This is a genomic window from Pseudomonas triclosanedens (genome assembly GCF_026686735.1).
In the GTDB taxonomy this organism is placed as follows: domain Bacteria; phylum Pseudomonadota; class Gammaproteobacteria; order Pseudomonadales; family Pseudomonadaceae; genus Pseudomonas; species Pseudomonas triclosanedens.
Genome location: NZ_CP113432.1, coordinates 627,063 through 682,524, shown reverse-complemented (window position 1 = coordinate 682,524; position 55,462 = coordinate 627,063). Strand labels below are relative to the sequence as shown.

Sequence of the window (55,462 nt, the reverse complement as noted above, 5' to 3'; positions counted from 1 at the left end):
AATTGAAGGCTACCTCGGTCTTCGCGGGGTCGAGAATCTTGAAAACCTGCGACTTGTACGTCTCGGCGTTTTCGAGAACCTGCTCCCGCGTGAGGGGAGGACGGGTAACACTTTTGCCGCTGGGGTCACCAATCATCCCAGTGAAGTCGCCGATCAGGAAGATGACCTGATGCCCGAGGTCCTGGAATTGGCGCAGCTTATTAATAAGGACAGTGTGCCCGAGGTGCAGGTCCGGGGCGGTCGGGTCGAAGCCGGCCTTGATACGAAGCGGCTGACCGCGCTTGAGCTTGGCGACCAGCTCGGCTTCCACCAGAATTTCGTCCGCGCCGCGCTTGATCAGCGCCAGCTGCTCTTCGACCGACTTCATTGCAGTTTCCTGTACGTTGCGAATTGCGAAAGGGAACCAACGATACAAGAACAGACACTAAAAACAAGTTTTGCCGGGTGTCAGCGAATCAGACGCCAGAACCTCGACAGCAGGGTTGCCTCCGAGGAAATTTGGTTATATTTTAGGCAGTTATTTCACATTCCAAAAACACCACTCACGCCATGACGCAATCCGATCAGAAAGCGCCGTACTACCCGAAGAGCCATCTGCTGGCCGCAAGCGGCGTAGCAGCGCTCCTCAGCCTGGCTCTGCTGGTGTTCCCCTCGGCCGAAGTCGAGGCGAAGAAGACCACGCTCAATCTGGAGCTGGAAGGCGGTACAGACCGCATCATTCAGGAAAAAGACGATCTTCGAGCCAATCCGGTCACGGAAGACGACGGTTCTTCTCCCTTTGCACAGATAGAAGCACCGTCCGATAACCAGAACAGCGCCGGAAAAGACGCGGAAAAGAAGAACGATCTAGCCGATTCGAACAAGCAACCCTCCCCCTCCGCTTCCGCAGAACCTGCCTGGAAGAGCGTGACTGTGGGCAAGGGCGACACTCTTTCCACCGTGTTCGCGAAGGCCGGCCTGCCGGCGAACGTCGTGCACGACATGCTTGCCGCCAACAAGGACGCCAAGCAGTTCACCCGTCTCGATATCGGCCAGGACGTGGATTTCCTCATCGACGCCAAGGGCGGCCTGCAAGGCCTGAAGGTCAAGCGCAGCGACCTCGAGACCATCAGCCTGAGCAAGTCCGCCAAGGGCTATGACTTCAAGCGCGATCTGGTCAAGCCGTCGGTACACGCCAACTATGCCCACGGTCGCATCGACAGCTCGTTGTTCGCCGCCGGCAAGGACGCGGGCCTGTCCCACGATCTGATCATGTCGATGGCCAATATCTTCGGTTACGACGTCGACTTCGCCCTGGATATCCGCGAAGGCGACGAGTTCGACGTGATCTACGAATCCCAGCAGGTGAACGGCAAGCAGGTCGGCACCGGCAGCATCCTCGCCGCTCGTTTCGTCAACCGTGGCAAGGAATACACTGCTGTCCGCTATACCACCAAGCAGGGGAACACCAGTTACTTCCGCGCCGACGGCACCAGCATGCGCAAGGCGTTCATCCGTACTCCGGTGGACTTCGCCCGCATCAGTTCGCGCTTCTCGATGGGCCGTTTCCACCCCATCCTGAACAAGATTCGTGCACATAAAGGCGTGGATTACGCGGCGCCGATCGGCACTCCGATCAAAGCCACCGGCGATGGCAAGATCCTCGAAGCCGGCCGCAAGGGTGGATACGGCAACGCCGTAGTCATCCAGCACGGCCAGCGCTACCGTACCGTTTACGGACACATGAGCCGCTTCGCCAAGGGTATCCGTACCGGCATCGCGGTGAAGCAGGGCCAGATCATCGGCTACGTCGGCATGACCGGCCTTGCCACCGGCCCGCACCTGCACTATGAGTTCCAGATCAACGGCCAGCACGTCGACCCGCTCAGCGCCAAGCTGCCGATGGCCGACCCACTCGGTGGCGCGGAGCGCAAGCGCTTCATGGCACAGACCCAGCCGCTGATGGCGCGCATGGACCAGGAGAAAGCAACCTTCCTGGCCCTGAACAAGCGCTGAGTCATGCCGCTCTATCTGGGGGTGATGTCCGGTACCAGTCTCGACGGACTGGACATCGCTCTGATCGAGCAAGGCGAGCAGACCTCCCTGCTCGCCTCCCATTACCTCCCAATGCCCGCGGCATTACGTGCCGACCTTCTCGCACTCTGCGCCAGCGGCCCCGACGAAGTCGCCCGAGCCGCCCTGGCGGAAAACAACTGGGTGCGCCTGGCCGCCCAGGGCATCGATGAACTCCTTTCTCGCAAGAGCCTAAATGCCGCCTCGATTCGAGCGATCGGCAGCCACGGCCAGACCATCCGTCACGAGCCGCACCTAGGCTTTACCGTGCAGATCGGGAATCCGGCACTACTGGCGGAACTCACCGGCATTGATGTAGTAGCCGACTTCCGGCGTCGCGACGTCGCCGCTGGCGGCCAGGGCGCTCCGCTGGTGCCCGCCTTCCACCAGGCCCTGTTCGGCAATGAGCACCGCGAGCGTGCAATCCTCAACATCGGCGGCTTCAGCAATGTCTCGCTGCTCAGCCCCGGCCAACCCGTGCGCGGATTCGATTGCGGGCCGGGCAATGTCCTGCTGGACGCCTGGATCCAGGAGCAACACGGCCACCCTTACGACCGCGACGGCGCCTGGGCAGCCAGTGGATCGATCGACCCACAGCTACTGCAGCGAATGCTGGCGGACGATTTCTTCGCCACGCGGGGCCCGAAGAGCACCGGGCGCGAGCGTTTCAACCTGGGCTGGCTGAATGGGGTCCTCGCCGATCACACTGCGGCCAAGGCCGAAGACGTGCAGGCCACGTTGCTCGAATTGACCGCCTGCAGCATTGCTGCGTCGCTTCACGATGCGCAACCCGGCTGCGAGGAGGTTGTGGTCTGCGGCGGAGGCGCTTTCAACATCACCCTGATGCAACGCCTTGCCGCACACATGCCCGGCACTAGCGTGATCAGCAGCATCGACCGAGGAGTGCCGCCGGAGTGGATGGAAGCAATGGCATTCGCCTGGCTGGCCCATCGCTTCCTCGAGCGCCTGCCCGGCAACTGCCCCGAGGTCACCGCAGCTCGCGGGCCACGCATTCTCGGTGCGCTCTACCCTGCCTGAATCGTCTCCAGAAACGAAAACGCCGCGCAATAGCGCGGCGTTTTCATTGCAACAGCGTCAGATCGAGAAGGACTGACCGCAGCCGCAGGTGGTCGCTGCGTTCGGGTTCTTGATGACGAACCGCGAACCTTCGAGGCCTTCCTGATAGTCGACTTCCGCACCGGCAAGGTACTGAAAGCTCATCGGATCCACCACGAGGCTGACGCCGTCGCGCTCGACGATGGTGTCGTCGTCGGCAGTGTCCTCATCGAAAGTGAAGCCGTACTGGAAGCCCGAGCAGCCACCGCCCGTGACGAACACCCGCAGTTTCAGCCGCGGATTGCCTTCCTCGTCGATCAGCGTCTTCACCTTGGTAGCGGCCCCTTCGGAGAACATCAGCGGGGTGGGGGTGAAGGTTTCGATGGTCATGGTGACAACTCTCCCGGCCGAAGCCGTACGTTACAACATTGCGGGCTATTATCCGCTTACCCCAGAAAAACGGTCAACTAATCCGCATCATCCTTTGGTCCAGATCAATCGACCGTCTTCCAGCGGCATCCACCTCAGGGCAGCAGGGCGACGTTGGAGAGCCCCATACGCTCTTCCAAGCCGAAGAGAATGTTCATGTTCTGGATAGCCTGGCCCGAAGCGCCTTTCACCAGGTTGTCGATCACCGACAGCACGACCACCAGATCCTCCCCCTGCGGGCGATGCACCGCGATACGGCAAACATTGGCGCCACGTACGCTGCGGGTTTCAGGATGACTGCCGGCCGGCATCACGTCGACGAACGGCTCGTTGGCGTAGCGCTCCTCGAACAACTTCTGCAAGTCGACAGTGCGATCGGCGACACGCGCATACAGGGTCGCGTGAATACCTCGAATCATCGGGGTCAGGTGCGGAACGAAGGTCAGGCCGACATCCCCCTTGGCCGCGCGACGCAGGCCCTGGCTGATTTCCGGCAGATGGCGATGCCCTTTGACCGAATAAGCCATCATGCTTTCGCCGGCTTCGCAGAACAGCGAACCGACCTTGGCGCCACGCCCCGCCCCGCTGACGCCGGACTTGCAATCCGCGATCAACTGGCTGGCATCGGCGAGACCGTTTTCCAGCAGCGGAATGAAGCCCAGTTGAGTGGCAGTCGGGTAGCACCCCGGAACGGCAATCAGCCGCGCGGACTTGATCGCCTCGCGGTTGACCTCCGGCAGGCCGTAGACAGCTTCCGGCAGCAACTCCGGCGCGCCGTGGGGTTGGCCGTACCACTTGGCCCACTCATCGGCATTCTGCAGGCGGAAGTCGGCGGACAGATCGATCACCCGCGTCCCGGTGGCGAGCAGTTCGCCGGCCAGGGCATGGGCCACGCCATGCGGAGTAGCGAAGAACACCACATCGCATTCACCCAGGCGCGTTGCGTCCGGCACGCTGAATGCCAGGCCGTCGTAGTGGCCTCGCAGGTTCGGGTACATATCGGCGACTTTCACGCCCTCCTCGGAACGCGAGGTAATCACCTCTACGCGTGCCTGGGGATGCTGTGCCAGCAGGCGCAGCAGCTCCACGCCCGTATAACCCGTACCGCCTACGATACCGACCTTGATCATCTGCCTGTCACTCCACCTATGGGGCCAAACTCAGGGGCGACCATGATATGAGCCGCTGCCCGGGCTGAACAGAGCGAATATGCCTAGGTTCGTGGCCCTTTGGTCGGCAGAAGGCTCTCCTGTAGCTGGCGAGCCAGTGCGTGATAGATCGGCAGCGGATTGAGTCGCGCGGAAATGCCACTGGCCAGCAGCGTGGCGGCCAGGATCGGAATCAGCATGTCCGGGCTGTGGCACATCTCGATGGTGATCACCGTGGCAGTCAGCGGAGTACGCGTCACCCCGGCGAGATAGGCAGACATACCCAGCAATCCCACAGCCGGCAGGCTCGCACCGGGGATCAACGGAGCCAGCCAGGGTGCCAGGCTCGCGCCGACGGTCAGCGACGGCGAGAACAGTCCGCCGGGGATGCCGGCAATGAAGGAGATCACGTTGGCGATGAACTTCCATAGCAGGAAGTCATGCCCCACCACCGGTTGGCCTTCGAGGATGGAGCGCGTCTCCGCGTATCCCGTGCCGAACACGTGCTGGCCGGACAGCAATCCGAGCAGCGCCAGCAGCAACCCGCAGGCAGCTGCGAAGCGCAGGGGCCAACGCCCGCGCCAGCGACTGATGAAACTCAGCGGGCCGCGCTGGGCCGGCAGGATCAGCCGGCAGTACAAGCCGCCAAGCAACCCGCCAAGCGCACCGCAGGCAACCACGGCGATCCACGCCGGCCCCAGCGGCATGCTTTCCGAAAGCCGGCCGAAATAGCTGTAGCTGCCCATCAACCCGAGGGTCACCATGCCGCCCAGCAGCACGGCGGTGAGTACCAGCCCGCTAAAGCGTTGCTCGAAGGTACGGCTCATCTCTTCGATGGCGAATACCACGCCGCCCAGTGGCGTATTGAAAGCCGCCGCGATGCCTGCGGCACCACCGGCGATGATCAGGCCGGAAACCGTACGCTTGTCGTACAACCCGAGACGGCGGCCGAACGAGTACATCAGCGCTGCGCCGATGTGCACGGTCGGCCCCTCGCGCCCCGCCGACGCCCCCACGAGCAGCGCCAGCAGCGTCAGGAACAGCTTCCCTGCTGCAATCGGTATCGACAACAGCGCGTTGCGCGTGCGGCTGCTGCGTTGTTCCAGAGCCACGATAACCTGCGGAATACCGCTGCCGCGGGTGTTCTTCAACGCCCCCTGGGTCAGCCAGACCAACCCGGCGAACCCAAGCGGGCAGATCAGCCAGGGCCACCACTGGTTATGCGCCACCACGGCGCGAAAAGTCCCGGAGGCGAGGTCCGCGAGATGAGCGAAGGCCAGCGCCACCAGACCGACCAGCAGCGCCCCGACCCAGAACGCCAGGCTCCGCCGCCACTGGCGGAGCAACGGGTGGCGGACCAACGATCGCCGCGGTGCGGCACGCGGGATTGGCACTGCTTTCTGTTCAGTGGAGTCATCGGGCGGCGTAGGGTCGGACATGAGCGAAGGCGCCAGGCATCTTCCGGATGCCACGCGGCACGCGCGGCAATGCGTCACGCGTGGGAAGATCAATGACGCCCCACAGTGTAATAGAACCGGGGATGACGACATTGCACGGCGCCACTACTATCGGCTCAACCGTGATTCGAGGAAATTCCGATGCTCTACCTGTGGCTCAAAGCCTTTCACATCATCGCCGTGGTCTGCTGGTTCGCCGGCCTCTTCTACCTGCCGCGCCTGTTCGTCTACCACGCCATGAGCGAAGACGCCGCCAGCCGTGAACGCTTCTGCATCATGGAACGCAAGCTGTACCGCGGCATCATGCTGCCCTCGATGATCCTCACCATCGTGCTCGGTGCCTGGATGCTCTACCTCTCGCCCGGCTGGCTGAGCCAGGGCTGGATGCACGCCAAGCTCACCCTGGTGGCGCTGCTGATCGGTTACCACCACGCCTGCGGCGCCATGCTCAAGCGTTTCGCCCGTGGCGAAAATGGTCGCAGCCACGTGTTCTACCGTTGGTTCAATGAAGTACCGGTACTGTTCCTGCTCGTCATCGTCATCCTGGTGGTGATCAAACCCTTCTGACCCCATCCGTCGAGGAGACCTCCATGTCCCTGCCTGCCCTGCTCGATCGTCGTCTGCGCGTTCCTCTGGTCGCGGCGCCGATGTTCCTGGTGTCCAACCCGCAACTGGTGCTGGCCTGCTGCAGGAGTGGCATCGTCGGCAGCTTCCCTGCACTGAACCAGCGCGAGAGCAGTGGCTTCAAGACCTGGCTGGAAGAAATCGACGCAGGCCTGGCAGCCGACCCACAAGCCGCCCCGTATGCGGTGAACCTGATCGTCCACCATAGCAACCCGCGCCTGCAGGCGGACCTCGCACTTTGCGTGGAACACCGCGTACCCATCGTCATCACCAGTCTGGGCGCAGTGCGCGAAGTGGTGGATGCGGTACACAGTTACGGCGGCCTGGTCTTCCATGACGTCACAACACGCCGCCACGCCGAGAAGGCCGCCGAGGCCGGCGTCGATGGCCTGATAGCCGTCGCCGCCGGGGCCGGTGGACATGCGGGCACCTGGAGCCCGTTCGCGCTGGTCGCGGAGATCCGCCAGTTCTTCGACAAGACCCTGCTGCTGGCCGGCTGCATCAACCACGGCCACGAAATCCTCGCCGCGCAGATTCTCGGCGCCGACCTGGCATACCTCGGCACACGCTTCATCGCCACCCGGGAAAGCAACGCCTCAACTGAATACAAGCGCATGCTGCTGGAAGCACGCGCCGCCGACATCATCCACACCCCGGCGGTTTCCGGCGTGCCAGCCAGCTTCATGCGACAAAGCCTGGAAGCGGCCGGCTTCGATATGAAGCGTCTGGCGGACAAGGCCGACATCAACTACGGCGACAAGCTCAAGCCGGTCAGCGACGAGGCCAAGGCGTGGAAGACCGTCTGGTCTGCAGGCCAGGGCGTAGGCAACATCCACGACCTGCCCGGCGTAGGCGAACTGATCGCCCGCCTGGACGACGAGTATCGCCGGGCCCTGCTGCGCAGTGCCGCATTGCCGGGGCAACTGATGGTCTGACCGGCGCCACCGTTCGCTGATATATCTGCCGGGGTCGCTTGTTGGCCTCTGGCGGCACGATTACGCTGTATCGACCTCACCATAGCCAGCCGACAAGGATGCCCCAATGGAACAACCCCGCTTCAAGATCGTGTTCGACGGCGCGCTAATGCCACAGACACCGTTGGAGACCGCCAAGGAAAACCTCGCGCGCCTGTTCAAGAGCGATACCTCCAAGATCGACGCCCTGTTCAGCGGCAATCCGGTGGTGCTCAAGCGCGATCTTTCCGACGATGAAGCCGACAAGTACCTGCGCGCCCTGCATGGCGCAGGCGCCAATGCTCGGAAGGAAGCCGACGTGGCGGCGAGCCTGAGCCTGGTCGAGACCGAAGATCACCCCAGCGAGGAAACCCTCGCCGCTCGCGCCGCCGGCGAAGCCGCCAGCAACGAGCGGATGACCTGCCCCAAGTGCGGTCACGAGCAACCCAAATCCATCGAGTGCGTCGCCTGCGGCATCATCATCGAGAAGTATCTCGCTCGCCAGGCAGAGCTGGCTGCCAGCGCACCGCCTGCAGCAGCCGCTGCACCCACCGCCTCGCCGTACGCTCCACCCCAGGCACAGGTCGGTGACGAGTTGCCCGAGTTCGGTGAACTGAAGCCCTTCGCCATCGACGGTCGAATCGGCCGAGTCCGCTACCTCGGCTGGACGATGGCCCTGTTCCTGATCTTCATGCCGGTCATCATGCTCACTCTGCTGCTGGGGATGGCATCCGAGTACCTGGGCATCGGCCTGGCCGCCATCGCAACCATCGCCTACCTCGTCTTCAGCATTCGCATCAGCATTCAGCGACTTCACGACATCGGCTGGACCGGCTGGCTGTTGCTGCTGTACCTCGTTCCAGTCGTCGGCAGCGTGTTCCCGCTCCTGATTCTGCTGATTCCCGGCACCGTCGGCGCCAACCGCTACGGCCCGCCGCCGCCGCCCAACAGCCGTGGCGTAGTCGTGCTGGCGTGGACCACCCTGATCCTTCCGGTACTCGGCATCCTGGCCGCCATCTCGATACCTGCTTACCAGCAGTACATCGAACGCGCCCAGTCCGCTCAGACCCAGCAGTACCAGCGGGACGACAGCGCCGCCAGCGCCGAGCCGTCGGACGAGTTCAACAGCGGCGACACCGAAGGCGCCGAATCCGACGCCGAACCGAGCGACAGCGAAGCTCAGTAATGCAACAACTCGTGGCGGGCGTGGTCGAACGCCACCCCGTCACGGAGAGCCATCCATGCCTCGTTTTGCCCTGATCACCGGAGCCTCCAGCGGCATCGGCCTGGCTCTGGCCGAAGCCCTGGCGCGCCGCGGCCAGGCGCTGATCCTCGTGGCCCGCCAACGCGACGCGCTGGACAGCATCGCCTGCGAGCTATCGCAGCGCTTCGGCGTCGAGGTACTGTTCCGCGTCTGCGACCTCTCCGAACCGCTGCAGCTTTCCGGGCTGCTTCATGAGCTGGAACAGAACGGCCTGCATATCGAGCTGCTGGTGAACAACGCGGGAATCGGCTCATCCGGCGCGTTCCTCGACCAGGACTGGTCCCGCGAACAGGAACTGCTCGAACTCAACGTGCTGGCCCTGGCGCGCCTGTGCCACGGCATCGGCGCCCTGATGGCCCGCCAGGGCGGCGGACAGATTCTCAACGTTGCCTCGGTCGTCGGCCTGCTGCCGGGGCCGTGGATGAGCAGCTACTACGCCAGCAAGGCATTCGTGTTGCACTTCTCCGAAGGTCTGCGCGAAGAACTGAAAGGGCGCGGCATCAAGGTTTCCGTACTATGCCCGGGCCCGACCCGCACCGCGTTCTTCCGCAATGCCAGCATGGACATCGCCAAGATCGACGGCGGCAAGCTGATGATGTCGGCCGAGGAAGTCGCCTTCCTCACCGTGAAGGCCTTGCGTCGCGCGCCCGCCATCATCATTCCCGGTTGGCGCAATCGCCTGATGGCGGCTGGCCTGAGCTTCTTGCCACGCTGGGCCATGCGCAAGCTGGCCGGACGCCTGAACCGTACCGCGCTCAGCCTCTGAACCGGCGTCAATCCGCACGCACGGTCCGACCATCCGCCCATTGCCGCAATGCCGCGAGGTCCTCGGCCATCACCACCGATAGCGGCGCCGTGCGCTTGATCTCCTCGATCAGCAAGCCCTGGTCCACGGTCTTCTGCCGCGCCTGGCTGGCATAGACCGCGCCGACCACGGCCTGCTCGATCTCTGCGCCGGAGAATCCATCGCTGGCATCGGCGAGCGCCGCCAGTTCGAACTGCGCCGGGTCCAGCTCGCGGCGCTGGAGATGGATGCGGAAGATGTCGATGCGTACCGCGTGGTCCGGCAGATCAACGAAGAACAGCTCATCGAAGCGCCCCTTGCGTACCAGCTCCGGCGGCAGGCGATCGATAGCGTTGGCAGTCGCGACCATAAACACTGGCGCCTTGCGCTCGGACATCCAGGTCAACAACGTCCCCAATACCCGCTGGCTGATGCCATTGTCCTGATCGCCGGTGGCCAGCCCCTTCTCGATCTCGTCCGCCCAGAGCACGCACGGCGCCATGCTGTCCGCCAGACGCAGCGCCTCGCGCAGATTGCGCTCGGTTTCGCCGAAGTACTTGTTGTACAGCGTGCCGAAATCCAGCCGCAGCAGCGGCAGGCCCCACAGCCCGGCGACAGCCTTCGCCGCCAGGCTCTTGCCGCCGCCCTGCACCCCCACCAGCAACACACCCTTGGGCAGGTCGCTGTCCTTGCCCTCGGTGAAGGCGCTCTGCCGTTCACCGAGCCAGCGCTTGAGATTCACCAGGCCACCCACTTCGGCAAAACGGGCAGTGTCGTGCTCGAAGCTGAGCACACCGTCGAGATTGAGCAGCTCGAACTTGGTGCGATTCAACTCCGGCAGGTCTTCCTGGGTGATCGCACCATCGTTGCAGATCACACTACGCGCCAGCATCCGCGCCTCACCGTGGGTGAGCCCCCTGAGGTTCTTCACCACCTGGCGCAGGGTACGGTTGTCGGTACGGACGCGCGCACCGCGATTACGCTCGCTCCAACGTGCAGCCTCTTCGCGAACCAGGCCCACAAGCTCGTCTTCTGAGGGCAGCGAAAGCGCGAAGCGCGCGGCGAAGCGCTGAACTTCCGCCGGCAGCTTGAGGGCATGGGAAACCAGCACCACGGTTGGCTTGAACGAGCCTTCGGCCATCGCGATTTCCTTGAGCAGGCGGACTGCGCGCGGATTGTCGACGAGGAACGGATGCAGATCGCAGAGCACGTACAGGTTCGGCTGTACATCAGCCTTGATCAGCCGCAACGCCGTCTCCGCCTCGCGGCTGTCCTCCTGACCATCGGGCTCGCCACCAAAACCGAGCCGCTGCAGCCCCTCGGTCACCGACCAGATCCGCAGCCCCAGCCCACGGCGCACCGCAAGGCCGGTCAGCGTCTCCAGCACACGCGGCTCATCCCAGGACTCGATCACGACCAGCTTGACCCTGGAATCGAGCACCAGGCCCAGATCATGGATATCGTTCTTCACGCAGGCTCCTTGCGAATGCCGCCCCCGGCTGGGCGCGGCGCGTCACGGCGGCTAAACTCGGCCCCATCAAACAAGGCCGGAGAAACGCCCGTGGACTGTCTGTTCTGCAAGATCGTGGCCGGGGAAATTCCCGCACGCAAGCTCTATGAAGACGACCAGGTGATCGCCTTCCACGACATCGGCCCGCAAGCGCCGGTGCACTTCCTGGTGATCCCGAAGAAGCACATATCCACCCTCAACGACCTGCAGGAAGCGGACAAGCCGCTGGCGGGCCACATCCTCTTCACCGCCCAGCGCCTGGCGGCCGAACAGGGCTGCGAGGAAGGCTTCCGCGTGGTGATGAACTGCAACGACCTCGGTGGCCAGACCGTGCATCACATCCACATGCACGTGCTCGGCCAGCGCCAGATGCACTGGCCGCCGGGCTGATCGGCGAAGAACCTGCGCGCACCACGGCAAGACCTGTCATCTCGCTTCCGGTAAACTGACGGGCGAATGTTCTTCCGGAGGTGCGCCATGTCCGCCGACCGTCACTACTCTCCCGCCGACCGCTTCCTGCTCCAGGCCGATGCCGCGCTGCGCACACTGCTGCCGTTCAGCGGTCATCCTGGGCGCCCGTCCCCCGCCATCGTCCAGCCCGATGCGGAGCTCAGCGAAGACGATGCCCGCCATGTTGCCGGGCTGATGCGTATCAACCACACCGGCGAGGTCTGCGCCCAGGCGCTCTACCAGGGGCAGGCACTGACCGCCAAGCTGCCGCAGGTGCGCAAGGCAATGGAAGCGGCCGCCGATGAAGAGGTCGATCACCTGGCGTGGTGCGAACAGCGCATTCGTGAACTGGGCAGCCGCCCCAGCGTGCTCAACCCGCTGTTCTACGGCCTGTCCTTTGGCGTCGGCGCCGCGGCTGGCCTGATCAGCGACCGCGTCAGCTTGGGTTTCGTCGCCGCCACCGAAGACCAGGTCTGCAAGCACCTCGACGAACATCTCGCCGAACTGCCGGCCGACGACCAGAAGTCCCGCGCCATTCTCGAGCAAATGCGCGCCGACGAGCAGCAGCACGCCACCAGCGCCATCGATGCCGGCGGCCTGCGCTTCCCGGCGCCGGTTAAATTCGGCATGACGCTGCTATCGAAGGTGATGACCAAGTCCACCTACCGGATCTGATCCGCACCGCAACAAAAATGGGCGCCCACTGGGCGCCCATTTCTATTACCGCTATCGGACGTTGCGAGCAGGGGAGCGCAACAGGCGCTGAAAACCCTACCTCCCGCCGCAGCAGCCCGATCAGCGCGGCATGTTGCGTGCGTAGAATATTTCCAGCATCTCGTGCCGCACGCGCTCTTCCACCTGCTTGCGCTGTTCGGCCGACAGGTTCCTGGTCGCATCGCCGAACAGATAGTTGTCCAGGTCGAACTCCTTGAGCAGCATCTTGGTGTGGAAGAGATTCTCCTGGTACACATTCACGTCGGTCATCTGGTATGCCTCGTAAGTGTCATCGGAGAGATAGTTCTGAATCGAGTTGATCTCATGGTCGATAAAGTGCTTCTTGCCTTCCACATCTCGGGTGAAACCGCGCACTCGGTAATCCACGGTGACGATATCCGAATCGAACTGGTGGATGAGGTAGTTGAGCGCTTTGAGCGGCGAAATGACGCCGCAGGTCGACACATCGATGTCCACCCGGAAGGTCGCGATGCCTTCCACCGGATGAATCTCCGGATAGGTGTGCACGGTGATATGGCTCTTGTCGAGGTGCGCCAGGATGGTTTCCGGTAGCGGCCCCGGGGACTCCTCGATCTGGCTGTCGGTCGGGGTGACCGGCTGCTCGGAGATCAGGATGGTCACGCTGGCGCCTTGCGGATCGTAGTCCTGACGGGCGATGTTCAGGATGTTTGCGCCAATGATGTCGACAACATCGGTGAGGATCTGCGTAAGACGCTCGGCATCGTACTCTTCGTCGATGTACTGCACGTAGGCCTGCTGGTCTTCAGGCGTCTCGGCATAGCAGATGTCATAGATGTTGAAGCTCAAGGTCTTCGTCAGGTTGTTGAACCCGTGGAGCTTGAGTTTGCTTTTCACCGTGGTAACTCTCTTCAATGCGGCTCTGCCGCGTGGTTGAGCATGCCCGTCAGATGCGAACGGCACATCTGCGTAGGACGGTTTACACCTCTTCGCGTTGGCGATTGTGGTTGCTTGGTTTCGGGCGGACGGCCCAGAAAAAGGTGGCGCATTATGCAGAGGTCAAACGACCTCTGCCAGAGTTTGCGCACCTTTGATGATGAAAGGATGAAGCTGTGCGTCAGCCCAGATCGACGATTTCATAGTCGTGGGTGATCTCGACGCCTGCGCGGCCCAGCATGATCGAGGCAGAGCAGTATTTCTCGGCGGACAGTTCGACGGCGCGCTTGACCTGCGCCTCTTTCAGGCCACGGCCCTTGACCAGGAAGTGCACATGGATCCTGGTGAATACCTTCGGATCCTCGGTAGCGCGTTCGGCTTCGAGGAAAGCCTCGCAGCTCTCGACCGGCTGGCGGCCCTTCTTCAGGATGCTCACCACGTCGAAGTTAGTGCAGCCACCCAGGCCGAGCAGCAGCATCTCCATCGGTCGCACGCCGAGGTTGCGGCCACCGGCGTCCGGCGGGCCATCCATCACCACCACGTGGCCGCTACCGGACTCGCCGAGAAACATCGCTTCGCCAGCCCACTGGATTCGCGCTTTCATTGCCAAGAACTCCGCCAAAAAAAGGAGCGCCAGCTTATCACAGCGCCTTTAGGCACCCAGATAAGCCGCCGGCTGTTAGCTGTGTCGCAATTCGGGACGGCTGGCTGTGATTTATTGCTTAAGCTGACGCCATTTTACTGGCACACTCTCAGAAATTGCCCAGACGATTGTTCCGGTTTTCCAATTGTTGGTAACTTTTCGTCTGTTAAGCTCTTGCCAATTTACATACAGGCATTGCAGCGCTCTACGGCAATCTGCCGCCCTGGGGATCGAGGGGGATCGAGTCAGGGACACACGGCACTATGACTAAAACAAATCATTAGACGCCTGTTGTGCAAAGGCCACTCTTTTACTTTCCGGGACTCGGGCATGGTAGCTATTACCCTCACACCCAAAATCAAGAACCTCGACAAGCTGCTCGCGCACTGTCATCGCCGCCGCTTCACCGCCAAGAGCACCATCATCTACGCTGGCGACCGTTGCGAGAGCCTGTTCTTCATCATCAAGGGTTCGGTCACTGTTCTGATCGAAGACGACGATGGCCGCGAGATGATCATCGGCTATCTCAACACCGGCGACTTCTTCGGGGAGATGGGGCTCTTCGAGAAGGAAGGCAGCAGCAGCCAGGAGCGTAGCGCCTGGGTTCGCGCCAAGACCGAATGCGAGGTCGCTGAAATCAGCTACGCCAAGTTCCGCGAGCTGAGCCAGCAGGACCCTGAAATCCTCTTCACCCTCGGCAGCCAGATGGCCGAGCGCCTGCGCAAGACGACCCGCAAGGTCGGCGACCTGGCGTTCCTCGACGTCACCGGCCGCGTTGCCCGCACACTGCTCGACCTGTGCCAGCAGCCGGACGCCATGACCCACCCTGACGGCATGCAGATCAAAATCACCCGTCAGGAAATCGGCCGCATCGTCGGCTGTTCGCGTGAAATGGTCGGCCGCGTGCTCAAGAGCCTGGAAGAACAAGGCCTGGTGCACGTGAAAGGCAAGACGATGGTGGTCTTCGGCACCCGCTGAAGACAAGGCTGAAAGGCCCTCCAGATACAAGAAAGCCGGCAATCGCCGGCTTTCTTGTATCTGCGGGAAATCTCAGTCCGGGTCGGCGCCCAGCACGACCTTGCCGCGCTCCGGGAAGAACAGGCGCTTGAGCTCCGTGCCCGGCTCCTCGGCGCGCATGAACGCTTCGCCGACCAGGAAGCCGAAGACATCACTGACTTCCATCAGCTCCACGTCGGCACGATTGAGAATGCCGCTCTCGGTGATCACCATATGATCGCGCGGAATCTCGGGCAGCAGGTCGAGCGTGGTATCGAGGCTGACCTCGAATGTGTGCAGGTTGCGGTTGTTGATGCCGATCAGGGGCGTATCGAGGTTTTTCAGCGCACGCTCCAGTTCGTCGGTGTCATGCACTTCAACCAGCACGTCCAGACCGAAATCCTTGGCCACAGAGGCCAGCTCGGCCATCTTCGCATCGTCCAGCGCGGAAACGATCAGCAGGATACAGTCAGCACCGATGGCGCGGGCCTCCACCACCTGGTACGGGTCGATCATGAAGTCCTTGCGGATCACTGGCAGCTTGCAAGCGGCGCGAGCTTCCTTCAGGTAGGCGTCGCTGCCGAGGAAGAAGTCCACGTCGGTGAGCACCGAAAGGCAGGTAGCGCCGCCCTCTTCATAGCTGCGGGCGATGTCGGCAGGGTCGAAATTCTCACGCAGCACGCCCTTGCTCGGCGAAGCCTTCTTCACCTCGGCGATCACTGCGGGCTCACGATTCTTCGCGCGCTCCAGCATGGCCACGGCGAAGCCGCGCGGCGCATCCGCCGCGCGCGCCAGTTGTTCCAGCTCGGCGATACTGACGCGGGTGCGGCGTTCGGCGACTTCTTCGGCCTTGCGGGCCAGGATTTTCTGCAGAACCGTCGGCACACTCACTGTGCGTTCTCCTCTCGATAAACGGCGGTAAAGGCCGCAAGTTCTTCCATCTTCTCCCGGGCGAGACCGGTGTGCAGGGCGTCGTGTGCCAGGTGCATGCCTTCATGCAGGCTAGTCGCCAGATCGGCAGCGTAAAGCGCGGCGCCGGCGTTGAGCACGATCAGCTCGGCGGCCTTCTGCCCTGCCTCGGTCTTGCGGCGGCCAAGCGCATCACGGATCAGCTCCAGCGACTGCTGCGGGCTGTCCACGGTCAGGCCGATCAGGCTTTGGCTCTTGATGCCGAAGTCCTCGGGCTGCACTTCGTATTCGGTGACCACGCCATCCTTCAACTCGGCGACGTGGGTTGGCGCGGCGAGGCTGAATTCGTCCAGGCCGTCGCGGGAGTGCACGACCAGAATATGCTCGCTGCCCAGGCGCTTGAGCACTTCGGCCAACGGGCGGCACAGCGCCTGGCTGAACACGCCGACCACCTGGTGCCTCACTCCGGCCGGGTTGGTCAGCGGGCCGAGCATGTTGAACAGGGTACGCAGGCCGAGGTCACGGCGCGGAGCAGCGGCGTGCTTCATGGCCTTGTGGTGGACCTGGGCGAACATGAAGCCGACTCCGACCGTCTCGATGCAGCGCTTGACCTGCTCGGGCTTCAGATCGAGATAAATGCCGGCGGCTTCCAGCAGGTCGGCGCTGCCGCTCTTGCCGGAAACAGCGCGGTTACCGTGCTTGGCAACCTTGCCGCCAGCGGCGGCGACCACGAAGGCCGCGGCCGAAGAAACGTTGAAAATGTTGGCGCCGTCGCCGCCGGTGCCGACCACATCGACCACGTTCTTCAGGCTTTCCAGCTCCACCTGGTGGGCCAGTTCGCGCATCACGGCTACCGCACCGACGATCTCGTCGATGGTCTCGCTCTTCATGCGCATGCCCATGAGAAAGGCGCCGATCTGCGCGTCGGTGCACTGCCCCGTCATGATCTCGCGCATGACGTCCTGCATTTCCTCGGTGCTCAGGTCGAGCTGGTTGACCACACGGTTGAGGGCTTCCCTGATATTCATGCGCGCACCCCACCGGTCTGCTTGAGAAAATTGGCCAGCATGTCGTGGCCCTGTTCGGAAAGAATCGACTCGGGGTGGAACTGCACGCCCTCGACGTTCAGCGTCTTGTGGCGCAGGCCCATGATCTCGTCGACGGAGCCGTCTTCGAGCTGAGTCCAGGCAGTGATTTCCAGGCACTCGGGCAGCGTCTCGCGCTTCACCACCAGCGAGTGGTAGCGAGTCTGGGTCAGCGGGTTGTTCAGACCTGCGAACACACCCTGGTCCTGGTGGAATACCGGGCTGACCTTGCCGTGCATCACCTGGCGCGCCCGCACCACATCGCCGCCGAAGGCCTGGCCAATGGACTGGTGCCCCAGGCACACGCCCAGCAACGGCAGCTTGCCGGCGAAGCGCTCGATCACTTCGAGGGAAACGCCCGCCTCGTTCGGCGTGCATGGACCGGGGGAGAGCACGATGCGTTCGGGATTGAGCGCAGCGATCTCGTCGACGCTCAGTTCGTCATTGCGAATGACGTGGATGTCGGCCTTCAACTCGGCGAAGTACTGCACCAGGTTGTAGGTAAAGGAGTCGTAGTTATCGATCATCAGCAGCATGTCTGCTCGGACCTCATGATTGCACTGCTTTCGGATCGCGCCATCGTCGACACCCATTGCGGCCTCGCAGGCTGCGCGAATCTGGCAATTATGCCAGCGGATGGAGGAAATGGACGCGTAAGAAGAGACCGGCGCTATGCCGGGAAAGAAGGAATCAGGCGCGCCAGCGCCAACGGGCGAATGCCTTGAGGAGGGAGAGGATGATGCGGCTGCGGTGGATCACGGTTGCGGTCTCGCCTAGCGATGGCCGAACAGTAGCCCAAGGCCGGCCGCCAGCGCAATACGCGAGGCGGCCCTGCCGACGAAGTCAGCGGCACGCATCGAGCGCGGCGCGCAAGCGTACTTCATAGGCGAGATGCTGCTGCCGCTCGGCGAGCAGCGCACGGATCTTGGTCTGCAGATCGTCGTCGGGGCGCAGGTCCGACGTGGCGAATCGGGGAACTTCGATTGCCGGAGGCTGGCACGCAAGCGCAACGGGCACCCGCACTTCCAGCGGCACCGATGGCGGGGTAGCGCAACCGGCCGATAGCAGGATCGGCAGCAACAGGACGAGTCTCATCGCAGCAGCTCCCGGTCGATCAGTTGGCGCACCGCCATACACTCGTCGCCGTCGCTGCGCTCCTGCAGCAGACGGCGCGCAGCGGCTTCATGGGCATCGGCCTGCCCCCTGGCCGCCGCCAGCGCCCGCTCCGCGGCTTCGGTGCGCTCGCGGGAGGCCACTTGCAGCGCGTCGATCTGCGAATTCTGCTGCGCCAGAAGTGCCTCCAGAGCCTGGCGGGAATCGCCACAGCGAGCCTGCTCGATGCGCAACGTTTCCATCCGCCCGCGATAGAAGCTCGCCGTTACCCAGGCACCGAGCACGGTTCCCAGCACCAGCGCCGCCAGAACCAGCGTCAGCGGAAGACGGCTCATACCAGCACCTCCCGCGCACGCAACCAAAGCCGCACGCGCTCGTCCTGGCCATTCAGGCCACCATTGATGCGTCGGGTGATGTCCTCGAAACGTCCCGCGTCCGACAGCGCATTCAAGCCGTTCTGGCTCCACCACCAGGCTGCGGACTGGCTGGCCCATCGTGGCTCGACCAGCAACTGTGGCTGCTCAAGAAACGGCTGCTCCAGCCCTTTTCCGACCGCCCGGTAATTGGCACGCCCGGTGATTTGCAGCAACCCGCGTCCGCGGTAGCGCCAGCCATCGCCGGAGGCTTCGTCGCCATTACCATTGCGCCCGGCGTAGACGACATTGGCGATCCGCTCAGGCTGGTAGGCCAGCTCGCGCGCCAGCGCGGTAGGCGCGCCATCGGCGCTGCGGAATCGCCGCGGCCATACCGCCGCCAGGCGCTGTGCGCTATAGGCCAGGCTCTCGATGCAGCGGGTCAGTTGCGCACTCTCATGCCCGGCCTGAGCGAGAAAGGCGGCAATACGCGGCGGCGTGTCGATCCGCCAATCGCTGAACGCCGCATTGAGCGCCGGCAGGAAAACGCCCGCGACAGGGCGGGCGTTGGGGAGGATCAGCAGCAGTTGCCGTTCGTCGAGCACCATCAGCCGTCCTCCCCCGCCTTGCCTTTGCCCTGCGCCCCGCCGTTGCACTGCACCGAAGTCGTCCATCCCGACGCGGAGTACTGGTGAGTGACAGAGTCGATCAGGTAGCGCCCATCGAGACCGGTCTTGAAGCCTTGCAGGTCGATCGTCAACTCGGCGAACAGGTCCGCCCGCCCGGGCATGCTCAACTGCACCTGGGCGCTGTTGCGATTGAACTCGGCCAGGCGCGACGCCGCGACCTGACGGGCAGTCGCTTCATCCGGCTGCAAGTGCCGGTCGCAATGCTCCGCCTTCACCTGGCTCGGCGCATCGGCGTTGGCAACGCGTACCTGCCGCTGCACACCGTCGCTAGCGCGATAGGGAACCACCACGGCAGACACCACCCGGCGATCATCCAGCGTGAATCGAAACGACCCCACGTCTCCCCGGCCAAGCACCGGCACTTCCAGTGCCTGCCCGCTGGAGCTGCGCCCCGCCTGGCGTGGCTGCACCAGCAAGCTGTTGTTCGCCATCTTCGCCGTGCAGTCGTACTGGCGCGCCAGACGGGTGATGAAGTGGAAGTCCGACTCGCGGATCTGCTCGGCCCGCACAACCACCGTCGCCACGTCGCAGGCAGCGCGCCAACCATTGCGCGCTGCGAGGTCGGCAACGATGCCGGCCAGCGAGACGTTCTCCCAGCTCCAACTGCGGCTGGCCTTGCCCTGGCCGCGCATGTCGCCGCTCTTGCCCTTGATCACCAGGCTGTCCGGCGCGCCGCTGAAGGTCAGGGTATCGACCACGTAGCGCCCCATGCGGGTCAGCGGAGCGCCTGCGTAACCGAGCAGCACCTCCAGCGCCGCGCCGCGCCGCGGCAGGCTCACTGCACCATCGCGGTCATCAATGGTGATCTGGAAGGTGTCCGACTCCAGCCCCGGCTTGTCCGTCAGTTGCAGTTCGACCAGGCGGTCGCTGATCAGCGGCGTGATATCCGCGCCGTCGGCGACAATGCGAAATTCAGGTTTCATGGCTCACCACAATGAAAAAGGCCCCGCACAAGCGAGGCCCGAAGGGAAGGACGTACACCAGCCATCAGTCCCACAGCCGTACCTGCGGGTCGGCCTGCGCGGCAAGCTCCGGCAGCAGGATGACCAGCCCGCCGCGCAGCGGCTGGGGCTCGTCTGCCAGTCCGGGGTTGGCATCGAGCACTGCCTCCACGCAACCGTTGAGATGGCCATAGCGCTGGTAGCACAGGCGATCCAGCAGATCGCCGTCAGCGGTTCGGAATGTCGTCGCCATAGCGGATGAACTCCAGGTCGAGGGTCTGCTGTCGAGGAACGCCATTGGCGAACAACGCCTCCTGCGCCTCGGTGATCTTGGTCAGGCACCAGTTGCCCAGGTCGTCGCCGCGACCGTTACTGAGGTTGACCGGCTCGCGCAGCTCGGCCAGTTCGCGCAGCAGGCGCGGCAGGTTCCAGCCGACCCGCTGCGAATCGTCACCAGCGCGGATGAACAGCGGCATCACCACACCATGCAGCGAGAGCGTTTCCGGCCCCAGGCCGACGCTCTGCTGCGCGCTTCGCCGCCCGAGCCGCGCCTGCTCCTTCCAGGCATAGGCGCTACTGCGCGTCAGGCGCTGGAAGCCCGTGGTATCGACGTTGAAGTAGTAAGTCTTCTGCGTCGACAGCAGCGGCGTCATGATCAACAGGTGCTGCGGAACCTTGCACATCTGCGCCGCCGGATCCGTCCTGGGCGCGAGCACCGAGGTCGGCAGAATGTTGCCCAGGCGCGGATCGATCTTGCCAAGCACCTTGTTCACCGCCTGCCCCGCGCGATCGATTTCCTCACCCACACTCTGCACCCGCCCGCTGACTTCGGTGGCGATGCGCTTGGTCTTGTCGATGTCCTGCTGCAGCTTCTGCTGTTCGCGCTGAGCCTTGTTCACCACGCCCTGCAGACGGCCCTGGACACGCACGAGCCCGCCCATGACCCGCTGCAGTTTTTCCGCTGCCTCCGGGGTCACACCGGGCAGGCCCTCCAGGGCGCTGGCGCCGCTGCGGATATGCAGCAGCGCCTTGTCCAGCGGCTCGATCACCTGGGCCAGATCGCGGCGCCCGGTTTCCGCGGCGCCAGCGAGCTTGTCCAGTCCGCCATTGAACTGTTCCAGATAAGTCATGCTGCCTCCTTACACGACGACGGTGTCGAACAGCGCATTGCGCTGGCGTTCCTGCTGCGCCTCGCCGATCAGTCGGCGCATCGCAGGTAGGAGCTCGTCGATCAATTGCTGCGGATTGACGATGTTGCCGGCCACCGAAATGTTCACCTGTGGCGAGAACGTCCAGTTGGGAGGAGCGGTAGTGGCCGGAGGGGCGGGAGGCGTGGCCACCGGAACCGCGCCAGGCACATTCTCACGCGATGGAGCACTGGGGTTGCCCATCTGCTCGCCGGCCTTGCCACCCAGGTACTCGCCAACGAGGGCGCCAATCGCCCCACCCACGAGAGTGCCCACCACAGGAATCGGGATGAAGGTTCCCAGCGCGGCACCCGCGGCCGCGCCGGTGGCGCTGCCCGCCGCCTTGCCGTAGCCGATGTTCTTTTTCCGTGGCGAATCGTTGCTGCTGTAAACGGACGCCACATCAACCACCGACGCCAGCGCCCTGAACGGCCCAACGCGTCGCAACAGGCTACCGGCACCACGAGCCAGACCGCTCGCGGCCCGCCCGATGCCCGACGCATCAATCTTGCCAACGGCGCCGCCAAGCCAACTTCCCGCGCGCCCCAGAACCGCCCCTGCCCGCTGGACGATGCCGCCCCTGGCGGCAGGCGCCTTGCTTCTGGCCCCGCCGGAGCGTTTTCCACCAGTGGGCCCCTTGCGTCGGGTGCCAGACCTCGAACCGCCTCCGCCCAGATCAGGCCAGTTGGTGACGAACACATCCTGAACATCGCGGCTGGACCCGTTCCCAGGCAGCAGCGACTTGGCATCCTGGGCAAACTGCTTGACGCCAATCGCCGCCTTGACCGCCAACAGCCCCGCGCCAACCACAGCCGCGACCCGCAGCAGCTCATCGCTCTTGAGCAGGAGGCTGCCGATACCGATCAGCGCTCCACTGATACTCTGCTCCGCCGCCTCCAGTTGCCCCAGCGGCGAGTTGCGGCGGGCATCCACGCCAGCCTGCAGCACATCATCGGGCATCACACCGTGCCAGCCACTGCCAGCCGCGGGAGCCAGCAACGCATCGGCGCCCTTCCGGTCTCCGGGGCCCACGCGCGCCAGACCATCGAGCATCTGCTTGCCAACGGCCTCGACCGGCAGGCCCTGCTGCTGGGCTCGCCAGGCGATGCTCGCCAGCGCGCGCTCCATAGCCGCCGCAGTCTCGACACCGGCCTTCTGCTGCAGTTGCTGTACCAGCGCCGCAGTGGTTGCCAGCGATACATCCTGGCCCTGGGCGAATCTCGCCGCCGGTGCCAGCAAGGTTTGCGTATCGTCCAGGGACAACCTCCGCCGCGACATCGCGTCGGCCAGGTCCAGTGTCTTGCCAAGCGGCATCGCCGCAGACTCGGTCGCATCGTTCACCGTCTTGCCGAGCCTGACTTCGGCCGCCTCGTCATAAGGCAGCCCCGATGCCTGGCGCAACTGCATCAGTCGCGAGCGGAAGCCGAAGCTCAGCTCCACCGAACTTCGCATTACGTCGCCAATGCTACTGAGCCCGGCGATCTTCCCGATGCCATCGCCTACGCGTTGCCGATCGTTGATCGGCGCGGGTGCATCGCGCTCTGCCGTGGCCGAGCGGTCGATCGTTACTGGGCGCTGCGCCAGCAGATCGACGATCCGCCGCAGCGCCAGCCGGGTCTCGCCAGCGTTGCGCTCGTTCGCGTGGTACTGCATATCGAGCGTGTACCGCGTCGCGCGCAGGTCATCGACCAGATTCCGCAGATGCGGCGTCGGGTCCATCGCGGCCCCCAGCCTATGCAGCCGCGCAGTGGCGTCTTCGATCACCTTGCCGAGCGCACTGCCCAGCCCGATGACGAGCGCCGCCGTCACTTCCGGTTTTTCACTCATTTTCAAATCACTCGCCCATCTGACGACAAAGGGGCATCGGTCACCCGATACCCCTCCCTTGGCGAACTAGCTCGCATCGTCCCCCAGCCACCATCGCAGGTCGCCGAGGGTCATGCGTTCCAGCTCGCGGGCCGTGAAGCCCGACTCAGCCGCCAGACGCCGCGCCAGCTGGCGCATCAGCGCGAAGGTCATCCCCGTCGTCTCGCACCAGGCGAAAGTAGGCCTGTTGCAGGCGCTGGTAGTCGCTGAGCTTCAGGCCCTCCAGATCCTGCCGACTGACCTGCGCCAGCGAAGCGAAGAGCTGCAGTTCGCGCTCCTCGTCATCGCTGGCGACCTTGCTGGCCAGACGGATGTCGCGCACGGTCGGCGCGCGCAGGGTCAGGGCATCGACATCGACGCCATTGCACGCGGTCGGGCGCGATAGTTTCACCACCGCCGCATCGTCGGAAACGCTCAGCCAGGCAGGCTGTTGCAGAGAGTCATGCATCACGGTTCACCTCACACGCCCAGGTCGGTGCGCATGCTGGCGAGCTGGTCGACGCCATTGACCTTGCGCACGGAGTTGGCCGGATCGATCTCGAACATCTCGCGGCCCTCGATCTCCAGCTTGTAGTAGGAGACCGCCACGCTGTAGGTGCAGGCGGCCAGGTCGCCGGCTTTCCAGTCGCCCGGATTGATCTCCTTGAGCATGCCGCGAACGGTGGCAACCACCGGCACGGAGGTGCCCTTCTGGGTCTTGAACGAGCCACGGAAGGTACCGTTGAAGGCGCCCTGGTCGCTCAGTCCGAAGAACTTCATCGCCTCGCGGCGAGCGCCGTTGGTGGTGAACTTGGCTTCCAGTGCTTCCAGGCCGACATCGAGCAGGACCGGGGCGTCCATGCCACCGGCACGGTACTCCTGAGTCTTGACCTTGAGCACCGGCAGGGTGAGAGAAGGTACGTCACCGGCGAAGCTGACGCCGTCGACGAACAGGTTGGTGTTGATGAGGATCTGCGGAATCATTCGAAATTCTCCTTAAGCTGCGTCCAGTACTTCGGTGAGCCACTGATCGGTCACCTCGACACGGAAGTTGGGGTTCTCGGCCGGCGGCACGTCGGTGAAGCGGATGTTCCAGTACACCTTGCCCTGGGCCAGTTGGCTGGCGGTGTTGAGTTCCGGGTCGGCGTAGACTTCGAAGTCGATCACCGCGCCCTGGTTCTTCAGGTCGCGCATGAAGGCTTGCAGGCCCTCGGTGACGTCCTTCACGTAGGTCTTGGTGATGCCGCGGTCGACCGCCCACTTGTGCCCGGCGAGGATCGCGTCCATCACCATGTCCATCGTCCGCACGCGGGTCACGAAGGCCCACTTGGCATCGCTGGACAGGGTGCGGTTACCCCACAGGCGATAGCCGTCGTCGCGGATGATGGTGGTGATGTTGGCGTTGTTGAGCAGGTTGGCGCGGCAGGTCTCGTCGCCGTCGAGGAATTCGATCGGGCGGCTGGTGCCGGTGATGCCGAGCAGCTCCTTGTTCGACGGCGAGGACCAGAAGCCGTACTGGCTGTCGGTCCAGGCGAACAGCGCGGCGGCGTTGGCCGAGGCCGCTGCGTCGACGGTGGCGCTGCTGGCGGTGTCCCAGTACTGCACGCCCGGATCGACCAGGTAGATACGCTTGCTGCCGAACTCGCCGGCGTAGGCGATGGCCGCCTCGTCAGTGGTGTTCGGACCATCGACGATGGCGATGGCACGCAGCTTGTCGGCCAGGGCGCCCATCGCGGTGGCTACCGCCTGGGTGGCGGAATGCTTCGGCGCGACCAACAGGCGCGGCTGGGCATTGAAGCGCGACTTGCCATCGAGCAGCGCCTGCAAGCCGGTACGCTGACCGGCCTGGGTTACGGTGCCGATGATCGCGGAGGTCTGCTGCGCGGCATCCTCGACCTTGGCCACGCCAACCGCCACGACCACCGCGGCGGACTGGGTGAAGATCGCGGTGCAGGACTTGTAGATCGCCGACGCGGTACCGAACGCGGCCGCCGCTTCACGCAGGCTGGTGAGCAGCACCGGCATGTCGGCCTGCGCGGTCAGCTTGGCTTCGGGGGTGAAGGTATCCACCAGGCCGATGATCGAGGACGACGGCAGCGCAATGGTGCGCGCACCGACGTCGACATTGGTCACGGTTACGCCGTGAAAGAAGCTCATAGATTTTCTCCAGACATAAAAAAACCGCCAGTAGGCGGTTGGTTGTTGGCCCGATCCGCGGGTGCGGTGGGCAGTACTTTTGAAGGCGCGTCAGGCAGGCCAGCCCTGGTCGAGCATGTCTTCGGTGAAGGTGCCTTTTTCCAGGTGGTCGAGCAGTTCGGCTTCGCGGTCGAAGCAGGCCTGCACATGGGCGCGCATGGCGCGGGCCAAAGTAATGATCTGTTGTGCGTCCAGGTCGACGAAGCCGCTGGGGATTTTCCATTGGCAGCGGTAGGCCGGATCGATCACTGCTTCCAGCGCGGCACTGGTAAGCAGCGACTGGCTATCCCGATCGCTGAGCAAGGCCATGCCGTTGACGGTGATGCTGGCGGTTTCGGCCTGGTAGCGGTAAACGCCGATCAGAGCCGCTCTCTCCTTGAAAGATGGGGGCGCCACCACTGGACTCGATGGGGGTGTCAGCTCGCCATTTCCATAGATCCAGCCCACACCGGCGACATCCGACCGTTGGGCGGATTGTCCAACCGGCAACGGCTAGGTGCTGGGCTCATCCCGCATGGCGACCGCCACCACGGAGGCGCCTTCGACAATCACATAGCGATCACTCATATTTACCACTCCACGATCAGTAAACCCGGCAAGCCAGCCGTACCGGGCGCGCCACTACCGGAGTTATAGGCAGCGCCGCCACCTGCGCCTCCGGTGCCATAGCCGTAACCGGGCACACCGATAAAACCAGTATTGGCGCCAGCACGGCCACCTCCCCCACCGGTACCGAATGGCCCAGAGCCGCCATCGCCACCATCACCTCCAAAGCCTCGGCCATCGCCACCGTAGCCGCCGCCATAAGTCCCACCAATTCCGCCAGCCCCGCCGTTGCCGTAGATAGCATTCCCGCCTGAAGAAGGGGAGCCGCCGGCAAGCGTCAGCAACGAACCAAAAGAAGTAACGCCGCCTGCCGAGCCGGCCACACCATTCGCACCGGGTGCTCCCCCGGCCCCCAAGCTGCCCCCTGCACCAATGGTCACAGCGATGACCTGGCCTGGCGAGACGTTCACGGGTACCTTGATTGCACTCTGGCCCGCACCGCCGCCGCCGCCGCCCCCAGAGCCCGACGCGACGAAACCGCCACCGCCGCCGCCGCCGGACCCGCCGCCGCAGCCACTCAGATAGAGCGTGGTCACACCATTCGGAACGGTAAACGAACCAGACGACGTGAAACGCTGCTGACGTGCCCTGAGCGCATCTTGTACAAACGCGGTAGTAGCCAACTGCTGCGTATTGGTGCCAAGCAGCGCAGTTGGAGCGCTAGGAACTCCGGTAAAGGCAGGCGATGCCAGCCGTGCCAGACCATTGGTGATGTCCTGAAACACCAGCCCAGTAGTACCGATGACGATTGGCGCATCGGTGATCAATTGCCAGACAGAGTCAGCCTGAGTGGTGCCACTCTCGACCGACACGGTGAGCGCCGGAGTAACTTCGGCGTTTTCGTCGGCATCGGCACTACGCGCCCAGGCACCGCCCCCTGCGACATAGATACCATTCTGGCTGCCGGTACTCTGGCTCTTCACCAGAACCCGGTCGCCAGTTGCCAGCACAACACCATCGACAGTCTGCAGACCGCTCAGCGAGATGTTCACCGTGGTCGCCGCGCGCACTGACTGCTTGTAGTCCAGGCGGTTCATCGCCGTGACGATGGCGCTGTCGACATACTCTCGGGTGGCCAGCACCACGCTCGGGTCGATCTTCAGCTCCACGGAACCCGTGCTGTCGACCGCCAGGATCATGCGAATAGTCTGGCTGCGGCCGCTGCCTTCGACCAGCATCGGCTTGTAGGTCGGGGCACAGTTGGCATAGGCGATCAGCGCGCCGCTCTCGTCATACAGCCCCATCTCGCGAATCCACCAGCCACCGATTTCCTCGGGGATGACCTGCTCGACGATGATCTGTTGTGGATTCTTCGGGTCGACCGAGAGCCGGCTGATTTCCGCGCGCCGTTTCTCGCTGACCAGTGCGGTGCGACCGGCCTCCGGCACGGGAACGATGCCACCGCCGTCGCCAACGCCCATATGGGTGAGCTTCAGCGTCGTGCCGGTGGCAGTAGCGGTCGCCAGCCTGCTGGCACCCAGCGACGTCAGAAGTACGAAATAAGTTGCAGCCATTGATAGATGCTCATGCAAGAGATGCAGGTTCGCCGGGGCCCAACAGGCTCACCGGCACCCTGCGGGTGTAAAAAAACCGCCAGGTGGCGGTTGCGGGAAACTTCCTTCACAGGCTCGATGTTCAGGCAGGCCAGCCGTGGTCGAGCATGTCTTCGGTGAAGGTGCCTTTTTCCAGGTGGTCGAGCAGTTCCGCTTCGCGGTCGAAGCAGGTCTGGACGTGCAAGCGTACAGCGGCGGCCATTTCGAGAATCTGCGGCGCCTGCAGATCGATGAAGCCGTCGAGCGTCTTCCACTGGCAGCGGTATGCCGGATCAACGACAGCGGCCAGTGCCGCGCCGTTCACCAGTGCCTGGCTGTCGCGGTCGGTCGGTAGTGCCATGCCATTGGTGGTGATGCCGGATATCTCGGCCTGGTAGCGGCGGGTGGCGATATCGCGGGTGTAGCGCTCGGGACTGGTATCAACCGGCGGGTCGATCAGTTGTGGAATGTCTCCGCTATCGAAGTCGATAACCTTCCCGTTTACCTGCCCCTCCAGCAGTGCTCGCCAGTGTTCGTGGGTGATCTCTACTGCGTCGTCAGGGATCTGCTCAGGCAGATGAACGTTATCGTCATAAAAAGCACTAAAGCGTTTGCTCGAGTAAATAGTCATGGACTTCTCCTCAGTAACCGATGGCGATGTAACGGGCAGCTGTTGCTCCCGCGCTATCGCTCCCATTGACGGTGACAGTGATGGCCGTTTTATTGGCGATGGTAGAAGCGTTCAGGTAGAGGCTAATACCGCCCACGCTGCCAATAGTCTTGTCCGCCAGCGTTGCGGTCACTTGCAGAACGGCATTAGGGAAAGCTATGGGATAAACCGAAGTCAGTGCGCCAGTCCCACCGATGGCGACTCCCCACTGAATGATCAGCCCGCTGGGCAGTCGCTGATAGCCGTTGGGTTGTTGAAAGGAAGCAAAGCCAGCTGACGCGCCAAGCTGTACGCCACCCCATGCGTACCAGGACGCCCCCCCCACATAAGCGACTGTGACGGTATCACCAGCGCCAAGAACGAACGTACGAGCCGTACTGTTACCTACGCCGTACAAGCTTTGCCCGGCCGCGGCCTGCACGGTCACAACTCCGCTACCAGCATTGTTGATCTGAAACGTAGCGCCCACCGCCTCGGACGTCCCAGTTGGCAGCGTCACTGTGATGGTGTTTCCGCAGTTGATAACCTGGCCAGCCATATCCAGAGTCAGGGCGCGAGTCGTGTTAGCACTAGTCTGACCAGAGAAGTTGCCAATCGCGCGCTGAACGAACTCCGTCGTGGCCAAGCTGGTATCGCGGTCGAACGGAGATGGCGTCGGCGCCGTCGGGCTTCCGGTGAATGCCGGCGATGCCAGCCGCGCCAACCCATTGGTGATGTCCCGAAAGACCAGCGGGGTAGCACCAACGCTGATCGGCGCATCGGTGATCAGTTGCCAGACACTATCGGCGAGGCTGGCACCACTCTCGACCGAGACAGTCAGCGCGGGAGTCACCTCGGCGCTCTCGTCGGCATCGGCGCTACGCACCCAGACGCCGGCCGAAGCCACGTAGATCCCGTTCTCGTTGGCGGCAACCTGGTCCTTCACCAGCACACGGTCGCCCGCCGCGAGTGCGATACCATCGACAGTCTGCAGACCGCTCAGCGTGATGTTCGCCGTGGTTGCCGCGCGCACCGACTGCTTGTAGTCCAGGCGGTTGATTGCCGTGGAGATGGCGTCGTCGACGTACTCCCGGGTCGCGACCACCAGGCTCGCGTCGAAGCGCAAATCCACCGACGCCGTGTTGCCGACGATCAGTACCATGCGCACCGTCTGGGTCCGGCCACTGCCTTCCGCCAGCAGCGGCTTGTAGGAGGGCGCGCAGTTGGCGTAAGCGATCAGCGCGCCGCTTTCGTCGTACAGCCCCATTTCGCGAATCCACCAGCCTCCCGCGTCGGCGGGGATGATCTGCTCGGCGACGATCTGCGAGCTGTTGGCCGGGTCGATGTTCAGTTGATTCAGCGGCGCCCGGCGCACTTCGTTGACCAGGGCGGTGCGGTTGGCGTCGGGTGTCGGTACGCTACCCGCGCCGTCGCCGACGGCAAGGCGGGTGATTTTCAGCGGCGAGCCCACTGCCGCGGCGTTTGCCAGCTTGGCAGCGCCTGTCGTGGTGAGAAGGGCGAAGTAAGTCACGGGCATGGGTAGACACTCAAGCTATCGATGGAATGTTCGCGGCCAGGCGCGCCGTGGCGCCCGGTCACTTCAATGAGCTCCGCGAGGTACGGATAGACGGTGACGCTGCCACCGTCGTACTGGGCGGCGCCGACGCCGATGCGGCCTCGCGATTCCAGGCTGATATCCAGCCCGATGAGATGCCGGGTGAGCGGCTTGGCGTCCTCGATCAGGCGCTCCACTTCCTCGTACATCGCTTCGGTGATGCCGCTTTCCAGCACGCCGATGCGCATGCGGAAGGTGCCTGGCTCGCCCGGCGGCGTGGTTTGCCACCACTCGACGATCTCCAGCAGGTATCCCAGCGGCTCCACCACCCGCCGCAGCGCGGCGATGGTTCCCTTGTGCTGGTGGATGCGGAACGCTGCGGCCACCGCATTGCGCTTCACACTCTCCTGCCACTGCGGGTCCCAGCGGTCCACCGACCAGGCCCAGGCCAGGTATGGCAGCAAGGCGACGGGGCAGCGCTGTGGGTCCATCAGCTCGCGCAATGGCACCGGCAGGTCATTCACCTGCACGTCGGCCAGCACGCGCTCCAGCGACGTCGAGTTCGAGGGCAGCAGTCGACTACTCATCCGAACCTCCCACGCGTATCCGGTAGCCCGTGCAATAGGCCGCCTGGGTGGCGTCGAGTACGACATCCGCCACCGGCGCGGCCAGCTCGACGCGCTGTACGCCCTCGACATGCAGCGCGGCGAACAGCGCCGAGCGGCGGATGTCACGGCCAATGCGCCGTTGCGTGGCGATGTAGCTCTGTAGCGATGCTTCGGCGGCCTGCTGAATGAGTTCCGCCTCGGGACCGGGGTAGATGTACAGCAGCGCATCCACGTCGTAGGACACGATGGTCGCCGACTGCACTGTCAGGCGGTCGCCCACCGGGCGCACATCCTCGTCCGACAGTGCCTGGCGCACGGCATCGAGCACCGCTTCGGAGGCCTGGCCGTCGCCTTCCGACGACAGCACGCTGACCAGCGCCTCGCAGGGCGCCGGGCTGATCGCCGAGACATCCGCGATGCGCCCGTCGGCGCCCAGGGCGAAGGCCACATAGGCGTTGCGCGGGCCCGCCACCGACAGTTGGTCGAAGGCCAGTTGGGTGCGGTTGCGCAGCGAGTCGTCGCTCTCCAGCACAGCCCCCTTCGGCGGGCTCGCTGTCGGGTCGGCCTCCTGGATCACCAGGCGCTTCACGTTGTAGCCGGCGGCCAGTTGGTCAAGATCGCTGCGTGTCGCGTAACCCAGCATCACCGCGCGGGCAGCGTCGTTGATCCGGGCGCGCAACAGCATCTCGCGATAGGCCGCCAGTTCCAGCAGCTTCACCACCGGGTCCGATTCCAGCGACGCGGTCCAGCCTTCGCCGAGCGCCGCGCGAAAGTCGCCCAGCAATTCCTCGTAGAGCGCTTCGTAATCCAGCGTCTCGACGACTTCCGGCGCCGGCAGTTGCGACAGGTCGATAAGGCTCATGCACGCACCTCCAGGGCAACGTCATCGCCCAGGTAAAGGCCGCGCAACTGGAAGGTCACGCTGCCGTCGAGCACGGCGACCACCTGTACCGATTGCAGGCGAATGCGCGGTTCCCAGCGGCCGACGGCGCGGGCGACTTCCGCCTGTACGGCACCCTTCCAGCCTTCGGTCACCGGCAAGTCGACCATGCGCCGCAGGCGGCTGCCGTACTCCGGACGCATGCGCCGGGCCCCCAGGGGCGTGGTGAGGATGTCTTCGATGGATTGCTTGAGGTGCGCCAGCCCCGTAAGCGGCTGGCCGGTGCGTCGGTCCATGCCGATCATGGCTGCGACCTCCCGCTAGCGGGGCGCCCGATAGGGATTCTGCCCATGACGAGTCTCCAGAAATGCAAAGGCCCGCGTATCGCGGGCCCGGGTTGAAAGACGAATGGATTCAGTGGGTATGGTGGTTGCTGTTGCCGGCGGCATCCATGATCGAGCCCGAGCTGGTGACGTTACCGTTCACCGTCAGCGTGCCTTCGATAGTCACCGGTCCCTGCAGCGCGATGCTGGCCGACTTCACGGTGACAGCCGCATCGACGATCTGCACCTGCGTGCCGCCCACTTTCAGCGTCGCGGTGCCGGTCGGCAGTTGCAGATCGTAGCGATGGGCCTGCCAGTCGTAGCTCAGCATCGCGCCATCGGGAAAGTGCCAGCTCTCGACCTCGCCACGGTTGTTCGGCGCAGCAGCAGCCGCACCGAACAGGCCGGGCACGAAGGTGCCCAGAGCAGCGCTGCCCGAGGGGCTGAGCAGTACGCCCTGCTCCCCCAGGCTGGGCGCGCGCCAGTGTCTCGCGGCGCCAGCGGCCTGGGCATGCCAGCGGACCCAGGCGCTGGTCCAATCGCCCGAACGCACCCGTACCCGCGCTGCCGCAAGGTCCACCGCCACCACCTCGCAGGGCATGATCAAAGCGGCGAGCATGCGGTCATGCTCGGCGCTCACGTAGTCCTGGTTCATTGCATGGACTCCGGCGAGAAGTAGTCGCCCTCATGGCCCGGCCCGGTCTCCGGGTCGAAGCCCAGCACCAGGCTGCCCGGCGGCTGGTCTTCCCACGGCCACTCGGGTTCGCCCAGCAACAATGGCTGATGCCACTCCACCAGCCAGACGCGGCAGTTGGCCAACGCAGCGGCTCCGTCATCCGGCTGCGCGTGGATCAGGCTGACCGCCTCCAGCGGCAGCCCCCAGTCCTGCGCCCGCAGCGCGACCAGCAGGGCTGCGACGCTGCGCAGCGCCAGCACTTCCGCAGTCGCGTCGTCGCGCGCCAGCAGGATGCGTGCCTGCATCCGGCACAGCAGCGCGGTCTCGCCGCTGCCCGGGTCCCGGCCAGGCACCATTTCGGCGAACTCCAGCGCGAGCGCCGGCAGCGTCGCCGGCACTGCCAGCAGCGGCCCGCGCACGATGCTGGCGATTTCCGGAAGCCTCGGCGCGAGCGTCTGCTCGATCGCCGCCAGCAGCAGATCCGGGGTCAGGGGTTGATCACTCATGAAATCTCCTTGCCAATGGCGCTCTGTCAGACCTGGTTGCGATCTTCCGGCGGCAACTCGCCGATACCCAGCCGGCGCGCCGCCCAGCGTTCATAGAGGCTGACGGCGATCTCCGCGCCGGCCGCGGCAGTCAGGCTGCCGATGGCGGCGGCCAGCATCAGCGCCGCGCCACAGGCCATCGCCAGGAACATCACCGCCACGCCGCAGATGATCGACGCCCCCGAGCGCAGGGCCAGGCGCCGCAGCAACCTCCAGCCGTTGAGGCCGGCCTTGTCGGCCCGCCACATTTCTCCGCTCACGCCGCCCGCGGCGGCGAGCAGAATCAGTACCCACACCGGCATTTCCGCCAGGGTCTGAGATTCGTTGCCCATTGGCTCACCTTGAATAAAGACGCCCGGGACCGGGCGAAACCGGCGACTATCAGCCGACCGGGGATGACTGTCGGCAGGGCCGACCGCCCCGGCTCAGCGCACGGGGCAAAAAACGCGGGAATGAAAAAGCCCGGCTCGATGGCCGGGCTTTGCGTGTTTCGCGTTGTGCTCTCTGGGGATGCACCTTTACAAGAATGACTACTTTTTACCCCCCGATTCCCGCCGGAACAAGGCCTCTCGGGCAATGCACTGCAATAGGGGGGCGATGTACCGGCAACGCCCTTGCATATACCCCGACGCTGCGTCGCAAACGTCCGACGACGATGCTCGCCTGCCGCGCCTAACCGCTCGGCGAGTCTTGCGCCAGGAATGAAAAAATGCGGCGCACGCCCGAGAGCGCCGCCGCATTGTTCATATCGTTCAGGGCTTACTGGAAACGCGCGAAGTAGTCGCCACCGCCCACCTGGCGAGCCAGCAGATACCCCATCTGGCCGATGTCGAAGCTTTCCGGCGTGGCAGCCTCACCCTTGCGCACGATAATGAAGCCGTCATTGACGACGACCTCGTCGATCAACTGCGGGTGGCTGACGCTGGCCAGGAGAATCTCGATCACCAGGTTGGCCAGCGATTCCTTGCCGGCGAAGGGCTTCTTCAAGCCCTCGACCTCGACCGCCTGGTGCGCCCAGGCCCAATCCTCGATCACATAGCTGCCGCCGGCCTTGAGCCGCGGGAACAGCGTGTTGAACGAGATGCGGGTTTCCGAGAGGAAGTGCGAAGCGTCATCCACCACCAGGTCCAGCGGCTCACCGGCGAACTCGGCATCGCAGATGGCATTCAGGCGGCCACTGTCGGCCTGGTTGACCCCATAGAACGCCTTGACTCGCCCGGCACCATGCTCGGCGATATAGCGGTCCAACTGGGCCGCCGGCTTCTCCATGAAATCGATGGCGACCAGGTGCGCCGGCTGGAAGAACTCATTGAGGAAGACCGTGCTGCCGCCACGGAAGATGCCCAGTTCGAAGATGTTGCGCTGCCGCTGGGTGGCGAGGTGCTCGACATACTTGTCGATGTAGCGACGCGGTTTGCCGAGGATGTAGCCGTCCGCCTCTTTCAGGAAGAACAGGTCGGACAGTCCCCGGATAGTCTGAAAGACATGGCTGCGGATGGTGAAACGATGATCGTCCCAGACAAGCATTGAAGGTCCTCTTCCGATACTTCTTATCGTTGATTATCGGCGGTCGTGCTCGACCGCCATCGGAGCGTCGCACTGCGCGCTACTGTATCGGCAATTGGACAAAAGATCAGCCGCGGAGGCGCCCCGCTGCCGGGGCGCCCGCTCAGGCCACGCGGCGCATGAGCCGCGACTGGATGGTCTGGTGCGCCACGTGCAGGCGCAGGTAGAAGGTGTTGCGGCTGCAGCGGCAATGCCGGTACTTCTGCGAGGCTTCGCTGTCGCGGTTGAGGTAGTGCTCGGTCACGACCTGCTTCTGCTCCTCGGGCAACTGGTTGACGATCAGGTCCAGCTCGCCGACACGGTCGAGGATCACCCGGCTGCCTCGTGTGCCGCGCACCATCTCGCCCTTGTTGGCCATCATCATCGCCAGCAGGTTGCCGCCGGCATAACCGCCTCCGGCACTGCCCGGGTTGTGCAGTTCCTCGGCCCAGAGCTTGAGCATTTCATCGATCGGCTTGATCACGTCGCATCCTCCAGGGCGGCTCAGTGCCGCCGCTCCAGTTCATCCAGGGCCTGGCAATCGATGCAGCGCGTGCACCCGGGTGCGGCCAGGCGGCGCGCCGAGGGGATGTCGTCGCCGCAGTCCTCGCAGAACTCGGCGGAGCTGGTGAGCGTCACGCTGCGCCGGCTGTGCAACATGTCGTCGAGGCGTTCCAGCATCAGGTCGTTGGCGTAGTCGGCGATGTCAGCCATGACGCACCTCCGCTTCGGCGGTGCGGGCGTGCCGCATGGCACGGTAAGGGTGTTGATTCATGAAGGTCCTCCTGGCGACGCCTCCTCCGTGGTCGCCGAGCCTTCGGCCGCCCTGTGGTGGTCAGTCGCGATCTGTTCGTCGCGGACGCCAGCTCGTCGTGGCAGCGTCCCTTGCCGGTGCGCGGGCGGCGCCCTCCTGGCCCACCCGCGCCCTTCAGCCTGCACCGCGCATCACGGTCTACAGGCAACCCGAGGCATCCCTGCCGCGGCGGCGGGAAGTCGTCCACTTCCCCTCAGCCCGCGAACCGGGGTTATCTCGGCTCGATGGGCTGCTGGCTTTTATGATTACAACCATAGCTATAATTAGTCAACACCAAAGCTATTTACAGCCTACAACCCAGGATGTAGAGTGCCTGCATGGACAAGAACCCCTCATCGACGCTGGCCGACCGCCTGAAACAGGCGATGGCCGCACGCAACCTGAAGCAGGAAACCCTGGCCGAGCTTGCCGGGGTTTCGCAGAACACCATCCACAAGCTGACCTCGGGCAAGGCGCTGAGTACGCGCAAGCTGATCGAGATAGCCAGCGCCCTGGGCGTTTCGCCGACCTGGCTCGGCACCGGCGAAGGCATCTCGACGCCATCGGTCGGCGGGCCGACAAGCCGGCCCGCCGATGGCAGCCCGCTGCAACTGGAACCGCTGCATCCGTGGGATAGCGAAACACCGCTGGACGAGGACGAAGTGGAATTGCGCCTGTACAAGGAAGTGGAACTGGCGGCCGGCGCCGGCCGTACCGCAGTACGCGAGATAGAGGGGCGCAAGCTGCGTTTCTCGTACGCCACGCTGCGTGCCGCGGGGGTCGATCCGGCGGCGGCGATCTGCGCCCAGCTCACCGGCAACAGCATGGAACCGCTGATCATGGACGGCTCCACCATCGGCATCGATACCGCCACCACGCACATCACCGATGGCGAGATCTACGCCCTGGAGCACGAGGGCATGCTGCGGGTGAAGTTCGTCTATCGACTGCCCGGCGGCGGCATCCGCCTGCGCAGCTTCAACCGCGACGAATACCCCGACGAGGAGTACCCGCCGGAGCAACTGAACAGCGGGCAGATCCGCATGATCGGCTGGGTGTTCTGGTGGTCTACCGTGCGCCATCGCCGCGCGCCGACCCTGGTCCGCTGATCCTCGATCGCCGTTTCGGCGGGGATTTTTCCTACAAACGATTGCACCAAAATACAACCTGGGCTATATTTCTTCTGTCGCTACAACCATCGGAACAGGAGAGTCCCATGCAGCCGACCGCAGAAGTCCGCCACGCACCGCGCCCGGAAACGGTACATCTGGTCTATCAGATCTTCGGAGACGTGCTGGTGCCGCTGGAGCAGGTACGCGAGCGCTGGTTCCGCAACCTGAACCGGGAGAATTTCAGCAAGGCACTGTCCTGCGGGCGGATCGCCCTGCCAGTGACCACACTGGACGACAGCCACAAGGCGATGCAGTACGTCGCCGTGGATCACCTCGCCGCCTATGTCGAAGAACGCTCGCAGCAGGCAGACGCGGCCCTCGCCCACCGCAAGGCGAACCTGCGGGTGGTGGAGCAGCGTCAGGCGAGCTGATACTGCCGCCCCATGTGCCCGGCGCCGGTACGAAGGACGCCCGGTGAGCATCTCCCGAGACGCAATGAAAAAAGCCCCGCCAAAGCGGGGCTTTTTCGTCGGGCGGAAACTCAGCCTTTACCGTGCAGGCGCGCGGTGTGCTCGGCCAGCGCGACAGCGCGGAACATGGCGCGGCGCTTGTTGATGGTTTCTTCCCACTCCGCCGCCGGCACCGAGTCGGCAACGATGCCGCCGCCGGCCTGCACGTGCAGTTCGCCGTTCTTGATCACCGCGGTACGAATGGCGATGGCAGTGTCCATGTTGCCGTTCCAGGCGAGATAACCCACAGCGCCGCCATAGACGCCCCGCTTGACCGGCTCCAGCTCGTCGATGATTTCCATCGCGCGAATCTTCGGCGCACCGGACAGGGTGCCGGCTGGCAGGATCGCGCGCAGGGCGTCCATCGCGCTCATGCCTTCCTTCAATTGGCCGTTCACGTTGGAGACGATGTGCATCACGTTGGAATAGCGCTCGATCACCATCTGCTCGGTGACTTTCACGGTGCCGGTCTGGGAAACGCGCCCCACATCGTTGCGGCCCAGGTCGATGAGCATCAGGTGCTCGGCGATTTCCTTGGCGTCAGACAGCAGGTCGTCTTCCAGCGCGCGGTCAGCTTCCTCGGTAGCGCCACGCGGACGCGTGCCAGCGATCGGACGCACGGTGACTTCGCCATCTTCCACACGCACCAGCACTTCCGGCGAACTGCCGACGACGTGGAAGTCGCCGAAATTGAAGAAGTACATGTAGGGCGTCGGGTTGAAGCAACGCAGGGCGCGGTAGAGATCGATGGGCGCGGCGGCGAAGTCGATGGACATCCGCTGCGATGGCACGACCTGCATGCAGTCGCCGGCGAGGATGTATTCCTTGATGGTGCCGACTGCACGTTCGTAGTCCTCGCGGGTGAAGCTGGCGCGGAACTGCGGCTCCGGCGCGTTGACGGCGCCGAAGTCCAGGCCACGGCGCGGGGTGATCGGCTGGCGCAGGCGCTCCAGCAATTCTTCCAGGCGCTCCAGGCCCTTGTCGTAGGCGTCGGCCTGGTCCGGGTCGGCGAGGACAATGGCGTGCATCTTGCCGGCCAGGTTGTCGAACACCACAACGGCATCGGACACCATCAGCAGGATATCGGGGTTGTTCAGCGGGTCGGGATTCGGACACCGTGCCAGGCGCGGCTCGACGTAGCGCACGCAGTCGTAGCCGAAGTAGCCGACGAGCCCGCCGTTGAAGCGCGGCAGCCCCGGCAGGGTCGGTACCCGATAACGCTCCTTGAACGCTTCCACGAAGGCCAGCGGATCGGCGCACTCGAAACTTTCGGTCTCGACGCCATCGACCTTGATGTTCGCCTGGTGCCCGTAGACCCGCAGCACGGTACGGCTCGGCAGGCCGATGATGGAGTAGCGCCCCCATTTTTCGCCGCCCTGCACGGATTCGAGCAGGTAGGTGTTGGGGCCGTCGGCGAGCTTCAGGTAGATCGACAGCGGGGTGTCGAAGTCGGCGAGGGTTTCGCAGGTCAGCGGAATGCGGTTGTAGCCTTCGGCGGCCAGGCGCTGGAATTCTTCGCGGGTCATGATCAGCCTCGTGGAATAGGAGCCTGTTTCGCGCTTTGCGGCTCTGCCGGCGCGCGGCGGAGGGTCAACAGGCTCTGAGGGGAAACGGTCTTGGGTGCACACACGCGCCGGGCGAACCGGCCAGGGGATGTCAGGCGCGCCAGCGCCAGCGGGCCAGGGCCTTGATGACTTTCATCCAGAGCGTGTGGGGAGCCGTATCCACGGTGCGGTCTCGCTGAGAGGGGTTGGAGCAGGTGTCGGGCAACACTATCGCGTTGCCGGAACCGAAGCAAGGCAGCAGTTGGCGCAGATCGTCCACCACCACGGTGGGAGCTTCCTCGGCGATCGGACGACCGTGGTTGTAGCCGTAGGTCAGGCCCACGCTACGCACACCAGCAGCCTTGGCGGCGAGGATGTCGTTGCATGAATCGCCGACGAACAGGGACTCGTTGGCGCTGACACCGGCCATCTTCATCACGAACAGCAACGCGGCCGGGTCCGGCTTCTGCTGCGGCAGGGTGTCGCCACCGATGATCCAGCGGAAGAACTTGCCCAGCTTTTTCTCGTCGAGCAACGGACCGACGAAGCGTTCGGGCTTGTTGGTGATCAGCGCCAGCTCGACACCCTGTTTCTTCAGCCACTTCAGGGTGTCCACCACACCGGGATAGACCACGGTGAACTCGTGGCTGTCGGCGTAGGCTTCCATGAAGAGTTCGAGGGCGCGCTCGGTGTCTTCCTCGCTCACGCCGTCATGCTCTATGCCGCCGGCCAGGGCGCGGCGCACCAGCACTCGGGCACCGTTGCCGACCCAGTGGCGCACGGCGTCGAGGCCCGCGGGCGGGCGGCCGAGCTCCTGCAGCATTTTATCCACCGCAGCGGCGAGGTCGGGAACCGAATCCACCAGGGTGCCATCCAGGTCGAACATCACCAGACGCGGCAGATGCCCGGCGAACAGCGGTTGCACAGCGCTCATCACTTGCGCGCCTGCGCAAGCTCGGCGTGCATGGCGCGGATAACCTCTGCGTAGTCCGGTGCGTTGAAGATGGCGGAACCGGCGACGAAGGTGTCGGCGCCCGCTTCGGCGATCTCGCGGATGTTCTTGACGTTCACCCCACCGTCGATTTCCAGGCGGATATCGCGCCCGGAGGCATCGATCAGCGCACGGGCTTCACGCAGCTTGTCGAGGGTGCCGGGAATGAACTTCTGCCCGCCGAAGCCGGGGTTCACGCTCATCAGGAGGACCATGTCGATCTTGTCCATCACGTATTTCAGCGCATCCAGCGAAGTAGCCGGGTTGAACACCAGGCCGGCCTTGCAGCCACCGTCCTTGATCAGTTGCAGGGAACGGTCGATGTGCTGAGAGGCCTCCGGGTGGAAGGTGATGTAGGTGGCGCCGGCTTCGATGAAGTCGCCGATGATGCGGTCAACCGGGGAAACCATCAGATGGACGTCGATGGGCGCGGTGACGCCGTACTTGCGCAGTGCCGAGCAGACCATCGGGCCGATGGTGAGGTTCGGCACGTAGTGATTGTCCATCACGTCGAAGTGAACGATGTCGGCGCCGGCGGCGAGCACCTTGTCCACGTCCTCGCCCAGACGGGCGAAGTCGGCGGAAAGGATCGACGGAGCGATGGCGTAGGGTTGCATGGCGCACCTCTGTGGGCGGAATCACGATTGGCGCGCATTGTAGCCGCTCGGACGGCTCGAAGGGGATCGCACCGATGATTGCACCGATGGCCGATACGGAAAGTGCTGAATTGACAGGGCGAAAAAAGATCGCGGATCGATCCCGCCGCCGTGGGTGAGCACGGCGACGGAACCGTCCGCGAAACACTGTGAATCAGGAAGTCGGGGCGGTACGCAGTTTCTCGCTGCGGCCGCGCAGCCACTCAAGGGTGAGCAGGAGCAGGACGGAGAAGCCGATCAGCAGGGTCGCCGCGGCGGCGATGGTCGGGCTGAGGTTCTCGCGGATGCCGCTGAACATCTGGCGCGGCAGGGTGGCCTGCTCGGGGCCGGCGAGGAACAGCGTCACCACCACTTCGTCGAACGAGGTGGCGAAGGCGAACAGCGCGCCGGAGATCACCCCGGGGGCGATCAGCGGCAGGGTGACCTTGAAGAAGGTCAGCACCGGCGGCGCGCCCAGGCTGGCGGCGGCGCGCACCAGGTTGTAGTTGAAGCCCTGCAGGGTCGCGGACACGGTGATGATGACGAAAGGTACGCCCAGCACGGCGTGCACGATGATCAGCGAGATGTAGCTGTTACCCAGGCCCAGGGGCGCGAAGAACAGGTAGCTGGCCACGCCGATGATCACCACCGGCACCACCATCGGCGAAATCACCAGGCTCATCACCAGCGCCTTGCCGCGGAACTCGCCACGGGTCAGGCCGATGGCCGCCAGGGTGCCGAAGACCATCGCCAGCACGGTCGCCGCCGGGGCGACGATCATGCTGTTGGTCAGCGAGCGCATCCACTCCGCGGAGTTGAAGAAGTCGGCGTACCAGCGCAGGGAGAAACCCTGCAGCGGATAGACCAGGAAGGTGCCGGAGTTGAACGACAGCGGCACGATCACCAGCACCGGCAACACCAGGAACAGCAGGATCAGGCCGCAGAGGATGCGCAGGGTGTAGAACCACACGCGTTCGACCGGGGACATGTACGGGCTCAGCATCTTCTTGTTCTCCTCATCAGCCCAGGCGCAGGCGGCTCGCGCCGACCAGCCAGCCGTAGATCACGTAGAGCACCAGGGTGGCGAACAGCAGCAGGCCGCCCAGGGCCGTGGCCATGCCCCAGTTGATGGTGGTGTTGGTGTAGAAGGCGACGAAGTAGCTGACCATCTGGTCGTTCGGGCTGCCCAGCAGCGCCGGGGTGATGTAGTAGCCGATCGACAGGATGAACACCAGCAGGCAACCGGCGCCGACACCGGCCACGGTCTGCGGGAAGTAGACCTTCCAGAAGCTGGCGAACGGGTGACAGCCCAGCGAAATCGCGGCACGCATATAGCTCGGGGAGATGCCCTTCATCACGCTGTAGATCGGCAGGATCATGAACGGCAGCATGATGTGGACCATCGAGATGTACACGCCGGTACGGTTGAACACCAACTGCAGCGGCTGATCGATCAGACCCATCTTGAGCAGCGCGCCGTTGATCAGACCGCCGGACTGCAACAACACGATCCATGCGGCGACGCGTACCAGGATCGAGGTCCAGAACGGCAGCAGCACCATGATCATCAGCAGGTTGCTCTTGCGCGTAGGCAGGTTGGCCAGCAGGTAGGCCAGCGGGTAGGCCAGCAGCAGGCAGATCACGGTGATCACCGCGCCCATCCAGAAGGTGCGGGCGAAGATGTCCAGGTAGATCGACTGGTCCGGCGTGGCGCGCGCGATCTCACCGAGATCGTCGATACGGTGGTCGACGGCGGCCAGCAGGTAATAGGGGGTGAGGTGGCTGGCGTTGCGACGGATCGCCTGCCAGTACGCCGGGTCGCCCCAGCGCTCGTCGAGGGCCTCCATCGCATCCTTGTAGGACGCCGGCTGCTCCTTGAACGGCAAGGCGCGGGCGGTCTTGGCCAGCAGGCTGCGGTAGCCGGCCAGCTCCATGTTCAGGCGTTTGGAAAGGTCGCCGATGGTCTGGTTCTTGCGCGCGGCAACGAGGTCTTCGCTCAGCGCCTTGTACACCGCATCCGAAGGCAGCGACTTGCCGTCCCATTCGGAAATGGCGTTGACGGTCAACGGCAGCGCGCCGACGACCTCGGGGTTGTTCACGCTCTTGTAGAGCAGCGCCGCGATGGGCACTAGGAAAGTCAGGAGCAGGAAGACCAGCAGGGGCAGGATCAGCGCCTGGGACTTCAGACGGTTCATCCGCTCCGCGCGCGCCAGGCGCTGCTTGAGGGTAGGGCCGGCGACCTCGTTCAAAGACACAGCGGTGGCCATAGCGAACTCCGGTAAAACAGGCCGCCCGGGAGCGGCCAAGGTGTGGTGTTTGGCGCAACCGCCGGAAAGGGCCGGCGGTTGCGGTCCGTCGCGGCCCTGGAGGCCGCGGCGGTCCGGGCTTGCAGAACTGGGCGAACGTTTCTGGCCGGAGCCCTGCCGCTGACAGTACCTGTCAGTACGGCAAGGCCTGGCAACAACGCCAGAACAGTTTTTTGCTGGCGCCCCTTACTTGGCGGCCCAGGCGTTGAAGCGCTGTTCCAGTTGCTCGCCGAAGTCAGCCCAGAAGGCGACGTCCATACCAACCTGGTTCTCCATGTTTTCCGGAGTGGTCGGCATGTCCTTCAGCAATTCCTTGTTCAACAGCGGAACCGCGTTCTTGTTCACCGGGCCGTAGGCGATATTCTCCGAGTAGATCTTCTGCTGCTCGGGTTTGACCGAGAAGGCGATGAACTTCAGGCTCTCGTCGGTCTTCTTGGCGCCCTTCGGGATGGCCCAGGCGTCGAAGTCGTAGATGCCGCCGTTCCAGACGATCTTCAGGTTGCTCTCCTTCTGCACAGCGGCGATGCGGCCGTTGTAGGCGGAGCTCATCACCACATCGCCGGAGGCGAGGTACTGCGGCGGCTGCGCGCCGGCTTCCCACCACTGGATGCTCGGCTTGATCTCGTCGAGCTTCTTGAAGGCGCGGTCCTGGCCTTCCTTGGTGGCCAGCACCTTGTAGACGTCCTTGGGCGCAACGCCGTCGGCCATCAGGGCGAATTCCAGGGTGTACTTGGCACCCTTGCGCAGGCCGCGCTTGCCCGGGAATTTCTTGGTATCCCAGAAGTCGGCCCAGTTGGCCGGAGCGGTCTTGAGCTTGTCGGCGTTGTAGGCCAGCACGGTGGACCAGACGAAGAAGCCCACGCCGCAGTTGGTCACGGCACCCGGAACGTAGTCCTCGGCCTTGCCGAGGATAGCCGGGTCGATTTCCTCGAACAGGCCCTCGTCGCAGCCGCGAGCCAGTTCCGGCGATTCGACTTCCACCAGGTCCCAGGAAACGCTGTTGGTATCGACCATGGCTTTCACCTTGGCCATCTCACCGTTGTATTCGCCGGCGACAATCTTGTTGCCGGTGGTTTTTTCGTAGGGCTCGTAGAACGCCTTCACCTGGGCGTTCTTGTTGGCGCCGCCGAAGGACACCACGGTCAGGTCGGTCGCGGCCATTACCTGGGCCGCGCAGGCCAGGCCGACACTCAGTGCCGCGAGCTTGAGACCCGCTGCTTTCAAGGACTTCGACATTATTGTTCTCTCCACAGTGTGCAGGTTTGTTTTTCTTGGATGCGTCCGGGAGTGGCCGGAGCGCGCTGTCACGCCGCCGATAGCGGATCGAGCGCGCGCACGTGCTCGACTTCCCAGCCCAGCGGTACTACGTCGCCAACACTGAGCGCGGGGTCGAGCTCGGCGATCGGCTGTTTGACGAAGAAATCGGTGCGGCCACAAACCTCGAGGCGGATACGCACGTGATCGCCAAGGTAAATGAACTCGGCCACGCGACCGGAGAAGCGGTTCACGCAGTTCTCGCTACGGCCGTTCAGGCGCACGCGTTCCGGGCGGATCGACAGGCTGACGGTGTCGCCGATTTCGCCGACGTTGACTGCCAGTGCCTCGACCTTCTCGCCGCGCGCCAGGCTGACGGTGCAACGCTCGCCGTCGCGGGCAGCCAACTGGCCGGCGATGCGGTTGTTCTCGCCAATGAAGTTCGCCACGAAGGAGTTGCGCGGGTGTTCGTAAAGCTCGGCCGGCGGCGCGATCTGCTGGATCTCGCCCTGGTGGAAGACGGCCACGCGGTCAGACATGGTCAGCGCTTCGCCCTGGTCGTGAGTCACATAGACCACGGTGACGCCCAGGCGCTGGTGGATATGCTTGATCTCCATCTGCATGTGCTCGCGCAGTTGCTTGTCGAGCGCACCCAGGGGTTCGTCCATCAGCACCAGTTGCGGTTCGAACACCAGCGCGCGAGCCAGCGCCACGCGCTGCTGCTGGCCGCCGGAGAGCTGGCCCGGATAGCGGCCGCCGAAAGCGTCGAGCTGCACCATCGACAGCGCGCGCTTGACCCTCTCGCTCACGTCGGTCTTGCTCATGCCGCGGACGCTGAGCGGGAAGGCCAGGTTCTCGGCCACCGTCATGTGCGGGAACAGCGCATAGTTCTGGAACACCATGCCGATGTCGCGCTTGTGCGGGGGGACGTTGTTGATCGCGCGGCCGGCGAGGAGGATTTCACCGGCGGTAGGGGTTTCGAAACCGGCCAGCATCATCAGGCTGGTGGTCTTGCCGGAACCGGAAGGCCCCAGCAGCGTCAGGAATTCGCCTTTGCGAATGTCCAGATTGAGGTCCTTCACGATGAGAGATTCGCCGTCGTAGCTCTTCTGCACGCCACGGAAGCTGACCAGTACATCGTTTGCCTGATTCTCGGCCATAACCGCACCTTTGTTTTTTTGTAATGCCGTTGTTCTCAAGCCTAGAGAAGCCAGGGCACCACGCAAATCGGGCGGTATGAGAGATTGCTATAAGGCTTAGAGATGATGCTTTGTAGGGATTGCCCTACAAAACATGGTGAATTGAACTGGCGGACCCGCCGCGCCAAGGCGGGTCCAGACAATCGGCCTCAGCGCTTGGCCCAGGCCTGGAAGCGCTTCTCCAGCGCGTCGCCGTGTTCGGCCCAGAAACTCACATTCATGCCGACCGCATTGGCGATGTTCTGCGGCGCTGTCGGCAGGTTGGCGGCTACGTCCGGCGCCAGCAGCTCGACCGCCTTGCGGTTGGTCGGGCCGTAGGCAATGTTCTCGGCGAAGGCCTTCTGCTGCTTCGGCTGGCTGGCGAAATTGACGAATTGCTCGGCCAGTTCCTTCTTGAACACGCCCGACGGCAACGCCCAGAAGTCGAAGTCGTAGATGCCGCCAGTCCAGACCATGCGGAAGCCCTTCTGCTCGCCCTGCGCGGCGGCGATGCGGCCGTTGTAGGCGGAGCTCATCACCACAGTGCCGTCGGCGAGGTCGCGCACCGGATCCTGGCCGGATTTCCACCAGTTGATGTAGGGCTTGAGTTCGTCCAGCTTGCGGAACGCGCGGTCGACGCCATCGTTGGTGGACAGCACCTTATAGACATCCTTGGGCGCGACGCCGTCGGCCATCAGGGCGAATTCCAGGCTGTACTTCGCTCCCCACCGAAGCCCGCGCTTGCCCGGATACTTCTTCACATCCCAGAAATCGGCCCAACTGGCAGGAGCACCTTGCACCTTGTCCTGGTTGTAGGCGAGCAGCGTGGTCCAGACGAAGATGCCAATGCCGCAAGGCTGCACGGCACCGGGAACGAAGTCGGCGAGATTGCCCACGGTCTTCTGGTCGAGCTTCATGAACAGCCCTTCCTCGCACCCGCGCGCCAGCTCCGGTGCCTCGACTTCCACAACGTCCCAGGACACATGGCTGATCTCGACCATGCGCTTGAGCTTGGCCAGATCACCGTTGTAGGAGCCGTGCACGACAGCATTGCCGGTGGCTTCCTTGAATGGCTTGTAGAAGGCCTCTTCCTGTGCGGCCTTGTTGGCGCCGCCAAAGGAAATCACCGTGACGTAGTCCCCCAGCGCCGGCATCGCGACGCTCCCCAGCAGGCCGAACAGCAGCCCTCCCCTTACCGCTCGCAACATCTTTTTCTTCTCCTTGTTGTGACGACCGGCAATCATTCCTTGCCTCACGCGTGCAAGGTAGACGGCTTGTCACAAAAATCGGAAACGTCGCACAGAGCGAGGCGAAAAAACCTGCAGTGGAATGGAGAAAAGTGGCTCAGACGAGCTTGTGCTCCATCGCGTAGCGCACCAGGTCAGCGACCGAGTTGGCGCCGAGCTTCTGCATCAGGCGCGCCTTGTGGGTGCTGATGGTCTTGCTGCTGACCGCCAGTTGCTGGGCGATCTCGTTGACGCCTTCGCCATGTACCAGGCGCTCGAACACCGAGAACTCGCGTTCGGACAACAAGGCATGGGGCGGGCGGGCGTCGGTCAGGCCGACCTCGAAGACCATCCGGTCGGCCAGATCCGGATCGATGTAACGGCCGCCGCTGGCGACCTTGCGGATCGCCGTGAGCAACAACGCCGGGTCGCTGTCCTTGGTGGCGTAGCCGGCGGCGCCGACCTTCAACGCGCGGGCGACCATCTGCACTTCGTCGTGCATCGAGAGCATCAGGATGGCCGGAGGACTGCTCAGCGCGCGGATGCGCGGAATGGCTTCCAGCCCGTTGACACCGGGCATCGAGATATCCAGCAGCACCACTTCGCAGGGCGTCTGGCGCAGCGTCTCGAGCAGTTGCTCACCGTTGGTGGCCTCGCCCACTACCTGCAGGTCCTTGGCCATGCCGATCAATTGCTTGATGCCCTCGCGGACGATCGTATGGTCTTCAGCCACCAGCACTCGAATCACCGCCATTACTCCCGTTCTTGGTTGTCGTTATCCTCGCCCAGAGGGATCCGCACCCACAGCGTGGTGCCCTCTCCCGGCTGGCTGTCGATGTGCAGCGTCCCGCCGAGCATCAGCACGCGCTCGCGCATACCGACCAGCCCGAACGACGCACCCTGGCGTGCGGCGCTCGGATCGAAACCCACGCCATCGTCACCGATGCGCAGGCAAAGCTCGTCACCCTCGACGCTCAGTTGCAGTTCTACAGTATGCGCCTGGGCATGGCACATGACATTGGTGAGCGCCTCCTGGAGTATGCGGAACAGGCCGATGGCCTTGGCATCCGCCAGCGCTGGCGGGTTCTCCGGCACCTGCACCAGGCAAGGGATCTGCGTGCGCGCCTCGAAGCGCCGAGCCTGCCACTCCACCGCCGAACCGATACCGGCGTCGAGGATCGGCGGGCGCAACGCCGTGGCCACATCACGCACCAACTGAAACAACTGGGCGATCAGGCGTTTCATGTTGCCCAGCCGTTCGCTCAGGCCGCCATCCAGCTCGCCATAGGCCAGCTCGCACATCGACGTCTCCAGCTTGAGCACCGTCAATACCTGCCCCAGCTCATCGTGGACCTCACGGGCGATCCGTGCCTTCTCCTCCTCCCGCACGCTTTCAAGGTGCGCGGACAACTCCCGCAGCTGCGCACGCGACTCACCCAGTTCCAGCTCGATCTGCTTGTTCTCGGTGATGTCCCAGACCACGCCGTCCCATGCCAGGCGACCGTCTTCCAAGTGTCGCACAGTAGCCTTGATGTCGACCCAGCGCGGCTCACTGGCGCGGGTCAGGATGCGCCCTTGCCAGTGCCAGTTGCTGCCGCTTTCCACCGCCAGCAGTTGGCTGGCGAGATAGCTTTCGCGCTCCGACGGATGCACCAGCCCCATGATGCCCAGCCCGCTCTCGCGCAGATAGCCGGGCGTGTATCCCAGGGCGGTTTCGCTGCCGCCAGTGATGAAGCTGATATAGGCGAAATCGGAATTGTCGTCCGGGGCGCTGGGCTCCAGGCGGAATACCAGCCCCGGCACGTTGGCGGCGATGCCCTGCAGACGAGCCTCGCTCTCTTCCAGCGCGGCGCGTGCGCGACGGCGTTCGGTGGCATCGCTGAGGAACACCAGCAGGTATTCGGAGCCACCGAAACGCAGGAAGCTCAACGACACATCCACCGGCAGCCAGCGGCCGCCGGCGCACAGGCACTGCGTCTCGAAATTCAGCGGCGCCTCGTCGCTGTTGCGCGCGCGGCGCCAGAGGTTGAGCCAGCGGTCCATGTCCAGCCCAGGCTCGAAGTCCGCCAGGGGGCGGTCCACTACAGCGCCGGGTGCGTATCCCAGCATCTCCTCGGCGGCGCGGTTGGCATAGCGCACGTGGCTGTCCCAGTTGACCCAGAGGATACCCACCGTGCTGCTGTCGATGGCGAACTGGGTGAGCCGCAGCGCTTCTTCCGCGGCCTGGCGCAGTTCGATATCGCGCCGCACCGCGAGCAGGCGAGACTCCAGGGCATTGTGCTGGCGCCGAAGCCAGAGCAGCGTTGCCAGCGCGAAGGCCAGCAACAGGCCCAGCAGAATGCAGAGGTTCTGCCAGAAACCGGGGGACTCGCCGAGACGCGGATAGCTCGGCTGCAACCAGCGCTCGTGAAGCCGGTCGAGGTCCTTGGCCGGCAATGCACGCAACGCCACATCGATGATCGACGCCAGCTCCGGCAGGTTGTGCCGGGTGGCCACGCGCAGCAGTTGCGGATAGCCGATGTCGGCGACCACCACGAGGCCGGTGAACTCGGACTCACGGGTGAGCCGGGCGAGTTGCGCCTCGTCGATCACCGCGAACTTCGCCTCCTGGCCGAGGACCTTGCGCAAAGCCTCGCGGTCGCTGTCGGCCACTTGCAGCGCCAGCCCCGAATAGGTGCCGCGCAGGTAGTCCACCACCGCGCCGGGCCCACGCACCGCCACCGACTCGCTGGCGCCGAGCGACTCCAGCTCCACCGAGCCGGCGCCGCGATCGCCCACAACCAGCCGCGGCACCCGCAGGTAAGGGTCGGAGAACAGCCAGTGCCGAAGGCTGGACGGCGTCTGCGTCACTCCGGGCGCGAGGTCTACCTCGCCGTCGCGCACGGCCCGCTCCAACGCGGTCTGGTCGGGGAATGTGCGCCATTGCAGCGTCACACCCATAGATCTGGCCAGCCATTCGAGCAGCTCGACGTTTGCCCCGGACAGTTGCTGGAGCCGGCGATCCTGCTGGACGTAGGGCGCCTCGAGCACCGCGCCGACGCGCAATTGCGGATGATCGGCAAGCCAGGCGCGCTGGGCCTCGTCCAGCGCCAGCGACGGCGGAATGCTCTGCGCCGCGGCCGCCAACGGTAGACAGAACAGCCAGAACAGCCAGGCTTTGCAGAACAGACGACGCATGCCGATAACACCCCGATGATGGATTCGAGCCAAGAAGCAGCCGGCATACCTTACAGCAACCCCGTTGGAACCCGGCACGGGCTATGCCTGACAAACCAGATAACAGCCGTTAGGCTGGCCGCACTCGCGACCGCCGACCAGATGGATATCGCCGATGCCGCATTTGCCCCGCCCCACCCTGCTTGCCCTGTGCCTGACGCTCGGGCTGTCGCCCTTGCAGGCGGCGCTGGCTGAAGACGCCAGACCCGCCACCGAGGAAAAGCCCGCGGCCGCGCCGGCGCTGCGTCCGGACGTGAGCGAGCGCAGCCAGGACGAAGCCTGGGGACTATCGCGCCAGTTGCCGGAACACGAGCGGCAGATGCTGCAGGCAGGCGACGAAAGCTTCCTCGCCCTCTGGCTCCCGGCCAACCGCGCAGACGCCGAAGGCGTGGTGATCCTGGTGCCTGGTGACGGCGAAAGCGCCGACTGGCCGGTAGCGATCGCCCCCCTGCGGCGCAAGCTGCCGGACGCCGGCTGGCAGACCCTGAGCATGACCCTGCCCGACCCGCAGAGCACCGCACCGGTGCCGCGCCCAGTGGAATCTCCCGACAGGGCCAGCGCCGATACTGATGCCAGTGCCACCGACAGTGCCAGCAAGCCTGAGGTCACCGGCAGCGCGGGTAGCGCCACGCCAACGCCGGAGAGCACCGCCGAAGCCGGTAGCGCGGAACCGGCCCAGGCCAGCCCCGAGGAAACCCCGCCGACACCGACCGACCCGGTCGCCCTGCGCAAGGCGCATGCAGAGCGCGTGCTGGCGCGCATCCAGGCTGCCGTCGAGCTGGCCGAACAGCACAAGCCAAAAACCATCGTCCTGCTGGGCCACGGCACCGGCGCCTATTGGGCCAGCCGTTACCTGGGCGAGCGCACGCCTACCGATATCAGGAACCTGGTGATGGTGGCGGCGGAAATGCCCCGCGACTTCCAGCCGTCGCTGGAAGACAGCGTGCCACTGCTCAACCTCGCCACTGGCGACTTCTACTACAAGGACAATCCGGCCGATCGCGAGGCGGCCCGCCTGCGGCTACAGGCCAGCAAGCGGCAGAAGTCGCCCAACTACGTGCAGATAGGCATGAAGGCCCTGCCCGCCGACCTCGCCAGCGAACAGGACCAGCTCTACCGCCGCGTGCGCGGCTGGCTGTCGATGCACCTGGAGCCCATCGAGCGCCCCTGATCAGCGGAAGCCACGGCGCTCGCGCACCAACAGGTAGGCAGCCTGGATCTCGCGGGTCTTTTCGGTGGCCGCGGCAATTCGCTCGGGGCTGGCGCCCAGCCCCTCCAGCTTGTCGGGGTGATTGAGACTGATCAGGCGACGATAAGCACGCTTGATATCCTCCGGCTGCGCATCCGCTGCAACGCCCAGCAGGCGCAGCGCCTGGGTATACGACTCGCGGGGGGTAACAGGCGCGCGCGGCGGTTCGGCACCGGCTGCAAGCGCCAGGATTCGCGCCCTGGGCACCCCCAGCAGCTCGCCCCATTGCAGGATCAGGCTCTTCTCGGTGGCCGCTGGCGCCCCGGCCGCCCAGGCCATCCGCCAGCAGGCCTGCAGCAAGCCTTCGGCCGTGGCGTCCTGGCCGCGCCGCTGGCGCAGGCCGATGTCCAGCAATTCGCCACCGCTCTTGCCACGCCCGAAGGCGTCGATCGCCTGGCGGCGAGCGGCGTCATCGAGGCGCAGGCGGAGCATTTCCGCCCGCGCCTGCTGGATATGCGCGTCCATCACCCGGCCACGGCTCTTGGCCAGGCGCCCGAGCAGCAGGAACAGCAGCTCGCGGTCATCGACACGCGGCCCGCCGCGCAACTGCTCCAGCAGGCCGCGCCAGGACCGCACCGGCAGGCGCCGGTCCAGCACCTGGCCGAGCACCGCGCCCAGCATCGCACCGGGAATGCTCGCCAGCGCCCAGCCAGCGACGACACCCACCAGAGTGCCCGGCCAGAACACCTCAGGCACCCGCCAACTGGCGCTCGACTTCCGCCAGACGCTCGTGGGTGCCGACATCGATCCAGCGCCCACGATGATGCACGCCACTGACACGACCGTCCGCCATCGCCTGGCGCAGCAGCGGCGCCAGCTTGAAGGCAGTTGGCTCGCAGCCGTCGAACAACGCCGGATGCAGGATCGCGATGCCACTATAGGTGAGACTCGGCTCACCCTCGCGGTAGTCCTCTACCCGGCCACCGCTCAGGTGGAAGTCCCCCCGCGCGTGGTGGCCGGGGTTGTCCACCAGCACCAGGTGGGCAAGATCGCCTCCGGCCAGCGCGCCGTGCAGCTCGGCGTAGTCGAAGTCGGTCCAGATATCGCCGTTGGCGATCACGAAGGGAGCATCGCCCAGCAACGGCAGCGCACGGAAGATGCCGCCGCCAGTTTCCAGCGGCTCGCCTTCGGGCGAGTAACGAATGCTGACACCAAGCCGCGCGCCGTCACCGAGATGATCCTCGATCTGCTGGCCCAGCCAGGCATGGTTGATCACCAGTTGGTCAAACCCCGCGCGCCGCAGCGCCTGCAACTGGTACTCGATCAACGGCACACCGCCCGCGCACACGAGCGGCTTGGGCGTATGCAGGGTCAACGGACGCAGGCGCTCGCCCTTGCCCGCTGCGAGAATCATGGCTTTCATGCGGGGTGAGTCTCGTCGTTGGGCAGGCTGGCCAGCAACCCGGCGAGGTCAGCCAGTTCCGGGCGGCGGGCAATGACGTTTTCCAGATAGCGGAAGAATCGCGGGACGTCGCCCAGGTAACGTGGTTTGCCATCGCGGTGGCAGATGCGCGCGAAGATGCCGATCACCTTGAGGTGGCGTTGCGCGCCCATCAGGTCGCTGGCGCGCAGGAAGTCCTCGAACCGATCGGGCAACGGGATGCCGGCAGCTTGCGCCTTGCGCCAGTAGCGCGAAAGGCCGTCGTGAACGCGCGGTTCCGGCCAACTGAGGAAGGCATCCTTATATAGACAGGTAACGTCATAGGTGACCGGCCCGTAGACCGCGTCCTGGAAATCGAGTACCCCGGGGTTCGGCTCGCTGAGCATCAGGTTGCGCGGCATGTAGTCGCGATGCACCAGCACCCGTGGTTGCTCCAGGGCGCTGCGCACCAGCAGGTCGCAGGTGCGCTCCCAGGCCGCGAGCCGCTCGCCTTCCAGGGTCACGCCCAGATGGCGTTGCAGATACCAGTCGGGGAACAGTTGCAGCTCGCGGCGCAGCAGGGCTTCGTCGTAGGCCGGCAGCCGCTCGGCGACGTCCACCTGCTGGAAGGCAATCAGCGCGTCGAGGGCATCTTCGAACAGTTCCTCTGCGTTCTGCTGGTTGAGCACATCCAGGTAGGTCTGGCGCCCGAGATCGTCGAGCAGCAGGAAGCCCTGCTCGGTATCCTCAGCAAGAATCTTCGGCACATGCACGCCCGCCTCTGCCAGCAGGCCGGCAACCTTGACGAAGGGCCGGCAGTCTTCCTGCGGCGGCGGCGCATCCATCACGATCAGGCTGCGGCCATCGCCCTGCCAGCGGAAATAACGGCGGAAACTGGCATCGCTGCTGGCCGGCGTCAGGCCGGCCTCGGGCACCTCGCCCCAGCCTTCGGCGGTGAACACTGCGGGCAAACTCAAGTCCAACCAGCGGATCATCTGCTGGTATCGGGCATCCTGTGTCATCTTCTGGGGTTCTCCACGGCCCTAGCCGTTGCGCGGGTCATGCTTTATTATCCAGCATCTTTTTGAGCCCATCGAGAGGCGTGCGGCCCGCACCGGGCCGATGGCTCGCAGGAAGCCCGGATTAACAAGATGGCAGTGAATTTCCCCGTGTTCCGTAGAAAATTCCCCTTGCTGGTGACCGGTAGCCTGTTGGCGATCCAGCCGCTCGCGTCCGTGACCGCGGCACCCGGTCAGCAATTCGCCTGCCAACCCACGGCCTCCGGCTCCTGGGATTGCTCGGCACAGGACAGCAGCAGCAAGATCCCGCGTCCGCAGCACGGCGCCACCTCCGTGAGCGCCGGCGGCAGCACCGTGTCCGCCAGCGGCCAGAAGTCCGGCAGCACATCCGCCTCAGCGGAGGAAGAGCCCAAGCAACTGGTCACTCAGTCCGGCGGCCGCGGCCTGAAGTCGCGTAGCAACGACTACAGCCACCTCGACTGGATTCCCCGCGACAAACTGACCTCGGCTCAGCTCGCGGAGATCGGCCCGTATTGCGACGGCGCCTACATCGAGCCGATCCGCCCGGGCATGAACGACAAGACGCCGAACGACGAGGCACCCACCTACGTCTCGGCGAAAGTGTCCCGCTACGAGCAGGAAAAGCAGATCGCCACCCTCGCGGGTAACGTGGTCCTGCGCCAGGGCAGCATGCAGGTGGAGGCCGACGAGGCCAACCTGCACCAGGCCGAGAACCGTGGCGAGCTGGTCGGCAACGTCAAGCTGCGCGACAACGGCGCCCTGATCGTCGGCGATCACGCCGAGCTACAACTGGACAACGGCGAAGCGAAGATCGACAACGCCGAATATGTCATGCACCAGGCGCAGGTACGCGGCAGCGCGCTGTACGCCAAGCGCCAGGAAGACGCGATCATCCAGCTCAAGGACGGCACCTACACCCGCTGCGAGCCCAGCAGCAACGCCTGGTACGTCAAGGGCAACAACATCAAGCTGAACCCGGCCACCGGTTTCGGCACCGCGACCAACGCGACCCTGCGGGTGAAGGACATTCCCGTCTTCTACACCCCCTACATCTACTTCCCGATCGACGACCGCCGCCAGTCCGGCTTCCTGCCGCCGTCGTTCGCGTCGTCCTCCGACACCGGCTTCACGCTGACCACGCCGTACTACTTCAACCTGGCGCCGAACTACGACGCCACGTTGTATCCGCACTACATGGTCAAGCGCGGCCTGCTGATGGAAGGCGAGTTCCGCTACCTGACCCACAGCAGCGAAGGCCAGTTCAACGCGGCCTACCTGAACGACAAGAACGACGACCGCAAGGACTTCCCACAGTACACCGATACCCGTTGGCTGTATGGCTGGAAGAACGTCAGCGGCCTGGATTCCCGCTTGCTGGCGCAGGTGGACTACACCCGCATCAGCGACCCGTACTACTTCCAGGACCTGGACACCTCGCTGGGCATCGGCGCGCCGACCTACGTGAACCAGCAGGGCATCCTGACTTACCGCGGCGACAGCTATACAGCCCGTCTGAACGCGCAAGCCTATCAACTGGCGACCGTGACCGACGTGACGCCATACGATCGCCTGCCGCAGCTCACCCTCGATGGCAAGCTGCCGTTCAACCCGGGCGGCCTCGACTTCACCTACGGCTCGGAACTGGTGCGCTTCGACCGCGACCTGGACGAAGGCTTCTATCGCCGCAACGACACCGACCCGACCCTGTACGCGCGCCCGGACACCAACATCGCCGGTCTCGCCCGTGCAACCGGCGACCGCGCGCACTTCGAGCCGGGCGTGAGCCTGCCGATGTCGCGCAGCTGGGGCTTCCTCAAGCCCACCGTCAAGGCGATGTACACCAAGTACGATCTGGACCTCGACGGCAAGGGCAAGGCCACGCTGCCGAGCTACATCAACTACGAGACCAGTCCGGACCGCTCGCTTGGCCTGGCCAAGCTGGACGGCGGCCTGTACTTCGACCGCGACACCACGTTCGCCGGCACCAAGTTCCGCCAGACTCTCGAACCGCGTGCGATGTACCTTTACGTCCCGTACGAGAATCAGAACAACCTGCCGACCTTCGACACCGGCGAGTTCACCTTCAGCTACGACTCGCTGTGGCGTGAGAACCGCTTCACCGGCAAGGACCGCATCGGCGACGCCAACCAGCTATCCCTTGGCCTGGGCTCGCGCTTCATCGAGGACGACGGTTTCGAGCGCGCCTACATTGCCGGCGGGCAGATCTACTACTTCAGCGATCGCCGTGTGCAGTTGCCCGGCCTGACCGAGGACGATCTGCGCGCCAGCGGTGCGAAGAACCCGGACGCCGATACCTGGCGCTCGCCGTACGCGCTGACCGGCGTGTACCGCTTCGACCACGACTGGTTCGTCAGCTCCGACTACAACTGGAACCCCAACACGCACCACACCGACAACGGCAACCTGATGTTCCACTATCAGCCGGAAGCCGATCCTCGCAAGGTGCTCAACGCCGGCTACCGCTATCGTGCGGACAGCAAGCGTTTCAACCCGAATACCGGGCAGTTCGAGTACGGCAGCGACGAGTACAAGATCGAACAGCACGACTTCTCGTTCATCTGGCCGGTACTGCCGCAGTGGGCCGCCATCGGCCGCTGGCAGTTCGACTACAACAACAGCCGTACGCTGGAGGCCTTCGGTGGCTTCGAGTACGACAGTTGCTGCTGGAAACTGCGCGTAATCAACCGCTACTGGGTCGACTACGACGACGAAGAGTACATCACTTCGACGTCCAAGTCCGACCGTGGCGTCTTCCTGCAAATCATCTTGAAAGGCCTTGGCGGCGTGGTTGGCAAC

The 55,462-nt window shown here is 64.4% G+C and carries 59 protein-coding genes (2 of these 59 only partly in view); 13 read left to right on the top strand and 46 right to left on the bottom strand.

Translation table 11 applies throughout. The annotated features are described in order from the left end of the window. Positions 1–367, bottom strand: the beginning of a protein-coding gene (tyrS, locus tag OU419_RS03195; RefSeq protein WP_254470364.1) for a tyrosine--tRNA ligase. Its footprint begins 833 nt before the window's first position; only the first 367 of its 1,200 coding nucleotides appear in the window; the start codon lies at positions 365–367; its stop codon lies off the left edge, out of view. 182 nt (positions 368–549) lie between these two features. On the opposite strand from tyrS, the gene OU419_RS03190 reads away from it, so the two are divergent. Together OU419_RS03190 and OU419_RS03185 are read left to right on the top strand one after the other, a co-directional pair. After that, complete coding sequence (locus OU419_RS03190) at positions 550–1,995, top strand: OapA family protein (protein WP_254470308.1); 1,446 nt, start codon at positions 550–552, stop codon at positions 1,993–1,995. Between the two features lie 3 nt (positions 1,996–1,998). Beyond that, positions 1,999–3,090: an anhydro-N-acetylmuramic acid kinase gene (locus OU419_RS03185; RefSeq protein WP_254470307.1), complete on the top strand. Its 1,092-nt coding sequence runs from the start codon at positions 1,999–2,001 to the stop codon at positions 3,088–3,090. Between the two features lie 57 nt (positions 3,091–3,147). Here OU419_RS03185 and erpA read toward each other — a convergent pair whose 3' ends face one another. The 3 genes from erpA to OU419_RS03170 all read right to left on the bottom strand — a co-directional run bounded on the left by erpA (position 3,148) and on the right by OU419_RS03170 (position 6,124). Next, on the bottom strand, positions 3,148–3,498 hold the full coding sequence (gene erpA, locus OU419_RS03180) for an iron-sulfur cluster insertion protein ErpA (protein ID WP_254470305.1): 351 nt from the start codon (positions 3,496–3,498) through the stop codon (positions 3,148–3,150). Positions 3,499–3,632: 134 nt separating this feature from the next. Then, complete coding sequence (argC, locus tag OU419_RS03175; protein WP_254470303.1) at positions 3,633–4,667, bottom strand: N-acetyl-gamma-glutamyl-phosphate reductase; 1,035 nt, start codon at positions 4,665–4,667, stop codon at positions 3,633–3,635. An 83-nt stretch (positions 4,668–4,750) separates the two neighbouring features. Further along, positions 4,751–6,124 carry a chloride channel protein gene (locus tag OU419_RS03170; protein WP_254470301.1) on the bottom strand — a complete coding sequence of 458 codons (1,374 nt, stop codon included), beginning with the start codon at positions 6,122–6,124 and terminating at the stop codon, positions 4,751–4,753. A 159-nt stretch (positions 6,125–6,283) separates the two neighbouring features. On the opposite strand from OU419_RS03170, the gene hemJ reads away from it, so the two are divergent. The 4 genes from hemJ to OU419_RS03150 all read left to right on the top strand — a co-directional run bounded on the left by hemJ (position 6,284) and on the right by OU419_RS03150 (position 9,749). After that, positions 6,284–6,709: a protoporphyrinogen oxidase HemJ gene (gene hemJ, locus OU419_RS03165; protein ID WP_254470300.1), complete on the top strand. Its 426-nt coding sequence runs from the start codon at positions 6,284–6,286 to the stop codon at positions 6,707–6,709. Between the two features lie 23 nt (positions 6,710–6,732). After that, positions 6,733–7,701 (top strand): NAD(P)H-dependent flavin oxidoreductase, encoded by a 969-nt coding sequence (locus OU419_RS03160; protein ID WP_254470299.1) that lies wholly within the window; start codon positions 6,733–6,735, stop codon positions 7,699–7,701. A gap of 106 nt (positions 7,702–7,807) precedes the next feature. Next, positions 7,808–8,905, top strand: a complete 1,098-nt coding sequence (locus OU419_RS03155) for a DUF805 domain-containing protein (RefSeq protein ID WP_254470297.1) — start codon at positions 7,808–7,810, stop codon at positions 8,903–8,905. 55 nt (positions 8,906–8,960) lie between these two features. Beyond that, entirely contained in the window at positions 8,961–9,749 is a 789-nt protein-coding gene (locus tag OU419_RS03150) for an SDR family NAD(P)-dependent oxidoreductase (protein WP_254470295.1), read from the top strand. Between the two features lie 7 nt (positions 9,750–9,756). Here OU419_RS03150 and OU419_RS03145 read toward each other — a convergent pair whose 3' ends face one another. Then, positions 9,757–11,238 carry an AAA family ATPase gene (locus OU419_RS03145; protein ID WP_254470294.1) on the bottom strand — a complete coding sequence of 494 codons (1,482 nt, stop codon included), beginning with the start codon at positions 11,236–11,238 and terminating at the stop codon, positions 9,757–9,759. Between the two features lie 90 nt (positions 11,239–11,328). Here OU419_RS03145 and OU419_RS03140 point away from each other — a divergent pair, with 90 nt between their 5' ends. Together OU419_RS03140 and coq7 are read left to right on the top strand one after the other, a co-directional pair. After that, positions 11,329–11,667, top strand: coding sequence for a histidine triad nucleotide-binding protein (locus tag OU419_RS03140; protein ID WP_254470292.1), 339 nt, complete (start codon positions 11,329–11,331; stop codon positions 11,665–11,667). An 87-nt stretch (positions 11,668–11,754) separates the two neighbouring features. After that, the gene (gene coq7, locus OU419_RS03135) at positions 11,755–12,402 is read left to right on the top strand and encodes a 2-polyprenyl-3-methyl-6-methoxy-1,4-benzoquinone monooxygenase (RefSeq protein ID WP_254470290.1); all 648 of its coding nucleotides are present in this window, start codon (positions 11,755–11,757) and stop codon (positions 12,400–12,402) included. A gap of 120 nt (positions 12,403–12,522) precedes the next feature. On the opposite strand, the gene speD is transcribed toward coq7, so the two are convergent. After that, on the bottom strand, positions 12,523–13,317 hold the full coding sequence (gene speD / locus OU419_RS03130) for an adenosylmethionine decarboxylase (protein WP_254470288.1): 795 nt from the start codon (positions 13,315–13,317) through the stop codon (positions 12,523–12,525). A 220-nt stretch (positions 13,318–13,537) separates the two neighbouring features. Further along, positions 13,538–13,960 carry an OsmC family protein gene (locus tag OU419_RS03125; protein ID WP_254470285.1) on the bottom strand — a complete coding sequence of 141 codons (423 nt, stop codon included), beginning with the start codon at positions 13,958–13,960 and terminating at the stop codon, positions 13,538–13,540. 369 nt (positions 13,961–14,329) lie between these two features. On the opposite strand from OU419_RS03125, the gene crp reads away from it, so the two are divergent. Continuing rightward, complete coding sequence (crp, locus tag OU419_RS03120) at positions 14,330–14,977, top strand: cAMP-activated global transcriptional regulator CRP (protein ID WP_254470283.1); 648 nt, start codon at positions 14,330–14,332, stop codon at positions 14,975–14,977. 72 nt (positions 14,978–15,049) lie between these two features. Here crp and trpC read toward each other — a convergent pair whose 3' ends face one another. The 26 genes from trpC to OU419_RS02990 form a co-directional block, all read right to left on the bottom strand. Further along, on the bottom strand, positions 15,050–15,886 hold the full coding sequence (gene trpC / locus OU419_RS03115; protein ID WP_254470281.1) for an indole-3-glycerol phosphate synthase TrpC: 837 nt from the start codon (positions 15,884–15,886) through the stop codon (positions 15,050–15,052). After that, on the bottom strand, positions 15,883–16,932 hold the full coding sequence (gene trpD / locus OU419_RS03110; protein WP_254470279.1) for an anthranilate phosphoribosyltransferase: 1,050 nt from the start codon (positions 16,930–16,932) through the stop codon (positions 15,883–15,885). The genes trpC and trpD overlap by 4 nt, the downstream gene beginning before the upstream one ends. Then, on the bottom strand, positions 16,929–17,525 hold the full coding sequence (locus OU419_RS03105; protein ID WP_254470277.1) for an aminodeoxychorismate/anthranilate synthase component II: 597 nt from the start codon (positions 17,523–17,525) through the stop codon (positions 16,929–16,931). Before OU419_RS03105 ends, trpD begins: the two co-directional genes overlap by 4 nt. Positions 17,526–17,832: 307 nt before the next feature. Further along, entirely contained in the window at positions 17,833–18,084 is a 252-nt protein-coding gene (locus OU419_RS03100) for a hypothetical protein (protein WP_254470275.1), read from the bottom strand. Next, the gene (locus tag OU419_RS03095; protein ID WP_254470273.1) at positions 18,081–18,437 is read right to left on the bottom strand and encodes a hypothetical protein; all 357 of its coding nucleotides are present in this window, start codon (positions 18,435–18,437) and stop codon (positions 18,081–18,083) included. Before OU419_RS03095 ends, OU419_RS03100 begins: the two co-directional genes overlap by 4 nt. After that, positions 18,434–19,063: a glycoside hydrolase family 19 protein gene (locus tag OU419_RS03090; protein ID WP_254470271.1), complete on the bottom strand. Its 630-nt coding sequence runs from the start codon at positions 19,061–19,063 to the stop codon at positions 18,434–18,436. Before OU419_RS03090 ends, OU419_RS03095 begins: the two co-directional genes overlap by 4 nt. Continuing rightward, on the bottom strand, positions 19,063–20,067 hold the full coding sequence (locus OU419_RS03085) for a phage late control D family protein (RefSeq protein ID WP_254470269.1): 1,005 nt from the start codon (positions 20,065–20,067) through the stop codon (positions 19,063–19,065). Before OU419_RS03085 ends, OU419_RS03090 begins: the two co-directional genes overlap by 1 nt. A gap of 64 nt (positions 20,068–20,131) precedes the next feature. Continuing rightward, positions 20,132–20,338, bottom strand: a complete 207-nt coding sequence (locus OU419_RS03080) for a tail protein X (RefSeq protein ID WP_254470268.1) — start codon at positions 20,336–20,338, stop codon at positions 20,132–20,134. Next, the gene (locus OU419_RS03075) at positions 20,313–21,215 is read right to left on the bottom strand and encodes a phage tail protein (protein WP_254470266.1); all 903 of its coding nucleotides are present in this window, start codon (positions 21,213–21,215) and stop codon (positions 20,313–20,315) included. Before OU419_RS03075 ends, OU419_RS03080 begins: the two co-directional genes overlap by 26 nt. Before the next feature lie 9 nt (positions 21,216–21,224). Continuing rightward, positions 21,225–23,099 carry a glycine zipper domain-containing protein gene (locus OU419_RS03070; protein ID WP_254470264.1) on the bottom strand — a complete coding sequence of 625 codons (1,875 nt, stop codon included), beginning with the start codon at positions 23,097–23,099 and terminating at the stop codon, positions 21,225–21,227. A 145-nt stretch (positions 23,100–23,244) separates the two neighbouring features. After that, positions 23,245–23,586 carry a phage tail assembly protein gene (locus tag OU419_RS03065; protein WP_254470262.1) on the bottom strand — a complete coding sequence of 114 codons (342 nt, stop codon included), beginning with the start codon at positions 23,584–23,586 and terminating at the stop codon, positions 23,245–23,247. Positions 23,587–23,597: 11 nt separating this feature from the next. Next, the gene (locus OU419_RS03060; RefSeq protein ID WP_254470260.1) at positions 23,598–24,101 is read right to left on the bottom strand and encodes a phage major tail tube protein; all 504 of its coding nucleotides are present in this window, start codon (positions 24,099–24,101) and stop codon (positions 23,598–23,600) included. Between the two features lie 12 nt (positions 24,102–24,113). Continuing rightward, complete coding sequence (locus OU419_RS03055; protein ID WP_254470258.1) at positions 24,114–25,274, bottom strand: phage tail sheath subtilisin-like domain-containing protein; 1,161 nt, start codon at positions 25,272–25,274, stop codon at positions 24,114–24,116. 90 nt (positions 25,275–25,364) lie between these two features. Then, a complete protein-coding gene (locus OU419_RS03050) occupies positions 25,365–25,709 on the bottom strand; it encodes a DUF4376 domain-containing protein (RefSeq protein WP_254470256.1) in 345 nt (114 codons plus the stop codon). A gap of 173 nt (positions 25,710–25,882) precedes the next feature. Beyond that, entirely contained in the window at positions 25,883–27,433 is a 1,551-nt protein-coding gene (locus tag OU419_RS03045) for a phage tail protein (protein ID WP_268172974.1), read from the bottom strand. A 121-nt stretch (positions 27,434–27,554) separates the two neighbouring features. Continuing rightward, positions 27,555–28,082 (bottom strand): DUF4376 domain-containing protein, encoded by a 528-nt coding sequence (locus OU419_RS03040; protein ID WP_254470254.1) that lies wholly within the window; start codon positions 28,080–28,082, stop codon positions 27,555–27,557. 10 nt (positions 28,083–28,092) lie between these two features. Beyond that, positions 28,093–29,637 (bottom strand): phage tail protein, encoded by a 1,545-nt coding sequence (locus OU419_RS03035; RefSeq protein ID WP_254470252.1) that lies wholly within the window; start codon positions 29,635–29,637, stop codon positions 28,093–28,095. Next, positions 29,628–30,242 carry a phage tail protein I gene (locus OU419_RS03030; RefSeq protein ID WP_254470250.1) on the bottom strand — a complete coding sequence of 205 codons (615 nt, stop codon included), beginning with the start codon at positions 30,240–30,242 and terminating at the stop codon, positions 29,628–29,630. The genes OU419_RS03035 and OU419_RS03030 overlap by 10 nt, the downstream gene beginning before the upstream one ends. After that, positions 30,235–31,125 (bottom strand): baseplate assembly protein, encoded by an 891-nt coding sequence (locus tag OU419_RS03025; RefSeq protein WP_254470244.1) that lies wholly within the window; start codon positions 31,123–31,125, stop codon positions 30,235–30,237. Before OU419_RS03025 ends, OU419_RS03030 begins: the two co-directional genes overlap by 8 nt. After that, complete coding sequence (locus tag OU419_RS03020; protein WP_254470243.1) at positions 31,122–31,448, bottom strand: GPW/gp25 family protein; 327 nt, start codon at positions 31,446–31,448, stop codon at positions 31,122–31,124. Before OU419_RS03020 ends, OU419_RS03025 begins: the two co-directional genes overlap by 4 nt. A 109-nt stretch (positions 31,449–31,557) precedes the next feature. Continuing rightward, positions 31,558–32,121: a phage baseplate assembly protein V gene (locus OU419_RS03015; protein WP_254470242.1), complete on the bottom strand. Its 564-nt coding sequence runs from the start codon at positions 32,119–32,121 to the stop codon at positions 31,558–31,560. After that, the gene (locus OU419_RS03010) at positions 32,118–32,648 is read right to left on the bottom strand and encodes a hypothetical protein (RefSeq protein ID WP_254470241.1); all 531 of its coding nucleotides are present in this window, start codon (positions 32,646–32,648) and stop codon (positions 32,118–32,120) included. The genes OU419_RS03015 and OU419_RS03010 overlap by 4 nt, the downstream gene beginning before the upstream one ends. A 26-nt stretch (positions 32,649–32,674) precedes the next feature. After that, the gene (locus OU419_RS03005; protein WP_302328788.1) at positions 32,675–33,019 is read right to left on the bottom strand and encodes a phage holin family protein; all 345 of its coding nucleotides are present in this window, start codon (positions 33,017–33,019) and stop codon (positions 32,675–32,677) included. Positions 33,020–33,446: 427 nt separating this feature from the next. Beyond that, complete coding sequence (locus OU419_RS03000) at positions 33,447–34,214, bottom strand: class I SAM-dependent methyltransferase (protein WP_254470239.1); 768 nt, start codon at positions 34,212–34,214, stop codon at positions 33,447–33,449. 142 nt (positions 34,215–34,356) lie between these two features. After that, complete coding sequence (locus OU419_RS02995; protein WP_254470237.1) at positions 34,357–34,716, bottom strand: PA0613 family protein; 360 nt, start codon at positions 34,714–34,716, stop codon at positions 34,357–34,359. A gap of 20 nt (positions 34,717–34,736) precedes the next feature. Further along, positions 34,737–34,946 (bottom strand): TraR/DksA C4-type zinc finger protein, encoded by a 210-nt coding sequence (locus OU419_RS02990; protein ID WP_254470236.1) that lies wholly within the window; start codon positions 34,944–34,946, stop codon positions 34,737–34,739. 417 nt (positions 34,947–35,363) lie between these two features. Here OU419_RS02990 and OU419_RS02985 point away from each other — a divergent pair, with 417 nt between their 5' ends. After that, positions 35,364–36,134, top strand: coding sequence for an XRE family transcriptional regulator (locus tag OU419_RS02985; RefSeq protein ID WP_254470234.1), 771 nt, complete (start codon positions 35,364–35,366; stop codon positions 36,132–36,134). 107 nt (positions 36,135–36,241) lie between these two features. After that, positions 36,242–36,568 (top strand): pyocin activator PrtN family protein, encoded by a 327-nt coding sequence (locus tag OU419_RS02980; protein ID WP_254470232.1) that lies wholly within the window; start codon positions 36,242–36,244, stop codon positions 36,566–36,568. Between the two features lie 110 nt (positions 36,569–36,678). Here OU419_RS02980 and trpE read toward each other — a convergent pair whose 3' ends face one another. The 10 genes from trpE to OU419_RS02930 all read right to left on the bottom strand — a co-directional run bounded on the left by trpE (position 36,679) and on the right by OU419_RS02930 (position 48,957). Then, positions 36,679–38,172 (bottom strand): anthranilate synthase component I, encoded by a 1,494-nt coding sequence (trpE, locus tag OU419_RS02975; RefSeq protein WP_254470229.1) that lies wholly within the window; start codon positions 38,170–38,172, stop codon positions 36,679–36,681. 130 nt (positions 38,173–38,302) lie between these two features. Further along, positions 38,303–39,124, bottom strand: coding sequence for a phosphoglycolate phosphatase (locus tag OU419_RS02970; RefSeq protein WP_254470228.1), 822 nt, complete (start codon positions 39,122–39,124; stop codon positions 38,303–38,305). Then, positions 39,124–39,798 (bottom strand): ribulose-phosphate 3-epimerase, encoded by a 675-nt coding sequence (gene rpe / locus OU419_RS02965; protein ID WP_254470221.1) that lies wholly within the window; start codon positions 39,796–39,798, stop codon positions 39,124–39,126. The genes OU419_RS02970 and rpe overlap by 1 nt, the downstream gene beginning before the upstream one ends. A 193-nt stretch (positions 39,799–39,991) precedes the next feature. Next, positions 39,992–40,819, bottom strand: coding sequence for an ABC transporter permease (locus tag OU419_RS02960; protein WP_254470220.1), 828 nt, complete (start codon positions 40,817–40,819; stop codon positions 39,992–39,994). A 16-nt stretch (positions 40,820–40,835) separates the two neighbouring features. Then, positions 40,836–42,083 carry an ABC transporter permease gene (locus OU419_RS02955; protein ID WP_254470218.1) on the bottom strand — a complete coding sequence of 416 codons (1,248 nt, stop codon included), beginning with the start codon at positions 42,081–42,083 and terminating at the stop codon, positions 40,836–40,838. A gap of 225 nt (positions 42,084–42,308) precedes the next feature. After that, positions 42,309–43,358, bottom strand: a complete 1,050-nt coding sequence (locus OU419_RS02950; protein ID WP_254470216.1) for an ABC transporter substrate-binding protein — start codon at positions 43,356–43,358, stop codon at positions 42,309–42,311. Between the two features lie 68 nt (positions 43,359–43,426). Continuing rightward, positions 43,427–44,536 carry an ABC transporter ATP-binding protein gene (locus tag OU419_RS02945; protein ID WP_254470214.1) on the bottom strand — a complete coding sequence of 370 codons (1,110 nt, stop codon included), beginning with the start codon at positions 44,534–44,536 and terminating at the stop codon, positions 43,427–43,429. Between the two features lie 188 nt (positions 44,537–44,724). Further along, positions 44,725–45,762 carry an ABC transporter substrate-binding protein gene (locus tag OU419_RS02940; protein ID WP_254470213.1) on the bottom strand — a complete coding sequence of 346 codons (1,038 nt, stop codon included), beginning with the start codon at positions 45,760–45,762 and terminating at the stop codon, positions 44,725–44,727. A 136-nt stretch (positions 45,763–45,898) separates the two neighbouring features. Continuing rightward, positions 45,899–46,534, bottom strand: a complete 636-nt coding sequence (locus tag OU419_RS02935; protein ID WP_254470211.1) for a response regulator — start codon at positions 46,532–46,534, stop codon at positions 45,899–45,901. Further along, positions 46,534–48,957 (bottom strand): PAS domain-containing sensor histidine kinase, encoded by a 2,424-nt coding sequence (locus OU419_RS02930; RefSeq protein WP_254470210.1) that lies wholly within the window; start codon positions 48,955–48,957, stop codon positions 46,534–46,536. The genes OU419_RS02935 and OU419_RS02930 overlap by 1 nt, the downstream gene beginning before the upstream one ends. Positions 48,958–49,111: 154 nt before the next feature. Here OU419_RS02930 and OU419_RS02925 point away from each other — a divergent pair, with 154 nt between their 5' ends. Next, positions 49,112–50,167 carry an alpha/beta hydrolase family protein gene (locus OU419_RS02925; RefSeq protein WP_254470208.1) on the top strand — a complete coding sequence of 352 codons (1,056 nt, stop codon included), beginning with the start codon at positions 49,112–49,114 and terminating at the stop codon, positions 50,165–50,167. On the opposite strand, the gene OU419_RS02920 is transcribed toward OU419_RS02925, so the two are convergent. The 3 genes from OU419_RS02920 to OU419_RS02910 are packed head-to-tail and all read right to left on the bottom strand — an operon-like array spanning position 50,168 to position 52,627. Beyond that, positions 50,168–50,932 carry a DnaJ domain-containing protein gene (locus tag OU419_RS02920; RefSeq protein ID WP_254470362.1) on the bottom strand — a complete coding sequence of 255 codons (765 nt, stop codon included), beginning with the start codon at positions 50,930–50,932 and terminating at the stop codon, positions 50,168–50,170. A gap of 1 nt (position 50,933) precedes the next feature. After that, complete coding sequence (murU, locus tag OU419_RS02915; protein ID WP_254470206.1) at positions 50,934–51,608, bottom strand: N-acetylmuramate alpha-1-phosphate uridylyltransferase MurU; 675 nt, start codon at positions 51,606–51,608, stop codon at positions 50,934–50,936. After that, entirely contained in the window at positions 51,605–52,627 is a 1,023-nt protein-coding gene (locus OU419_RS02910) for an aminoglycoside phosphotransferase family protein (protein WP_254470204.1), read from the bottom strand. The genes murU and OU419_RS02910 overlap by 4 nt, the downstream gene beginning before the upstream one ends. A gap of 129 nt (positions 52,628–52,756) precedes the next feature. Here OU419_RS02910 and OU419_RS02905 point away from each other — a divergent pair, with 129 nt between their 5' ends. Beyond that, positions 52,757–55,462: the 5' portion of an LPS-assembly protein LptD gene (locus OU419_RS02905; RefSeq protein WP_254470203.1), read on the top strand. Its footprint extends 66 nt past the window's final position; 2,706 of the gene's 2,772 nt are visible here — the first part of the coding sequence; it begins with the start codon at positions 52,757–52,759; its stop codon lies off the right edge, out of view.

Bases quoted from the DNA above. Each gene is read 5' to 3' on its own strand.
- OU419_RS02925 (WP_254470208.1), top strand. From the start codon at position 49,112: ATGCCGCATTTGCCCCGCCCCACCCTGCTTGCCCTGTGCCTGACGCTC.
- OU419_RS02940 (WP_254470213.1), bottom strand. From the start codon at position 45,762: ATGTTGCGAGCGGTAAGGGGAGGGCTGCTGTTCGGCCTGCTGGGGAGC.
- coq7 (WP_254470290.1), top strand. From the start codon at position 11,755: ATGTCCGCCGACCGTCACTACTCTCCCGCCGACCGCTTCCTGCTCCAG.
- OU419_RS03170 (WP_254470301.1), bottom strand. From the start codon at position 6,124: ATGTCCGACCCTACGCCGCCCGATGACTCCACTGAACAGAAAGCAGTG.
- OU419_RS03020 (WP_254470243.1), bottom strand. From the start codon at position 31,448: ATGATCGGCATGGACCGACGCACCGGCCAGCCGCTTACGGGGCTGGCG.
- OU419_RS03025 (WP_254470244.1), bottom strand. From the start codon at position 31,125: ATGAGCCTTATCGACCTGTCGCAACTGCCGGCGCCGGAAGTCGTCGAG.
- OU419_RS03100 (WP_254470275.1), bottom strand. From the start codon at position 18,084: ATGAGACTCGTCCTGTTGCTGCCGATCCTGCTATCGGCCGGTTGCGCT.
- OU419_RS03090 (WP_254470271.1), bottom strand. From the start codon at position 19,063: ATGGTGCTCGACGAACGGCAACTGCTGCTGATCCTCCCCAACGCCCGC.
- OU419_RS03185 (WP_254470307.1), top strand. From the start codon at position 1,999: ATGCCGCTCTATCTGGGGGTGATGTCCGGTACCAGTCTCGACGGACTG.
- OU419_RS02960 (WP_254470220.1), bottom strand. From the start codon at position 40,819: ATGCTGAGCCCGTACATGTCCCCGGTCGAACGCGTGTGGTTCTACACC.
- OU419_RS03160 (WP_254470299.1), top strand. From the start codon at position 6,733: ATGTCCCTGCCTGCCCTGCTCGATCGTCGTCTGCGCGTTCCTCTGGTC.
- OU419_RS03080 (WP_254470268.1), bottom strand. From the start codon at position 20,338: ATGGCGACGACATTCCGAACCGCTGACGGCGATCTGCTGGATCGCCTG.
- OU419_RS02980 (WP_254470232.1), top strand. From the start codon at position 36,242: ATGCAGCCGACCGCAGAAGTCCGCCACGCACCGCGCCCGGAAACGGTA.
- OU419_RS02990 (WP_254470236.1), bottom strand. From the start codon at position 34,946: ATGGCTGACATCGCCGACTACGCCAACGACCTGATGCTGGAACGCCTC.
- OU419_RS03045 (WP_268172974.1), bottom strand. From the start codon at position 27,433: ATGGCTGCAACTTATTTCGTACTTCTGACGTCGCTGGGTGCCAGCAGG.
- OU419_RS03055 (WP_254470258.1), bottom strand. From the start codon at position 25,274: ATGAGCTTCTTTCACGGCGTAACCGTGACCAATGTCGACGTCGGTGCG.
- OU419_RS03105 (WP_254470277.1), bottom strand. From the start codon at position 17,525: ATGCTGCTGATGATCGATAACTACGACTCCTTTACCTACAACCTGGTG.
- crp (WP_254470283.1), top strand. From the start codon at position 14,330: ATGGTAGCTATTACCCTCACACCCAAAATCAAGAACCTCGACAAGCTG.
- OU419_RS03040 (WP_254470254.1), bottom strand. From the start codon at position 28,082: ATGACTATTTACTCGAGCAAACGCTTTAGTGCTTTTTATGACGATAAC.
- trpE (WP_254470229.1), bottom strand. From the start codon at position 38,172: ATGACCCGCGAAGAATTCCAGCGCCTGGCCGCCGAAGGCTACAACCGC.
- OU419_RS03190 (WP_254470308.1), top strand. From the start codon at position 550: ATGACGCAATCCGATCAGAAAGCGCCGTACTACCCGAAGAGCCATCTG.
- hemJ (WP_254470300.1), top strand. From the start codon at position 6,284: ATGCTCTACCTGTGGCTCAAAGCCTTTCACATCATCGCCGTGGTCTGC.
- argC (WP_254470303.1), bottom strand. From the start codon at position 4,667: ATGATCAAGGTCGGTATCGTAGGCGGTACGGGTTATACGGGCGTGGAG.
- OU419_RS02985 (WP_254470234.1), top strand. From the start codon at position 35,364: ATGGACAAGAACCCCTCATCGACGCTGGCCGACCGCCTGAAACAGGCG.
- OU419_RS03035 (WP_254470252.1), bottom strand. From the start codon at position 29,637: ATGCCCGTGACTTACTTCGCCCTTCTCACCACGACAGGCGCTGCCAAG.
- OU419_RS02950 (WP_254470216.1), bottom strand. From the start codon at position 43,358: ATGTCGAAGTCCTTGAAAGCAGCGGGTCTCAAGCTCGCGGCACTGAGT.
- OU419_RS03015 (WP_254470242.1), bottom strand. From the start codon at position 32,121: ATGAACCAGGACTACGTGAGCGCCGAGCATGACCGCATGCTCGCCGCT.
- murU (WP_254470206.1), bottom strand. From the start codon at position 51,608: ATGAAAGCCATGATTCTCGCAGCGGGCAAGGGCGAGCGCCTGCGTCCG.
- trpD (WP_254470279.1), bottom strand. From the start codon at position 16,932: ATGAATATCAGGGAAGCCCTCAACCGTGTGGTCAACCAGCTCGACCTG.
- OU419_RS02970 (WP_254470228.1), bottom strand. From the start codon at position 39,124: ATGAGCGCTGTGCAACCGCTGTTCGCCGGGCATCTGCCGCGTCTGGTG.
- OU419_RS02930 (WP_254470210.1), bottom strand. From the start codon at position 48,957: ATGCGTCGTCTGTTCTGCAAAGCCTGGCTGTTCTGGCTGTTCTGTCTA.
- OU419_RS03155 (WP_254470297.1), top strand. From the start codon at position 7,808: ATGGAACAACCCCGCTTCAAGATCGTGTTCGACGGCGCGCTAATGCCA.
- OU419_RS03000 (WP_254470239.1), bottom strand. From the start codon at position 34,214: ATGCTTGTCTGGGACGATCATCGTTTCACCATCCGCAGCCATGTCTTT.
- OU419_RS03125 (WP_254470285.1), bottom strand. From the start codon at position 13,960: ATGAAAGCGCGAATCCAGTGGGCTGGCGAAGCGATGTTTCTCGGCGAG.
- OU419_RS02910 (WP_254470204.1), bottom strand. From the start codon at position 52,627: ATGACACAGGATGCCCGATACCAGCAGATGATCCGCTGGTTGGACTTG.
- OU419_RS03150 (WP_254470295.1), top strand. From the start codon at position 8,961: ATGCCTCGTTTTGCCCTGATCACCGGAGCCTCCAGCGGCATCGGCCTG.
- OU419_RS03070 (WP_254470264.1), bottom strand. From the start codon at position 23,099: ATGAGTGAAAAACCGGAAGTGACGGCGGCGCTCGTCATCGGGCTGGGC.
- OU419_RS03085 (WP_254470269.1), bottom strand. From the start codon at position 20,067: ATGAAACCTGAATTTCGCATTGTCGCCGACGGCGCGGATATCACGCCG.
- OU419_RS02935 (WP_254470211.1), bottom strand. From the start codon at position 46,534: ATGGCGGTGATTCGAGTGCTGGTGGCTGAAGACCATACGATCGTCCGC.
- OU419_RS03095 (WP_254470273.1), bottom strand. From the start codon at position 18,437: ATGAGCCGTCTTCCGCTGACGCTGGTTCTGGCGGCGCTGGTGCTGGGA.
- OU419_RS03010 (WP_254470241.1), bottom strand. From the start codon at position 32,648: ATGAGTGATCAACCCCTGACCCCGGATCTGCTGCTGGCGGCGATCGAG.
- rpe (WP_254470221.1), bottom strand. From the start codon at position 39,798: ATGCAACCCTACGCCATCGCTCCGTCGATCCTTTCCGCCGACTTCGCC.
- OU419_RS03030 (WP_254470250.1), bottom strand. From the start codon at position 30,242: ATGAGTAGTCGACTGCTGCCCTCGAACTCGACGTCGCTGGAGCGCGTG.
- OU419_RS03075 (WP_254470266.1), bottom strand. From the start codon at position 21,215: ATGACTTATCTGGAACAGTTCAATGGCGGACTGGACAAGCTCGCTGGC.
- OU419_RS02955 (WP_254470218.1), bottom strand. From the start codon at position 42,083: ATGGCCACCGCTGTGTCTTTGAACGAGGTCGCCGGCCCTACCCTCAAG.
- OU419_RS03065 (WP_254470262.1), bottom strand. From the start codon at position 23,586: ATGCATGACTCTCTGCAACAGCCTGCCTGGCTGAGCGTTTCCGACGAT.
- OU419_RS02945 (WP_254470214.1), bottom strand. From the start codon at position 44,536: ATGGCCGAGAATCAGGCAAACGATGTACTGGTCAGCTTCCGTGGCGTG.
- OU419_RS03005 (WP_302328788.1), bottom strand. From the start codon at position 33,019: ATGGGCAACGAATCTCAGACCCTGGCGGAAATGCCGGTGTGGGTACTG.
- OU419_RS03060 (WP_254470260.1), bottom strand. From the start codon at position 24,101: ATGATTCCGCAGATCCTCATCAACACCAACCTGTTCGTCGACGGCGTC.
- erpA (WP_254470305.1), bottom strand. From the start codon at position 3,498: ATGACCATCGAAACCTTCACCCCCACCCCGCTGATGTTCTCCGAAGGG.